Origin of the sequence: uncultured Maribacter sp. (assembly GCF_963974015.1) — a bacterium.
Taxonomy (GTDB): Bacteria; Bacteroidota; Bacteroidia; order Flavobacteriales; family Flavobacteriaceae; genus Maribacter.
Genome location: NZ_CAXBBZ010000007.1, coordinates 57672 through 115342, shown reverse-complemented (window position 1 = coordinate 115342; position 57671 = coordinate 57672). Strand labels below are relative to the sequence as shown.

Sequence of the window (57671 nt, the reverse complement as noted above, 5' to 3'; positions counted from 1 at the left end):
AGATTTTGATTCTAATGGTTATGTAGATCCAATTTTATCTAGTTTTGAAGAGGGTTTTTATAGGCCTGTGGCTTCACTTGACCAATTAACGAGTCAACTACCGATAGCAAAGAAGAAGGTTTTATTTTACCATAGCTATGCCAAGGCTACTACTAATGATATCTTGAAAATGTTAGATATTACAGCATATGAAAACTTGGAGAGCAAAGAAATGAATTCATCATATCTAGAAAATGTTGGAGAGGGCAAATTTGAAATTTCACCATTACCAATAACCACGCAGTTTGCACCAGTCTACGGAATTATTTCAGAAGATTTAGATGGTGATGGCTTACAAGATGTAATTTTAGTAGGAAATGAATATAATACAGAAGTAGTAAATGGTAGGTATGATGCCTCTTTTGGCACAATTTTAATCAATCATGGCAGCGGTGAATTTAAGACATCACCTAACTTAGAATCAGGTTTTTCTGTAAAAGGAAATGCAAAAAGTTTGATCCGGTTAGAGGTGGGTGAAACTTCAGTTTTAATGGTTGGTAAAAACGATGATACAGTTGAAACGTTCAAGTTTAAAGGAACATCGACTACTACTATCAAACCTATCACATCAGAACAATATGCCTTAATCCATTTTAAGGATGGAACACAGCGAAAAGTAGAATTTTATTGGGGTCAAGGTTATCTTTCTCAAAGTTCTAGAAATATTCGATGCACTAAAAATATGAGTTCAATAACAATGTATACTCAATCTGGTGAAATATCAAGGCAGATAAACTTAGAAGTAATTAAATAAGAATACTTAAATCTTTAAAATGAAACAAAAACGATCAAACAATCTATCCTTCTTTTTTATGGTACTATGTACTATAGTTGGTTTTTCGCAAACTAAAGAAGCCATAATTACAATTGAAAACAATGAAGATGCACCGATAATTAGCAAGCATATTTATGGTCATTTTGCTGAACATTTAGGTAGATCTATTTATGATGGTCTTTATGTTGGTGAAGACAGTAAAATTCCGAATACAAACGGTGTTCGAAACGATTTAATAGAAGCGTTAAAAGGAATTCAAATACCAAATCTTAGGTGGCCAGGAGGTTGTTTTGCGGATACTTATCATTGGAAAGATGGTATAGGGCCAAAAGAAGATAGACCCAGTATGGTTAATAGATGGTGGGGCGGTGTAGTTGAAGATAATAGTTTTGGTACACATGATTTTTTAAATTTATGTGAAAAGCTAGGTGCAGAACCTTATTTGGCTGCAAATGTTGGTAGTAGTACTGTTCAAGAATTTACAGAATATGTTGAATATGTAATGCACAAAGGAGGCAGTCCAATGGCCGACCTTAGAAAAGAGCATGGTCGTGAAAAACCATGGAATGTAAAATATTGGGGTGTTGGTAATGAAATGTGGGGCTGTGGCGGTAATATGACACCTGAGTATTATGCTAATATTTATAGACAGTACGCTACTTTTATGACAGACTGGTCTAATAGTGATGGTATCTATAGAATAGCTTCTGGGGCTAATGTAGATGACTACCATTGGACGGAAGTTTTGATGCGCGATATTCCAAAAAGTTTGATAGAAGGTGTTGCCTTGCATTCTTACTCGGTTATTGATTGGAATGATAAAGGGCCAGCAGTTGATTTTACTGAAGACCTTTATTTTAAAACAATGAAATCTGCATTGTTTATGGAAGAATTGGTAACTAAACACACAGCTATTATGGATAAATATGATCCAGAAGGTCAGATAGATTTAATTGTAGATGAATGGGGTGGCTGGTATGATGTTGAAGAAGGTACGAATCCGGGTTTTCTATATCAACAAAATACAATGCGTGATGCTATGATAGCTGGTACGAGCTTAAACATTTTTAATAACCATAGTAAGCGAGTAAAAATGGCAAATTTAGCACAGACGGTAAATGTATTACAGGCTGTAGCATTAACTGAAGGGGAAAAAATGTTGTTGACCCCAACCTATTTTGTTCTTAAAATGTACAACGTACATCACGATGCGCAGTTAATTCCTTTAAAACTTAATACTCCTAATTATAGCTTTAATGGTGAAAATTTACCAGCAATTTCAGCATCTGCCTCTAAAAATAAGGAAGGTGTTATACATATTTCTTTGGTTAATATTGATGCTAATAAGGAAAATACAGTACGTATTAATGTTGCTGATTCTAATCTAAAAAAGGTTTCTGCTACCATTTTGTCTTCTAAAGCATTACAAGATCATAATTCATTTGAATCACCTAAAAATATTGTGCCTAAAGAGTTTACTAATTTTAAACTAAAAAAAGGCACTTTGGAAATTACAATCCCTGCTTTTTCTGTAGTTGTATTAGAAGGAAAAAAATAAAATAAAAAAATGAAAAACTTCAATGCTCTTTACGTATGGTTATTGCTTTTGTTTATAGAAATAGGTTGTTCTAGCGATACTAGCGATGATGTTGTGTTAAAAGAGGTTATTGAAGAGCCTAATCCAGAACCTACACCTGTGCCTGATCCAGTACCATCAATGGTTTATACGGTAGATAATATTTCTGATACTTATTTTGAGGTTGCAGGGGAAGAAAATGCTTCACAATGGGGCCCTTATAACGTGCACGATCCATCAATAATTAAAGTTGATAATATATATTATTGCTTTAATACCGATGTGTCTTTTGGGTCAGATGTCCGTCCGGGAATACAAATTAGAAAATCGGAAGATTTAATCAATTGGGAGTTTTTAGGTTGGGCTTTTAACGGCTTACCATCAAAAGGAAGCGCATATATTCAAGGTGAAGGTACCGCTCCTTTTAACTCGCTTTGGGCACCTTTTGTAATGCAGGTTGGCGATGAATATCGTTTGTATTATTCTTTATCATCTAGTACGGGTAGATTAAGTGTTATCGGCTTGGCAACCTCTACAAGTCCTGAAGGTCCTTGGGTCGAGAAAGATTTAGTTGTTACTTCTAAAGGAGATGGTACGGTACAGACTAATGCAATTGACCCCTCTGTGGTTGTAAGTCCATCTGGTGAACACTGGTTTTATTATGGTTCTGCTTATGACGGTATTTATAAACTAAAATTAAATCCAACTACAGGTTTAGCGTTGGTTAATGGCGATAAAGGGCTTCGGGTTGCACAACGGGGTTTTACAAATGGTATAGTGAATGGGAATATTGAAGGACCAGAAGTTATTTATAATGAGAAACAAGGAAAATATTACATGTTCATTTCTTACGACTGGTTACAAACAAAATATAATGTAAGGGTTGGGCGAAGCGATAATCCTGCGGGTCCATTTTATGACTTTAATGGTTTAGATATAAATACTGAAGTAGATAATGGACCTATGATTTTAGCTCCTTATAAATTTAATGATCACCCTGGTTGGCAAGGGGTTTCTCATCCAGCCGTATTTTCTGATGATTTAGGGCAATACTTTATGGCACATCAAGGTAGACCAGGTGAAAACAGTTTTTTTATGGTATTGCATGTTCGTAAAATTTATTGGACTGAAGATGGATGGCCAATTGTTTCACCAGAACGCTTTGCCAATATTCAACAAACTGCTCTTACTGCAGAAAATATAGCTGGTGATTACGAAGAAATTAAACTAGGGTATAGAATTGTGCCTGGGTATGCAGATGAACAAAAAACGGCAGATTTCCAATTTTCTACGAGCCTTCAATTAAATATTGACGGTAGTATTAACGCTGATAATACTAACTCATGGTCTTATGATGCACCTTGGCTTACGCTTAATTACAATTCAGGCGAAACCATAGTAAAATTGCATGTTGAACAAGGTAGAGATTGGGAAAATAAAGTAGCGACCACTATTTTGCTATCTGGTTTAGATAATGAAGGAACTGCTATTTGGGGAAAAAAAATAAATGACTAATGAAAAAATCAAATAACAACATTTTTACGGTTGGTTTTTTACTAACAATATTTTTTACACTGAATGCCCAAGATGTAGGTCGGGGTAAAGAATTATATAAAAACTTAGAATCAACTTTCAATAATCCTGTTATTAAAGATGAATTTACAGCAGATCCTGCAGCTATTGTATACCAAGACTCTGTTTATTTATATGCTGGACATGATGAAGCACCAGACGATTTTCATTTTTATAAAATGAACGAATGGTTGGTATATTCATCTGCAGATATGGTACAATGGAAAAAACATCCAGTACCCTTAAAAGTATCCGATTTTAAATGGGCAAAATCAGATGCTTGGGCAGCTCAGGTAATCGAGAGAGATGGAAAGTTTTATTGGTACATCACTACTGAACATAGTACTATTAAAGGAAAAGCTATTGGTGTAGCAGTTTCAGACAGTCCTACAGGTCCTTTTAAAGACACTTTAGGTAAAGCATTAATCACCAATGATATGACTACGAACACAACCATTGACTGGGATGATATTGACCCATCTGTTATCATTGATAACGATGGTCAAGCATATCTTTTTTGGGGTAATACAATTTGTTATTACGCTAAATTAAAAAAGAATATGATTGAGCTAGATGGGCCAATACAAACCATAGATTTACCCAATTTTACTGAAGCACCATGGATTCATAAAAAGGGAGATTGGTACTATCTTTCATATGCCTATCAGTTTCCTGAAAAAACTGCTTATGCTATGAGCAAATCTATTGAAGGCCCATGGGAATTTAAAGGATTATTGAACGAGTTGGCAGGAAACAGTAATACCAATCATCAAGCTATTATTGAGTTCAAAAACAAAGACTATTTCATTTATCATACAGGCGGTATACAACCCAATGGGGGCAGTTTTAGACGTTCTGTCTGCATAGATGAATTAAATTATAACGAAGACGGTACACTTCAACGTGTTATTATGACTTCAGAAGGTATTCAAAATTAAAAACCATGAAAGTATTTAAACAATTGATCGCATTATATATATTCTTAATTTCTATCGTGTCTTGTGCACAAACAGACAAACCAATTACACATGACCCTGTCGTCGCAAAACAGGGGGATACCTATTATTTATTCTGCACAGGACCAGGTATCACCAGTTTCACCTCTAAAGATTTAAAAATTTGGACCCAAGCAGATCCCGTTTTTGCCGAACAACCAACGTGGGCTAAAGAGGTAGCGCCAGGTTTTAATGGGCATATTTGGGCACCAGATATTACGCTACATAACGGAACATATTATTTGTATTACTCCATTTCGGCTTTTGGTAAAAATACTTCTGCAATAGGTTTAGTAATTAATAAAACATTAAACCCGAAAGATGAAAACTATAAATGGGAAGATAAAGGTATTGTAATTCAATCAGTGCCAAATAGAGATATGTGGAACGCAATTGACCCTAATTTAATTTTTGATGAAGAGGGTACACCTTGGCTATCTTTTGGTTCGTTTTGGAGCGGATTAAAAATGGTGAAATTAAAAGATGATTTAAAAACAATCGCCGAACCACAAGAATGGTACCCCATTGCAAGCCGAGAAAGAAGCCCAAATTTACCAGATGCAGATGCTGGTGATGCCGCTTTAGAAGGTCCCTTCATATTTAAAAAGGACGATTACTATTATCAATTTTTATCATGGGATTATTGTTGCCGTAGAGAAAAAAGCACGTATAAATTAGTAGTAGGTCGCTCAAAATTTGTGACCGGACCCTATGTTGATAAAGAAGGAAAAGAACTAACAAAAGGAGGTGGAAGCTTAGTAATTGAAGGCAATAAAAACTGGTATGGTGTTGGTCACAATAGCGTTTTTACTTTCGATGGAAAAGATTACACCTTCATGCATGGTTACGATGCTAGTGATAAAGGCTTGCCAAAGTTAATTGTAAAAGAAATGACTTGGGTTAATGACTGGCCAAGTGTAAAACCAATGGATTAAAAAATGAAAACAATAAAAAACACATTAGTGGTAGCATTATGTTTTCTTATGTTCAACTGTAAAACTGAAAAAAAAGAAATTGTAAATGTGGTAGAACCTAAAACTGGTTATCAAATAGAACCAGTTGATATTCAAAATGTAAAGATAACCGATGAGTTTTGGTTGCCGATTATTAAAAGAGTTCAAGAAAAAACAATAGCCTATGCTATAGAAAAATGTGAAGAAGAAGGTCGCTTTGATAATTTTTTGATTGCAGGCGGAAAAATAGAAGGAGATGTAAAAGGGGTAATGCCTTTTGATGATTCTGATGTGTATAAAGTAATAGAAGGTGCTTCAAACTCACTAATTAGTGCTCCAAATAAACCTTTAGAAATTTTATTAGATTCTTTGATTGGTATAGTAAAAACAGGTCAAGAGGCAGATGGGTATTTAACGACATGGCGTACTATAAACCCAGCAAAACCGCCAGCAGAATGGGTAGTAGTGAAAGAAGGTAAGCGTTGGGAGTCTTTATTTATGAGTCATGAATTGTACAATGCGGGCCATATGTATGAGGCGGCTGTGGTACATTTTCAAGCGACAGGAAAAAGAAACTTTTTAGATATTGCCTTGAAAAATGCAGATTTAATGGTAGCAACTTTTGGTGATACTGATGGGAAAATTGAAGCTGTGCCTGGTCATCAAATTATAGAAACAGGATTAATTAAATTATACCAAGTAACTGGCAAAGTTGACTATTTAAATTTAGCTAAATACTTTTTGGACAACAGGGGTAATCCTGAAAATCATGATTTATTTGGGCCATACTCTCAAGACCATAAACCAGTAGTACAACAAGATGAGGTTGTTGGTCATGCCGTACGTGCCGTATATATGTATGCAGCTATGACCGATATTGCTGCTTTTAAAGATGATTCGGCTTATAGAACTGCCGTAGACAAACTTTGGAAGAATATGGTAGAAAAAAAAATGTACATAACAGGCGGTATTGGTGCTTTGCATGAGGGTGAAGCGTTTGGTAAGAATTATGAACTACCCAATTTAACAGCATATAATGAAACCTGTGCTGCTATTGGCGATGTGTATTGGAATCACCGTTTACATAGTTTAACCGGAGATGCTAAATATTTTGATGTTGTAGAACGAACATTGTATAACGGTTTAATTTCTGGTCTTTCTTTAGACGGTACAAATTTTTTCTATCCCAATGCTTTAGAGTCCGATGGAAAATATGAATTTAATCAAGGTGCTTGTACCCGAAAATCATGGTTCGATTGTTCTTGCTGTCCAACCAATGTTGTACGATTCATACCCGCCATACCCGGACTCATTTATTCTAAAAGTAAAAATGAAGTATATGTGAATTTATATGCTTCAAACCAAGCTGATATAGAGCTAAATGGGCAAGATGTAAAAGTTTCCCAAGAAACTTCTTATCCTTGGAATGGAAAAGTAAATATGACTGTTGATGCCAATTCTGAAATCACTATAAAATTTAGAATTCCTGGCTGGAGTAGAAATGAAGTTTTACCAAGCAATTTATATTCCTATACATATCTGTCAAAGGAAAAACCAACCTTAACAATTAATGGTGAAACAATCAAGAATTCAATTAAAGATGGGTACTTCGAAGTAAAACGAAATTGGAATGGTGATGATAAAATTGAGCTAAGTTTTCCAATGGAAGTTAGAACAGTTAAAGCCAATGATATGGTTGAAGAAGATAAAGGAAAATTGTCTTTAGAATATGGCCCTTTAGTATATGCAGTTGAAGAAATTGATAATCCAAAATTTGATGATATTACAATTTCTTCTTTTGATAAGTATTCAATCCAAAAAGAGCAAATATTAGATGGAGTGAACACTTTAGTTTCAGATAAATTTAAAGCTATCCCTTATTATGCTTGGTCTAACAGAGGGGTGGGTAAAATGAAAGTTTGGATTCCAGAGAAAGAATGATTAAAACAAGTAATAAATAATTTTTATTGTCACAAAACTGTTGAAACTTAAATATTGAAAATGAAAGCGAACAACCAAAAGTTAAGCATACTAGAAAAAATTGGATACGGCTCAGGTGATGCCGCGGTAAATGTCGTTATCTCTTCCATGTTTCTTATTATTACTTTTTTCTATACGGATGTCTATGGACTAAAAGCAACGGACATGGCTTTAATGTTTCTTCTAGTGCGATTGATTGATGCAATCACTGATCCACTTATGGGTTTGATTACTGATAAATTTACAACAAGATGGGGTCGTTATAGACATTATTTTTTGTTCTTGGCTGTACCTTTCGGTATCTCGGTTTTTTTAACATTTACCACACCAAGTTTCGATTATGCCGGTAAATTAATATATGCTTATATAACTTATATTTTTGTAACCATTATGTTTACTTCGGTTACCATTCCATATATATCTTTAATTGGTGTGTTGACAAGTGATCCAAAAGAACGTTTGTCGGCAAATGGTTATAGATTATTTTTTGCTAAAGTAGCAGCTTTTTTAGTGTCTATTATAGTACCTATTTTGGCAGCTAAACTGGGTAAAAACGACTTAGCTAGAGGTTATCAATTAGCCATGGGTGTTATGGCGTTAATGGGAACACTTCTCTTTTTATTTAGCTTTTTTACTACCAAGGAACGTGTAGAACATGTGGTAGATAAAACACCTTTGTTAGACCAATTTAAATTATTAATTAAAAATGGACAATGGACCTTATTATTTGGAGTATGCTTTACAGGAACAGTAGGTTATGTAATTCGTGGTTCTGTTGCAATTTTTTACGCTAAGTATTTTCTGGGTGGAGATGCAAGCGTACAATCTACTTTTATGGGAACAGGGGTGGCGGCAGCTATATTGGCCATGCCGGTTTCTACATATATTACGCAACGTTACTGTAAAGTAAAACTATTTAAATACACTCAAATAGCTGTTGGTGCCATTAGTTTAATTATGTTTTTAATCATAAAACCTGGTGACATGTTACTTGCTTATATAATCTATTTCATTCTTTCTTTTGTAGTGGATCTTCATGCACCTATTTTCTGGTCAGCTATAGCGGAGGCAGTCGATTATGGTCATGCAGAATCTGGTAAACGTGTTTCGGGATTATCTTTTGGTGGAATTTCGTTCGCACAAAAATTTGGTATGGGAATAGCTGGTGCTGCGGTGGGTTATTTGCTTGATTTTTTTGGATATGTACCTGATGGTGAACAAAGTCAGACTGCTATGATTGGTATAGCGCTTATGTTAACAATTATACCTGGTGTATTTCATGTGATTATGGGAGGACTTATGTTCCGTTATAAAATTACCGATGAATACTATGAAACAATAAAAACAAAATTGAATATTTAAAATGGGTACTACAGGAAAAAATGACCCTATAGTAGAGCAACGTGCGGATCCTTTTATCTACAAGCATACTGATGGCTATTATTATTTTACGGGGTCGGTGCCAACGTATGATAGTATTGAACTTAGAAGAGCTAAATCTATTAGTGATTTACAAAAAGCTGAAACATTTAGCGTTTGGCACAAACATGAAACCGGACCGATGAGTCAGCATGTATGGGCACCAGAAATTCATTATTTAGATGGAAAATGGTATGTGTATTTTGCTGCTAGTGAAGTAGATGATATTTGGAAATTAAGACCTTATGTTTTGGAATGTACAGGACAAAATCCATTACAAGATGAATGGGTCGAGCTTGGTCAAATGCAAGCAGCCGATAGTGACAATAAATCATTTATTGATTTTTCATTAGACGGCACTGTCTTTGAAAATAATGGGAAAAGATATTTTTGTTGGGCTGAAAAAACCGGAGGGCAATTTGCGGCCTCTAATTTATATCTAGCCGAAATGGAATCGCCTATTAAATTGAAATCAGTGCAGTTTATGTTAACAACGCCAGATTATGACTGGGAACGAATTGATTTTTGGGTAAACGAAGGTCCGGCAGTTATAAAAAATAAGGGTAAAATCTATATTACTTTTTCGGCTAGTGCTACAGGTGCATGCTATTGTATGGGTATGATGGAAGCCAACGAAAATTCAGATTTGTTAGATAGAAATTCGTGGAAAAAATCAAGACAGCCAGTACTTAAAACCAATAGTGAAAAAAATATTTATGGTCCAGGCCATAATAGTTTTACAGTAGCAGAAGATGGTACTCCTTTAAGCATTTATCACGCTAGAGATTATGAAAAAATAATCGGTGACCCGTTATATGATCATAATAGACATGCAAGAGTTATGGAAGTGAAATTTAACGAATTAGGTAAACCTATATTCGAATATTACTAACAAATATCATATTGTTTTAAAAGTAGAATTTTGTGTTGGTTAATACTACCAAAACAATAAAATGAATAGAGGTAATAGGCTATGAAATACTGATTTTAATAAAAAGCTTTATGAAGTACAAGGACATTAATTCAATATTTAAATTATTTTTTTTAGCAGCAATACATTTCTCTTTTTATATTGGATTGTGTCAAAGTACTTCTACTACAATACAAATAGACGCAAGCGAAAAAATGGGGCCATTAAATCCAATTTGGTCTTGGTGGGGTTATGATGAGCCGAATTATACCTACATGAAAGATGGTGAAAAACTTCTTTCAGAGATTTCAGAATTAAGTGCTGTTCCGGTTTTTGTTAGAACTCATAGTTTACTAGTAACGGGTGAGGGAACTCACGGTTTAAAATGGGGGTCAACTAATGCATATACCGAAGATATAAATGGGAACCCCATTTATGACTGGACGATTGTAGACAAAATATTTGATACCTATATTGAACGAGGAATGAAACCTATGGCACAAATAGGATTTATGCCAGAAGCTTTGTCGAGCAAACCAGTTCCTTATCGTCATTATTGGAAACCTGGTGCAGCTTATGAAGATATTTATACAGGTTGGGCATATCCGCCAAATGATTATGAGAAATGGGCAGAACTTGTATACCAATGGGTAATGCATTCGGTAGAACGCTATGGCAAAGAAGAAGTTGAAAGCTGGTATTGGGAATTATGGAACGAACCTAATATTGGGTATTGGCAAGGAACGACCGAAGAATATATTAAACTATACGATTATAGCGTAGATGCAGTTAAACGTGCTTTGCCAACGGCATTAGTAGGAGGTCCAGAAGTAACGGGTCCTGCATGGGATAAATCTGAAGAATTTCTAAGAGCATTTTTAGATCATATAAAATCTGGAAAAAATTATGCGACAGGTCAAAAAGGTTCTCCTTTAGATTTTATAACCTTTCACGCGAAAGGTAGTCCTAAAGTTATTGATGATGTAGTACATATGGATATGAGTGCGCAGTTAAAAGATATAGGTAAAGGGTTTGAGATTGTAGCATCGTATCCAGAGTTTAAACATTTGCCCATTATAATAGGAGAATCGGATCCAGAGGGTTGTGCAGCATGTTCAGAAGCTGATTATCCATATAACGCATATAGAAACGGAACATTATATGCGAGTTATACCGCTGCTTCATTTGCGAGAAAATATGAATTAGCTGACCATTATGGCGTCAACTTATTAGGTGCGGTAACTTGGGGCTTTGAATTTGAAGACCAACCATGGTATGCAGGTTTTAGAGATATGGCAACGAATGGTGTCAATAAACCTGTTTTGAATGTTTTTAGAATGTTTGGAATGATGCAGGGGCAAAGAGTGAAAGTATCTCAAGATGAAATGTTGTACGATTACGATAAAATAATTAATAAAAAGGTAAGAGGTGAGAATTCAGATATTAATGCACTGGCCGCAGTAGATGATCGCTCCCTATCTGTTATGGTGTGGAATTATCATGATAAAAATGATTTAGACGTAGCTCCAGAAAACGTAAAAATTAATATTAGTAATATTTTGACAGGTAAAGCTTTATTAACGCATTACCGAATAGATCAAGAATTCAGTAATTCTTATACGGTCTGGAAAGAAATGGGCTCACCTCAAAACCCAAGTAAAGAGCAAATAGAAAAACTTGAAAAAGCTGGCCAACTTCAATTACTTAATTCTCCACAATGGGTCAACATAAAAGAGGGTAGAACAGTACTAGAGATTTCATTGCCAAGACAAGGAATATCTTTTTTAAATTTTAAATGGTAATTAAAGCTTTTTTTTATCACAGGATATGGAACTTTTTATAGTTGTACATGTATTTTTTAAAAATTAATGACATTAAATTTAAGTCTAATTAAATATTTAAGTGTATAGTTGACACTTATAAAATCTATTACTTATATTTACTTTGTAAAAATTGAATTGAATAAATGAAAGGTTATGTAATTGGGTTGGATTATGGTTCAGATTCCGTTAGGGCTGTTTTGATAAATTCTGAAAACGGAAAAGAGATTGCATCCGAAGTCCACTGGTATAAAAGATGGATTGATGAAAAGTATTGTAATCCGTCTATTAATCAATTTAGACAACATCCACTTGACCATATTGAAGGTTTGGAGTTTACCATAAAATCTGTTATAAATCAGAGTAAAGTAAACCCGAAAGAGGTAAAAGGAATATGTATCGATACCACAGGCTCTTCACCGGTACCAGTAACCAAAGACGGTACTCCGTTAGCACTTGTAAATGGTTTCACTGAAAACCCTAATGCGATGATGGTGCTTTGGAAAGACCATACTGCAATTAAAGAAGCTGAACAGATTAATGAATTAGGCGAGAATTGGGGCGGCGAAAATTTCACTAAATATGTAGGAGGTATTTACTCATCTGAATGGTTTTGGGCGAAAATTGCCCATGTAGTAAAAGAAGATGAGCAAGTGAAAAACAATGCCTTCACATGGATGGAGCATTGCGATTTAATGACCTATCTGTTAATAGAAAATAAAGATTTAAAATCTTTTAAACGAAGTCGATGTGCTGCAGGACACAAAGCCATGTGGCATGATAGCTGGGGCGGACTTCCGCCTAAAGAATTTTTAGAAAAGGTAGACCCTTATCTGGCAGATTTAAGAGATAATCTCTATGACGAAACCTATACTTCTGATAAGGTTGCGGGTAATTTAAGTCAAGAATGGGCAGATAAACTTGGTTTAACTATAGACACCGTTGTCGCGGTCGGTACGTTCGATGCACATTCAGGAGCAGTAGGTGCCAAAATAGATAAGAATGCCCTAGTGAGGGTAATGGGTACCTCTACATGTGATATTATGGTGGCAACTAATGATGCTATTAATGGGAAAACTATTAAAGGTATTTGTGGTCAAGTCGATGGTTCTGTAATACCTGGTTTGATTGGGTTGGAGGCTGGTCAATCTGCCTTTGGCGATTTGCTGGCTTGGTTTAAAGATGTGCTAGATTGGCCCATTGATAATTTGGTGATGACATCAACTATTTTGTCGGAACAGCAAAAAATAGATTTAAAAAATGAAATCGAGAACGACTTCATTAGAAAATTATCTGATGCAGCAGAAGCTATTCCGTTATCGGAAAGTATACCTACAGCCTTAGATTGGATAAATGGCAGAAGAACACCAGACGCCAATCAGAACTTGAAAAGTGCCCTGTCAAATCTTTCTTTAGGTTCAAAAGCACCTCATATTTTTAAGGCTTTGGTAAATGCCATATGTTTCGGGTCAAAAATGATTGCAGATCGTTTTCAACAAGAAGGTGTGAAAATTGATACCGTTATCGGTATTGGGGGTGTCGCTAGAAAATCACCGTTTATAATGCAAACTTTAGCGAATGTGATGAACATGCCAATTAAGGTGGCCGCTTCAGACCAGGCACCTGCATTAGGTGCAGCAATTTACGCAGCGGTAGCATCGGGCATTTATTCAAATGTTGTGGAGGCAAGTACCCATATGGGTAGTGAGTTCGAAGCAGAATATAACCCTCAAAAAGATACAATTGAAACCTATGAAAAATTAATGGATTCTTACACAGCGTTAGGAGAGTTCATTGAAAGTTCAGTTAAAAAAAATAAAGAATGACTTCAAAATACAATACTCTTAAAGAAGAATGTTTTGAGGCAAATATTGAGCTTAATAGCCTTGGGCTTGTTATTTATACTTTCGGTAATGTAAGTGCCGTTGATAGGAGAAATGGAGTTTTTGCAATTAAGCCAAGTGGTGTGCCGTACGAAAAGTTAAAGCCAGAAGATATAGTTATCCTAGATTATGAAAACAATATTGTAGAAGGGACATTGCGGCCTTCTTCTGATACAAAAACACATGCTTATTTATATAAAAACTGGAATCATATTGGTGGTATAGCACATACACATGCTATGTATTCAGTAGCATGGGCCCAAGCCCAAAAAGATATTCCCGTATTCGGTACAACGCATGCGGATCATCTAACTGCAGATATACCTTGCGCCGAACCTATGAAAGATAGCCTTATACAAGGTAACTACGAGCATAATACAGGTATTCAGATTCTTGATTGTTTTAAAGAACGTAACCTGTCATCTGAAGAGGTTGAAATGGTTTTGATCGGTAATCACGGACCCTTTGCATGGGGTAAAACAGCAGCTAAAGCTGTTTATAACAGTAAGGTTTTAGAAACTGTAGCACAAATGGCATATTTGACTCTGCAAATAAACCCAAATGCGGTAAGATTAAAAGATGCTTTAATAAAAAAACATTACGAACGTAAGCATGGTAAAAATGCCTATTACGGACAATAATAATTAGAATAAATTTATGATTACAAATATGGCGGAAAAGGAAATATGGTTTGTTACTGGCAGCCAGCATTTATATGGACCTGATACTCTTAAACAAGTAGCAGAAAATTCTCAAGACATTGTAAATGGGTTTAACTTCTCAAAAGAAATTCCTGTTAGTATAGTTTATAAACCTACGGTTAAAACTCCAAACGAAATTACAGATATCTGCCTAGAAGCAAGTTCAAGCAAAAACTGTATTGGGGTAATTACGTGGATGCATACGTTTTCTCCTGCTAAAATGTGGATTAAAGGTTTGAGTGTTTTAAATAAACCCTTATGTCATTTACATACGCAATACAATGCCGAATTACCATGGGAAACCATTGATATGGATTTTATGAATCTTAATCAATCAGCACACGGGGATCGAGAATTTGGTCATATGATGACTCGTATGCGTAAAAATAGAAAAATTATTGTCGGACATTGGCAGACAGAAAGGGTTCAACAAAAATTAGGAAACTGGGCGCGTGTTGCTTTAGGGTGGGATGAATTTCAGAATCTTACCGTTGCACGAATTGGCGATAACATGAGAGAGGTTTCGGTTACAGATGGTGATAAGGTAGAAGCGCAACTACGATTTGGTTTTTCTGTAAATGGTTATGACTCATCTGATGTGGTAAAACATATAAATAAGTTAACCCAAAAGCAAGTAGATGCTTTGGTTAAAGAATACGAGGATAGTTATGTGTTAAGTGAAAAGCTAAAAAGTGGTGGAGAAAAAAGAGAATCACTTATTGATGCAGCAAAAATAGAATTAGGGCTAAGGGCATTTTTAGATGAAGGCGGTTTTAAAGCCTTTACCGATACATTTGAAAACTTAGGAGAGTTGAAACAATTACCCGGTATTGCTACACAGCGATTAATGGCCGATGGTTATGGCTTTGGTGGCGAAGGAGATTGGAAAACATCTGCTTTGTTACGTGCTTTAAAAGTTATGGCTAAAGGGTTGAATGGTGGAACTTCTTTTATGGAAGATTACACCTACCATTTTACTCCTGAAAAGGCGTATGTTATGGGGTCTCATATGTTAGAGATTTGTCCATCCATTGCAGATGCAAAACCATCGTGTGAAGTACATCCGTTAGGCATAGGAGGTAAAGAAGACCCGGTACGTTTGGTTTTTAATTCACCTGCAGGACCTGCAATTAATGTGTCACTAGTAGATTTAGGTAATCGTTTTAGGTTGGTGGTCAATGAAGTGGAGGCTGTAGAACCGATGGGTAAATTGCCTAATTTGCCAGTAGCAAGAGTACTTTGGGATGCGAAACCCGATTTAGAGATTGCAGCTACTACTTGGATATTGGCTGGGGGATCTCATCATACTGTTTATTCTCAAGCGTTGACTACTGAATTTATGGAAGATTTTGCAGAAATGGCAGGTATTGAATTGGTAGTAATCGATAAGAATACAACGATTCGGGAATTTAAAAATCAATTAAATGCCAATGAGGCTTATTTTCATCTATTCAAAAATAATTTGTAATAATTTTAAAATATGAAACCATTCACCAAAATCTGTTATTTATTTGTGTTGTTAGGTACATTGATACTTAACGTTAACTGTAAGGAAAAAACTATGAAAGAAGGCAACCAAGAAATGTCAAAAGAAGTGGCTAAGACAATCAAAGTTGAAAGGAGTGATTACGGGGTAGCGAAAAGTGGTGAGACAGTTGAATTATTTTCCCTTAAAAATAAAAGTGGATTTGAGGTTGATATCATAACTTATGGTGGCCGTATTACTTCTATAAAATCTTTAGATAAAAAAGGAAACTTAGAGAATGTTGTTTTAGGTTTTGAGAATTTAGAACAATATGAAAAAGAAAATCCTTTTTTTGGAGCATTGGTAGGTCGTTATGGTAACCGAATAGCAAAAGGAAAATTCAGCTTAAATAATACCGATTACACATTAGCCAAGAATAATGGTGAAAATAGTTTACACGGAGGAGTAAAGGGTTTTGATAAGGTTGTTTGGAAGGTATTAGAGGTAAATGAGGGTGATAAGGGGGTTTTAAAGCTTAGTTATTTAAGTAAGGATATGGAAGAAGGTTTTCCGGGTAACTTAACTACTATGGTAACTTATACATTAAATCCTGATAATAGTTTAGACGTCTTGTACGAAGCTACTACAGATAAAACTACTGTCGTTAACCTTACCCAGCATTCATACTTTAATCTTTCTGGTGATTTTTCACAAACGATTCTAGATCATGAAGTAGAAATTAATGCTGAAACATATATTCCTGTGGATAGTGGGTTAATACCGACAGGAGATTTAGCAACTGTAGAAGGTACACCTTTCGATTTTAGAAAGGCAAAACTAATAAGCCAAGACATAAATGCAGAAAATGAACAAATAGAACTAGGAGGTGGATTTGACCACTGTTGGGTGTTGAACGACTATGAATCGGGTTATCGTTCAGTAGCTAAAGCATTTCACCCAGAGTCTGGCCGTACCTTAGAGGTTTTAACCGATGAACCTGGCATACAATTTTACACTGGTAATTTTTTAGATGGAACGTTACCTTCACCAAACGGAGGAACATACGTAAAGAGAAGCGGCTTTTGTTTAGAAACACAACACTATCCAGATTCTCCAAATCAACCAAAATTTCCTTCTGTTACTTTAGAACCGGGAGATAAATATTCAACCAAAACTACCTTTAAGTTTTCTACCAAATAAACCATTAGCATGCAACAATTAGACAATTTAGACTGGATCAGTATTTCACTTTATTTTTTATTACTGGTCGGAATAGCCGTTTGGGTTATTCGAAAGAAAGAAGACAATACAGAAGATTATTTTTTAGCAGGTAGAAATGTAGGTTGGTTTGTGGTGGGTGCTTCGATATTTGCATCGAACATTGGTTCTGAGCATGTAGTTGGTTTAGCAGGTACGGGTGCCAGTAATAAACTTCCCTTGCTTATTTATGAAATACATGCTTGGGTAGTTTTGATGTTGGGCTGGGTATTTCTTCCCTTTTACGCTCGAAGTGGGGTGTTTACAATGCCAGAATTTTTAGAGAAACGTTTTGATGCTAGATCAAGATGGGTATTATCCATTTTTTCCATAGTTGCGTATGTACTTACTAAAATTTCTGTGACCATATATGCTGGAGGTGTTGTAGTTTCTGCCTTATTGGGTATTGATTTTTGGACGGGTGCCATTGCAACGGTTGTCTTAACAGGGATTTATACGGTTTTAGGCGGAATGCGTGCAGTGGTTTATACTGAAACCTTACAGGCAATTTTATTGGTTATCGGTGCCGCCGTTTTGACATTTATCGGATTAGATAAAGTTGGGGGATGGGGAAGTATGGTAGATACCCTAGGACCTGAATATTTTAATATGTGGAGACCGGCAACAGATCCAGATTTTCCTTGGCCATCGCTTTTCATCACTAGTACCATAGTAGGTATCTGGTATTGGTGTACGGATCAATACATTGTGCAAAGAACCTTAACTGCAAGAAACATTAAGGAGGGTAGACGGGGTACTATTTTTGGGGCCTTATTAAAGCTTTTACCAGTCTTTTTATTTTTAATCCCTGGGGTTATAGCATTGACGTTAAAGATGCGGGGTGAATTGGAGTGGGAGAGTGCTGATGAAGCTTTTCCGGTTTTGATGAGTAATTTATTGCCTTCTGGTTTGCGAGGGCTTGTAGCGGCTGGGTTATTGGCAGCATTAATGAGTTCTTTGGCATCGGTTTTTAATTCATGTTCTACATTGTTTACGGTAGATGTATATAAAAAATTGAGACCTAATGCACCAGAGAAAAAATTAGTGAGAACGGGACAAATAGCAACTGTTTTCGTTGTTATTATCGGTATTATTTGGATTCCGATTATGGCAAATATATCTGGAGTGTTATATGAGTATTTACAAAGTGTACAATCATATATAGCCCCACCAATTACAGCTGTTTTTCTTTTAGGTATTTTTTATAAGCGAATAAATTCAACAGGGGCCTTTTATACTTTGGTAATGGGTATTATAGTTGCTTTTTTAAGAATAACCTTAGAGTTGGTAAAACATAATTTAGATGCCGATAGTATGCTATATTATTTAGGAGACATGAATTTCTTGACCTTTGGCGCATGGTTTTTCTTGTTCTGCTTGATTTTCATGGTAGTAGTTAGTTTATTGACAAAAGCACCGGATAAGGAGCAGATTGTTAACCTAACCTTTGGCACCATAACCGAAGAAGAAAAGAATAAAAACAAGAGTAGTTATAATTGGGTCGATGTAACGGTTTCCATTATAATTATATTTATTGTTATAGGTATTATGATATTTTTTAACGGTAAATAGTATCACTTTTAATGGGAATTAATTGTTGATAGTGTTCTCAGAATTTGAGAGCATTATCAACTTTTTCATTTATATATTACACGAAATGCCATTGAAGGATTTACAACGGGTTATAGATGATTATTTAACTGGGCAGATTTTTTGTGCTAAAAAAAGCAATTCTATAATTTAAAAGAAGGGATTGTAAGAAGAGATTTCAAAATCTTTTGGGAAAGATAATTCACATGAGATTTGTACATGAAGTAATTCCATGGGCAGGCCATGCAAACTATGCCACATCTAAAGGAGGTTTGGTAATGTTGATGCAAGCTATTTGTCAAGAATACGGTCCAGATAAATACGTTGTACTCAATATCACCGAGTGCTATAAAAACAGATATTATAAAGATGTTTGGAGTACTAAAGAGGATAGGGAAAGTATGTTGAAATTAATTCCATACAAACAAATTGGAATTTCTGATGATATTGGTAGTGTAGCCAGTTGGTTGGCATCAGATGAATATATAAATAGAACGACCATATTTGTTGATGGTGGAATGACCTGTTACTCTGGTTTTACCAAAAATGGATAATATTATAAATAAGAGAGCCGCCAATTAGGCGGCTCTCTTATTTCTTTCTAAATGGATTAATTCATCATTGGCTTATAATCGAATTTTTGACCCCCAACTGATGCATCTGCCATTAGCCCTGCTTTTGGTAGTGCAAAAACTGCAACGCCATCTCTATACTTGGCATTTACTGCAATACCAGATTTTAAAGCAACTGCAGAAGCTTCAGCTGAAAATTCAAAATCACCTTCTTTAAATTCTGCTAAGTCGGTTTCTGTTTCAAAGAATATAATTTCAGTAATTGCTTGACCACCTGCTTGTAGACCTATACTTAATTTCTTTAAATTGGCCATTCCTATCATAGTTCCGTTTTCATAAACTACTCCATTTCCAGAAGCGCCACCAATAATGAATCCGCCTTTGCCAATATTAGGGAATACGACGTATCCGGCTGAATTCTTAAAAAAGAGGTCTAGGCCCACTTCCATTTTCATTAGCTTGTCTTTAGCTTTATTTGCATCTTTTATTATTTTTTGGTCTTTCTTATTTTGTGCATTTAGACCAATGGCTAAAAATAGCAGTGTAGTTAACGTAATAGATTTTAAGATTTTCATATGTTTTATTTTTTTTGATTCAACTGTCACTGTAAAATTAGAAATGATAAATTATCTAATGTATCTTTTTTGATGTGAATTTTAATGTATTTGCATTCTAACGTTTTGTAAATCAGTTAAATAAAAGTTGATATTTTATCTTTCTTTAAAGTAGCAACTGTTTTTAGGAAAAAAATTATTTTAATTTTTTTCTTAAAAATTTGTTAATTAATTTTTTTCAATTTATATTACTACTGTAAACCAGACACTTACTGATATGGACAAAATAGATAATTTCTTCGATTCTAAAATTATTGTGAATCTAGTGTTAGCATTAACACTAATGTTGTCTGCTATTTATTATTTAAACTATTCTGAGGAGATACAAGATGAGGTAACAACTGTAATAGTAAACTCATTAAATGATGTTAATAATAGTTTAGCTGAGCAGGAATCTGCTCGAAAATAATAGAAATTTCTGACCATAACTTTATGCTACCGTAACTTTGTATTCGGTGGCTTTTTTATTTTGATATATAACAGATTTATTCATCGTTTACCAATTATCACATTGGCTACCAAGGCGGCGATAATCATTAGAATTCCCATTAGGCTCCAAATGGAATATATATCATCGAACCAAGTAACCCCTATCAAAATCGTAAATATTACTTCTATATATTTAAGTGGAGCAACTAAATTGGTCTTAGCTATTTGAAAAGCTTTGGTCATGAATACTTGTCCGAAGAATCCGAAAATACCGAGGCTTAATAGTAATAACCAATCATTTTCTTTTGGTTGTATCCAGCCATTTATACTTAATATACCGCCAATCACTGTGCCGATAAACATGAAGTAATTTACAATTACTAATGGATGGTCCCTATTACCAATTTTACGGATAAGAACATAAACCAGTCCACTAAAAACCGAAGCAACTAGAACTAGCAACAAGCCTGTTGTATTGAGCTCTTGGTCAAATCCTTTTAAAATTAGTACTCCACTAAATGCTAATAAAAAAAGAAACCATTGAATAGTTTTTAGTTTCTCGTTTAGTAAAAAAATAGAAAAAACTGCGGCATATATTGGTGCCAGATATCTTAGGGAAACTGCTGTACCTACAGGTAAATATTGCAACGACATAAAAAAGAGACTCATAGCTGTTATACCTGCTAAAGCTCTAAAAATCATTAATCTTCTACTATTACCTAAGATGGGAATTCCTTTAATTAAAATATAGGTAGTTCCTAATAGTAATGAGCCAGCTGTTCTGAAAAAAACAATTTCAAAGGTCGGATAATGACTGAGGTATTTTACAAACGAATTCATTAAACTAAATGAAAACGTACTTATAATCATAAAGAGTAATGCTTTCTTCACGGTCTATAGAAATAGTTGGCAAAGTTACAGGTGTAGAGAGGAAATAAACTATTCTATATTAGAAAATACTAGAATGGGCATTACTTTTATGATACTAATAATTTTATTGGGTAAAAAAGCAATCGTTCAATGATTGTAATAATTGAATTCAGGTAATAAATAGGGCATCCAATTTTTATAAAGTCTATAATTCACGACTTCATTTTAAGAAATCCCTTAACTTGGCGTAGCATAGGTAAATAGTAAATAAGTTACGTGTTTTATCCTTAGAAAACTATAGAATTTCATTTTGTAGATAAGGTATTAGAGGTGTTTTAGCAGTCTACATTATTGGCATTAATAAATTATGAATTAAATTCTTTAGAATAAAAGTAAAATAAATATATGAACGAGTTATTATCTTTAAAAAATAGGAATTACGCACTTTCTGGAGGTACTGGTACTCTTGGAGGTTCAATCGCTGAATACCTTGTTAGAAATGGGGCAAACGTATTATTACTTGGTAGGTCAGAAGACAAGTTAAAGGCTAAGCAAGATGAATTGAATGCCATAGTAACCAACAGCACCCATATTTTCAAGGTAGATGTTATGAATGAGGGGCAACTTACTATATTAAGGAAAGAAATAAAAGAGGAATTTAAACATTTAGACGGACTCGTAAACCTTGCTGGAGGTAACATACCAGGAGCAACATTGAAACCTGATCAGACAATTCAAGATATAGCAATGGGAGATACCCAAAAAGTAGTCGATATTAATTTATTCGGTACTGTGATTCCAACAGTGATATTGAGCCAATTAATGGTAGAACAGGGTTATGGTTCTATAATAAATATTTCTTCAATGGCCGCTAAGCAAAGTATTTCTAGGGTATTGGGTTATTCAATGGCAAAAGGTGCTATAGATATTTTCACAAAATGGATGGCGAATGAGCTTGCCTCTAAACACGGAGATAAAATAAGAGTGAATGCAATTGCGCCAGGATTTTTTATTGGTAATCAAAACAGAAGATTGCTAACTAATGAAGATGGCACTTATACAGAAAGGGGTAATAGTATAATTAAAAATACACCAATGGGGCGCTTTGGTGATGCTTCAGAACTTAATGGTATGGTACACTATTTGTTAAGTGACGCTTCTAGTTTTGTTACAGGTAGTGTTTACGACGTTGATGGCGGTTTTAGCTCATTTTCAGGTGTATAGACAATGTTTCATATAGAATTAACTATACGGTTTTATAGCTTTTGAATCGTATATAAATACTTTATTTTGTAATCGATTGTATTGAGTGTTTATAAAGGTAACATCCTTTAGAATCATTTATTTGTAAGTAAAAAGTATGGATTATTTAAAGAAAACCTTCCGCTGGTTCGGTCCTGAATTCGGAGTAACCTTACCAAATATAAAACAGTTAGGTGTAGAGGGAATTGTAGCTGCATGTCAAAAAGTTCCGATTGGCGAAGTATGGCCAAAAGAAACGATTGCTGTATTAAAATCTGAAATTATGGCCCAAGGTATGGAATGGGCGGTAGTTGAAAGTGTGAATATTCATACAGCAATTAAATTCGGACTACCTGAAAGGGATACCTATATTGCGAATTACATTCAAACGCTTAAAAATCTTGCTGAAAACGGCATATACGATGTATGCTATAATTTTATGCAATTGATAGATTGGACACGTACCGATTTGGATTTTATTTTACCAACAGGTGCATCGGCCTTAAGATATTGCCCCATTTCTGCGGCAGCTTTTGATTTGTTCATATTGAAACGGGAAAACGCAAAAGAATCATACACTAAAGAAGTATATGATGAAACGAAAACTTACTTTGATGGACTTACTGACACGGAAAAAAAGAAACTAGAAGAATCCATTTTGTGCGGAATGCCGGGCTCTAGAAAGCTAATCGCATTAGAAGATTTTAAAGCCAATCATGCTACAGTTTTAAAAATCTCTAAAAAACAACTTCAAGATAATTTATCCTATTTTTTAAATGCCGTTATTCCTGAAGCCGAAAAAATTGGTGTCCGTATGGCTGTTCATCCAGATGACCCACCATTTTCTGTATTTGGCGTACCAAGAATTGTTTCTAATTACGAAGAAATTAAATTTTTATTAGAATGTTGCCCATCGCCAAGTAATGGACTTACTTTTTGCTCTGGCTCGTTAGGTGCATCTGCAAATAATGATTTGGTAAAGATAATCGATGATTTTGGTGAAAAGATTCACTTTATCCATTTAAGAAATGTCATGCGAGAAGAAGATGGTAGTTTTTATGAAGCAGATCATCTTAACGGCTCTGTGCCAATTGAAAAAGTGATGAATGCTATTATAAGGCAACAACAGATACGTAAAAAGACCGGCAATGGTATTGTTCGTATTCCCATGAGACCGGATCATGGTCATGTTTTATTAGATGATAATAGGCGCCAAAATGAGTTTTATTCTGGTTATTCCTTAATCGGTAGAGCAATGGGTCTTGCGCAATTAACAGGTTTGGAGAAGGGTATTAGAGAAGGTCTTCAAGTTTAAAGTTCTTGAGTATTTAATTTAAATCAGAGTTATATATCTGTATATTCAGGTAATTATTATGTTGACAAAATTTATTTATTTCATGCGTTTTAAGCTTATTATCTTTTTCACCCTTGGTTATATTTTATGCTCATGTGAATCTTCTAATAGGAAAATGAGAGTTTCATTAGATTCTTATAAAATTGAAGCTGGTTTTGAATTGAAAGTTATTGCCTCGGAGCCGCTTTTAAAAGCTCCAGTAGCTATAGATTTTGATTCGAAAGGTAGAACCTGGGTAGCTCAAATGCCGGGTTACATGAATGATATTCAAGGATCTGGAGAAAAAGACCCAACTGGTAGTATTCTAATTCTAGAAGATTTGGACGAAGATGGAATAGCCGAACATTCCAAAGTTTTTATGGATAGCTTAGTTATGCCTCGTGCACTGGCACATGTATATGGTGGCTTACTTTATGCCGAACCACCCTATTTATGGTTTGTTGAAATTGAAAATGATAGACCTGTCAATAAAGTTATGGTAGATTCTATTTATGCGGTAGAAGGTAATCCTGAACATCAACCTAATTCCTTAGAATTAAATATCGATAATTGGATTTATAATGCAAAATCGAATTTTAGGTATAGGCGAATAAATGGGGTCTGGAAAAAAGAACCAACAACCTTTAGAGGGCAATGGGGTATTACCCATGACAATTTTGGAAGATTATATTATAATGATAATTCAAGGATACTATTGGGCGATTATGTTTTGCCAAATACCTTAATACGTAATAAATACTTTATACCGAAATCTAGTGTTGATAAGCTTCTGACAACTGACCAAAGGGTTTATCCAGTCCATGCCACTTCAGTAAATAGGGGATATGCGAAAGGTATTTTAAATGCCGATAGCGTATTAGTAAATGCTACGGCTGCCTGTAGTCCATTAGTTTATAGAGGAGGGGCGTTTACAGAATCGTATGATCAGAATGTTTTTATATGTATCCCAGAAGGAAATTTGATAAAAAGAGCACTTTTGAACTTTACTGGTGATTCGGTAATTGCAAAACAAGCTTGGCAGAATAAAGAGTTTTTAACTTCTACTGATGAAGGTTTTCGTCCTGTAAGTTTAAAGAATGGTCCAGAAGGTAGTATGTATATTGTTGATATGCATCGTGGTATTATTGGTCATCAAGCATATATGAGTCCTTATCTAAGAGAAAAAGTAAAAGAGGATAGGTTAGATACGTTGGTCAATTTTGGAAGAATATTAAAAGTAAATCATGTGGATGCTATGGCTGATGTCATTCCTGATTTTGATAATTTGAACGGAACAGAACTAATTTCTCTGTTATCTAATAAAAACGGATGGATTCGTGACCGAGCACAACACTATTTGATTTTTAAAGGACTAACCCAAACTATTGATGCAGTTATCGATGTAGCACTCAACTCCAAAAATAAATTAAGCCAAATACATGCTTTATATGTTCTAGAAGGTTGGGATGCATTGTCATTTGATTTCTTAGTGGAGGTTATGAACACCGATAATCGTGAGGCTATTGCTCATGCCCTTGTACTATCACAACATTTTGTTTCCGAAGAAAATATAGAAAATGCAGTTAGTGTTTTTAATTCAATTTTGAAGAAAAATGAACTTGGTTTGGATATTTATTTGGGCGGCTCCCTAGGAAGCTGGATAGCCCTTGATGAAGGTAGGTTTACTCCAATTATGATCGAGATATTAAAAAGGAGAAAACTTAATAGCACCATTACTGAATCTGTAGTTAGTGGTTTAACTGGTGTTGATACTTTAATTTCTAGCAATGAGGCGCTAATGAATATCCTGAAGCATACTGAATTTGTAAATAAGCTTGTCAGGAGTATTTCAGATAAAAAGCAGGGTAAGCTAAATTCAATTTATACTAGGAAAAAAATTAATGAGGATAACAGAACTAGTGGGGCAAAAATGTTTTTCCAAATTTGTGCATCATGCCATGGGGCGGACGGGAAAGGGATAGAAGGTCTAGCGCCTCCTTTAATGAATTCTGAGCACGTGAAAAACACCGAGCGTTTAGCGCTAATAATACTACATGGCCTAAAAGGTCCTGTACATGTTAACGGTGAAGAATACAATATGAATTTGGCAATGCCAGGTCTAATAAGAAATGAATCTATTTCAGATAATGATATTGCCGACATAATATCATATGTTACAAATGCTTTTTCTGATGTTCCCAAAACATTGCGTAGAGAACGTATTAATGAGCTTAGAAGTATAAAATCTTCTTCTGGGATGGAATTTATTGAAGAGGAATTAAAAGCTCTTGATAAGTAAATCTACTTATAAAAGAAAATTAACTTCTAAAATATTCTTTTAATTGATGATTTTAAGTTTTTGAACTGCCCTATTGTACTTGTACAAGCAAAGGATTTTTCAAACCTTCTGAAAAGTGTTGTAAATATTCATTCCACTCATTTTTATTTTGAAATTGACCACTCTTTTTCCACCCAAAACCTGCATAGTAGGTTATAATAGTATCTTCACTAGCAATGTGAGCAAACAAATTGCTGGCATCCTGTATATTAGTCACATAATGTTCATGGCCAACCATAGTATTGTTCGGAACAACAATACCGGTCCCTAATTCAGAATCGTCATGTGGTTCCCAATAACTAACCCATGTGAACTCATCGTTCATTGTTATAATACCGTTCTGTTCATGTAATGTTAAACCAGCAGAAATTGTGTCGGTTCCTTTAAGTGTTATTTCAAATTTAGAAAGGTTACTTCCATAATCTAAAGAAATTTTCTTTTTCTCTGATATTTTTTTTCCACCGGCATCCCATGATGCATATTCTAAAATGAAAGAGGTACGTATAGGGCCATTGAACAAAGTTTTCCACTCGGTAAAATTTTTCGAAATATAATAGGTACTATCAACTTTTTTAGCAATACCACCAACACCTCTACTCATACCTACATGAAAATTATCTAGTCCTTCTCCAGTATCATCGTGATAAGAACCCGTGTTAGAAGTTTCTTTTTTATACCATTTGTTGATAATAGGATATTCAACTTTTTTTAACCACGCATCAATACCACTTGATAGTGTTCCTCCGTCAATATTAGATTCAATCATCTCTTGAGCCCTTGGGCCATATGTGCGGAATGCTACCCTATTGTTTTCCCATGCATAATCATCTGTTCTTTCCGGTACAAACCTAGAATAACAGGCTGGTATACTATCCCTTTCTTGAGAAATCGCACCAGTTTTTATATAAAATTTTCTCTCAGAATTGGCGGGTATTTCAGGTTGAAACAAAATCACGTCAAACTTACCATCGTTATCCTCATCAATTACTTGTGAAATAAGTTTTTCACCTGTTTCAATATCTTCTATAAAAAAAGATTTTTTATCTACAGTCAAATTTTGTGACTCTAAATTTATTGTGACCGTCTCAAAACTTCTATTTGTATTTAAAGTGTTTTGTATGGTAATTATCATGTTCGAGTTGTTGTTACATGATAAAATAAGAAGTAAGAATACGAACTGGAACATGATTTTCATAAGGACATTGTTTTTAAATAGTAGTATCTAATTTTTGCATTTTCGAATCCCCATTTCCAATCCTCTTAATTCAGCTAAACCTCTTAATCTACCTATTGCTGAATAACCAGGATTTGTTTTCTTCCTCAGATCATCTAACATTTTGTGGCCATGATCTGGTCGCATTGGCATTCTAGTGTCTTTTCTACCAGTTGATTTTCTTTCTTCCTGTTCATTGATCAACGCCTTCATAACGGAGTACATATCTACATCGCCTTCTAAATGATTAGCTTCATGAAAATTGCCATCGGCGTCTCTTTGTGTGCTGCGTAAATGAATAAAATGAATGCGGTCTCCTAAACGTTCTACCATGCCGGGTAAATCATTATCAGGGCGAACCCCAAATGAACCTGTGCAAAAAGTTAATCCGTTGTTTAGACTATCGATAGCATTGTAAATGTCAATAATATCTTGCTCTGTGCTTACGACCCTTGGCAGCCCTAATATCGGAAACGGCGGATCATCAGGATGTATACACATTTTTACTCCCGATTTTTCTGCAACAGGAATTATTTCAGATAAAAATTCGAATAAATGTGCTTTAAGTTCTTTTGGCCCAATAGCGTCATATGTAGCGAGGATAGTATTGAATTCTTCTAATGAATAGCCTTCCTCTGCTCCTGGTAAACCTGCAATAATATTGCTTATCAATTTTTTTTGACCGTTCTCGTCCAGCTTGCTTAAAAATTCTTTTGCATCAGATTTTTGCTTTGTTGTATATGAATTTTCAGACCCTGGCCTCTTTAATAAAAACAATTCGAATGCCGCAAAAGCGGTAGCTTCAAAACGAAGTGCGGTTGAACCATCTTCCACCACATAATCTAAGTTTGTTCTTGTCCAATCAAGAACAGGCATAAAGTTATAACAGACCGTATCGATGCTACATTTTCCTAAATTAATAAGAGTCTGTTTGTAATTTTCATAGTAAACTTTATAATTTCCTTTTTGGGTCTTAATATCTTCATGAATTGGCACGCTTTCTACCACAGACCAAGTAATACCAGCCGACTCAATTATTTTTTTACGTTCCGTAATTTCTTCTATTGACCAAACCATTCCATTAGGAATATGATGTAAAGCGCTAACTACACCTGTGGCACCTGCTTGTCTTATATCTTGTAATGAAACTGGGTCATTTGGCCCGTACCATCTCCATGTGTTTTCTAAACTCAAATCTTAACAATTTTAAATTAATTTTCCTGATAACCTCTTTTTAAACAAATGTTTCATAGTAAAGTAGGCGGAGTAACCATTTCTAATAGGGATGTAAATTAGCCATTAGAGTGTTTGTTCAAGATACTATAACCATTCATATTTACGATGTTTTTTGTATCTAATTATAACAGGATAAATTTAAAAAGTATAGAGACTATTTAATTTAAAGCTTAATGTTAAAAGGGAATAGTCTCCAATATAAAAAGTGCTGCATAAACCTACAGAATTTTAAAATAAAAGAATTAATCGAATCCAATAGCATTATAACATTGGGTATAATGGGGGTAAATAATTTATGATTGACCTATCAAATAGGTGCAGTTGATATTTTAAGTTATATTTTCTTTTGAGAATATTTACTAAAAACTAAGAATAATACGCCGCATAATAACCAGGCAGGCAATGTTACAAAAGAAAGAAAAACATCGAACTGAACCGATACAAAATAGAAGAGTCCGAAGCTAATGCCCCAAGCGAATAAAACCGATTTATTGAATTGAATATTTGCCAATTCAGCATAGTTCTGAGCGATGCCTGCTTGCTTATAGAAAAAATGTTCGAATACGATAACGGCACCAATAGGAGCTAATATGAATCCGTAGAGCGCTACAAAATCCAATAATTTCATGGCAAAGGCAGGAAATATACCTGCAATTGTTGCAATAGAACCTGCCAAAATGGTCACCCAAAAGGTAGATGCTTTTGGCATAATAGCCTGAAAAGCGAGTCCAGCTCTATAAATAGTTGGGTTAGCGGTTGTCCAGCCTGCCAACACCACTGCAATAATTCCAAAAACACCGATCGCATTATAAGCTAATGGACCAGGTGCAACATTAGGAGCTTGGCCTTGAGCCAATAAGGCTTGTGCCTCTGGAGATTGTACATAGACGGCATACAATAATGCCGCTGCGATCCATGCCATATAGTGACCTACATACATACCGGCAGCTGTTGTCCACCCAGAACTCGCTTTTTTTGCAAACCGAAAAACAGAAAGGTCAGACATACCGATATGCATTGCGGCATTGGCAAACCAAGACCAAAAGAACACATGCCAAAACGTATATTTTATTTGCCCAGGGAACGGTTCGCTACCTTCCCCCCAGATATTCCAAAAATCTTTAAAACTGCCTACGCCCAGTTGCTGTAATGCTACTACACCACAAGCAACAAAAGCCAAAACTATTACCGGAGACATCCAATTAGCTGCTTTTGAAACCGTATCATATCCTTTGGAGGCTATCAACGAAATTATAGCACCAATAGCCACTACAATAATTATCCATGTAGCACCATTAGGCATTGTGTCGGTTAGTTTAGGCATTTCCATATCAAACGGAATTCCCACAGCGGTAGCAGAAACAGTAATCATTGCCCCGGCCAAAAAGCAGAATAAGATACCATTAGCTAAGTTATACCCAATAACTAATTTTTTACCGCATATTTTTTCCAATTGATAGTAGAGGGTAAGCCTTCTTTTTACTGCAATTTCTGAAGTCAAGAAACGCCAGCTAAAAACGGCCATTAAATTCCCTAATAATAATCCAATAATCAAATCAAAAGCACTAACACCTGTAGTTAAAAACAACGGCCCAATAACAAATTCTGTGCCTGCGGCATGTTCACCAGCATACATTCCAAGAAAGCTTTTCCAACTTTTAAGGCTTGATTTTGGTACGGGTTGTCTTTCAAATTCACCACCGGCAATTTCCTCTATTTCTTCTTCGATATTGAATTGGCTCATAATAAACGTATGGTTAGGTTATTACTTTATTAGATGCTTATGTAAATCCTCAACACGTTCACAGCACAGTTGGTCCATGACTTGCTTAAATTGGGTTTTTAACATGCCAATAGTGTGATCTCCACCTTTATTTCCTAAGGCACCGGTACCATACACAAAAGAACGACCCATAAAAGTGAATTTTGCGCCACTTGCCATGGCACGTGCAATATCAGGGCCTGAACGGAGTCCGCTGTCCATCATAATTTCAATTTGGTCACTATATTTTGCCGTAATTTCCTGAAGTGAGCTTATGGTAGATTGCGCCGCATCTAACTGTCTGCCACCATGGTTGGATACGATGATGCCATCAAACCCCATTCGTATCGCATCCTCTGTGTCTTGTTCAGAGGCCACACCTTTTAAGACCAATTTCCCCTTCCACCTATCGCGTATCGGCTTTATTTTTTCTTCGTTCAATCGACCAGAAAAGGTATTGTCCATAAATGCGCCTAATTGACGAAGGTTAAGACCTTCAGGTGTATATGGTTTTAATGTTTCAAAAGTAGGTTGGCCATATTTTAGGGTATTATAGGCCCAAGCTGGTTTTCCTAAGATTTGAAGGATATTGGAAGCGGTCATTTTTGGCGGCAAGGCCAATCCATTTCTAAAATCACGTGGGCGATATCCAAAAGTGGGTACGTCACATAACAATACTAATACGGGGCAACCTGCTGCTTCGGCACGGTCGATAATACTATCACGAATGGTATCGTCTACCGGATTATATAATTGAAACCAAGCATTACCTTCAGTAAGTTCACTAGCTTTTTCGATATCCATAGTAGTAACCGTACTAAGTATAAAGGGTATATTATGGTTATAGGCCGCTTTGGCCAATATGGCTGGAGTGTTCGGCCACATTAAACCTTGTAATCCAACTGGGGCAATGCCGAACGGAGCATCGAATTCCATGCCCAATACCTTGGTCTTTATAGAGCTAGTACCGTAATTTCGTAAATAACGGGGTTGAAGCTGTATCTTTCTTATTTCTGAAGTATTTCGGCGAAGGCTAACATCTTCATTACAGCCACCATCTAAATACTCAAAAGCAAATTTGGGTATTCTCTTTTTTGCCTTTGATCGTAAATCATCTACGGATGGATAATCAGAATTGAAACTTATTGCCATAGCTACTTTCTTATTTTATAATGAACGGTACGTGTTCTTTTAAACTGTAATTTTTTTTCAAAAATTTTGAATTCAACTTACTGTCCGAAATTGCTATGGCCGCTCCTAAAGCTGAACCAAGTGAAGAATCGGTTGTACGTAATTCCATATTTCTCAAATAATGTGTCAATAATTTTATGTACACATCATTATCACTGAAACCACCCTCAATATATAGCTTTTCTATATTATCGTCACCAGTTGCTACTTTTATGCTTTTTACCTGTAACAATACCAACTCAATCATTAAATGATGATAGGCATGTACAAAATTATCGTAAGTGATCTTCGTTTCTTTGGGGATGGTTTCGTTTATAATACCTTCCCACCTAAAGATAGGTTTCATGTTCTTTAATATTTCCAAATAGGTATCGTAATCAAATTTTATGGACTTATGGTAATCTTCAGAAACCTTAAAATAATCGGATAATTTTTTTACCTGAATCGTATACTCATTCCCTAAAAATAAGCGTGCCGATTTTACCGGCTTACCGTTTATGCGCATGTAGTTGATGCAATTGTTTGCGATGTCATCTTTCGTAAGCAAATGGTCTGAAAAAGGATTTAAGGCAATACTCCATGTACCCGTAGAAACAAGAATAAATTTCTTTTTTATACTTCTTACATATGGCAAAAGTGCTGCAGAACTATCATGAATACCCACGCCTATTTTTATGCGCTTGCCATTATAGTTCATGTTGATGCTGGTCTCGGTCGACACAATTGGAGGTAGAATTTCATTAAAGCCTTCGGCATAGACCCAGTGGTGGTAGTCTTTTTTTGAAAAATCCCATAAAGCCGTATGGCAACCAATACTGGTATATTCACTGATAGGTATACCGGTAAATACATAGCTGATATATTGTGGTAGATGTAGTGAATATCTTATTTTTTTGAACACTTTAGGTTTAGCATATTTCAGCCAATATAATTGCATGCCAGAATTAAGCATTCCGTCATTTGAGGAACCCGTGGACACTGCCATTTCTTCTTCAGGTCCATATTTATCATAAAACGAACTAGTGATTTTTGAATCTAAAGGTTTGGTGTAATTATAAAGTGGAGTTACTACATCACCGTTTTCACCTAGGTGGACCAAACTAGCCCCATAGGTGGAAAAATTGATTGCCTTAATATTGTATTTGTCTGATTTTAATACCCTATCAAAGACACTTTTCAACCAATCTTGAAGGGATTTTAAATCTTCAGTTGGGTGACCGTCCTCATCGATAATAGTATCGAAAGTAGTATATTCCCTATACACTTCTTGATAATCAGCATCAAAAAGAAAGAACTTTTTATTTGTCTTTCCTATATCGAATATGGCGGTTACCTTCTTCATATGTTATAATCCTGTGGCAACAGAATTCATGCCTCTTTCTTTAATCAATCCTTCTCGAATTCTTAAGGAGCGATATGATTTTAAAGGGTTTATAGCGCCACCTGATAATACTCTTGCCTGAGCTAATAGAGGTCGAACATCGGTTCGGTATGCATTCTGTAAAATTTCTTGGCACTGTGTCACATCATTTCTACCTTGTGCCGTTCTTAATTCTACCTGATCTATCAATAAGGCTTTTGCATAGGCTTCTTGTATCGCCTCTAATGATTGCAGTAAATCTTCTAAGGGGTCTTTTATATTATGACTGGCATCTATCATCCATGCTAAATCGGGATTCTGAGGGTTATTTTCCATACCATACACCAGTTCATTGAAAATTAAAAACAGGGCATATGGTTTTACACTACCTACCGTACTATCATCATCGCCATATTTACTATCGTTAAAATGAAAACCGCCTAATTTGCCTTTAAGCATTAAAGTTGACACGATTTGCTCAATATTTGTGTTTGGCAAATGATGACCTAAGTCGACCAAAGTATATGCTTTTTCTCCGCAGGCATTAGCCAACATAAACGAAGTTCCCCAGTCTTGAATTACCGTGCTATAGAAATTAGGTTCATAAGGCTTATATTCTATAAACATTTTCCAATCATCAGGTAATTCTGAATAGATGCTTTTAAGGCTATTTTCTGTATGAATCAATGAAGATTGAAAATTGCGTTGACCTGCAAAGTTTGCGCCATCGGCCAACCACACAGTTAAACTTTTAGAGCCCAATATTTTACCTATATAAATGACGTCAATGTTATGCTGAATGGCCTGTTCTCTTGCCGACGCATTTAAATTTGATAAGGAGCCAAAACGATAACTTTCTTTTGCATCTTTTTGATCTTGAAACGTATTTGAATTTACCGCGTCAAAAACTAATCCGTTAATTTTTGCTCGTTCTTTTATTGCATCATAGTCTTGTGGAATATCCCAAGGAATATGTAATGAAATTGCGCCTGCCGTTTTGGTAAGTGCATGTAAAACACCTACATCATCAATTTTTTGTTCCAAAGTAGATGGTTCTCCAAAATAGGAGAATCTACCAAAACGAGTACCACCTGCACCTAATGCCCAACTGGGTATAGCTACTTGAAAATCGGCCAATTTTCGAAGAATCGCATTCACATCTTTATCTTGTTTATCCAATTGATGTGATAAAAATTCGAAACCGTCTTTATGGTTTTCAGATGAATTTTTATTTTCATCCGCTATATGTTGTTTGTTGATTCTCATCTGAATTTAAGTAACAGTAAATTTATAAGTCAATACGATAGTAATTAATGATGATGTTCTTTCAAATGTTGTTTTAATAAATCCTTTCCATAGTCATTTCCATTTGGCGTTCTCACCACGGTATGAATATGATTTCTAGTAGGGCCGCTATTTTTGTCATGGGGTACTCCAACGGCCTTTTGATGGTCAAATTCTATCAAAACAACAGGACTATGAATTCGGTAATAAAATACGGCGTCATCTTCAGTAGAGCCCACCCAAGCGAACCAAGTGTTATCAAGATGCGCTTTTATTTCTTCCATTTTAATCTGTTGATGACCTTCCCTAATATTATTGATATACTGTGCCGTTAATTGTAAAAGCGCTTCTTTTTGGGATTCGGTTAATTTAGAAATGGGTAATCCTTCATAGTTGATGATCGCATTGTCCTTGAACGCCTCCGCTTTTGCCACATCTCTTTCTTTGGTCATGGAAAGCGTAGCTTCTTTTTGCTGTGCGGCACTAAAGGATTGCATTAGCGCTAAACCTAAATTTTGCTCATCTTGAAAAATGGAATTCCCTTTGTATTTGCCAGATGTCGTGATAATTGGTTCCCCTCCCATGAATACGGGCGACATGACCACTTGGTCTCCTAATATAAAATAGTTGATGACCAAATGGTGACCATCTAATTGCCAACCCCAAGGTTCCGTATTTGAAGGTGTTCCCATGAAAGTAAACCAATATAGTTCTTCATCGTAGGCATCAGACCCATTGTTTAGTTCCTTTAAGGTCTGGTCCGTTTTCATAATATCCTTACTCAAGGTAAGCCCTTTGGCACTCAAAGAGGTTTGCATTAAATTAAAGGCCATACTTTTTTGAAGCGAGTCCATCTCTTTTAAACTTACCCCTTGCCTTACATAAATACCATTGTCAACATTGCACCATTTTCGCCATTCATCATCCTCAATGGCATAGGATGCCCGTTCTTTTTGAGATGAGCTCATCGCATTCAAAAATTCTTCCGCGGCCTCTTTTATTGGTTGGGTACTCACCCCTGTGGTTCGTATCGGGAATAGCCCTGTTTCTTTACCCTTATCCGTAGTAATGCCTTCAAAGGCTTCCTGTATGGCATCGGACTGCAATTTGGCAAAATAGGCTGTTGGCCCACCTTGGTCATGTGAAGTATTCGGAGGATTATCAACAACTTTGTCTTGACTAGGAGATTGTTTGCAACCTATTGCGAGAGATAATATAAGTACGAATGTTATTTTTTTCATTTTTTTTGAAGTTAGATTAAACTGTTTCAAGTATTATCGGACAAATGCGTTTGCCATTCCGCCATCTACATTGATAATATTACCTGTAGATTTATCTAAAACGCCAACTAATGCAAAAACACCGTTGGCAATATCGGCTGGATAAATAATTTCATTCAATAAATTTCTTTTTGCATAATGTGCCGGTAGTTCTTCGACCGTAATGCCATAGGCTTTAGCACGACCTTCGGCCCAATCGCCTTCCCAAATTTTACTACCTACAATAACACCATCCGGATTTACAGTGTTCACGCGAATGCGGTCACCACCCAATTCAGCCGCCAATAAACGGGTCATATGTTGCTGGGCCGCTTTTGCGGTTCCATAAGCCACATTGTTTGGTCCTGAAACCAATCCGTTTTTACTGGCTATGTGGATGATATCCCCACCTAAATCCTGCCGACGCATAATCCCAACGGCTTGTTTTGCCAATTCGAATTGACCTTTTACCAGAACATTCTGTAAAATGTCCCAATCTTTTTCAGTAGTTTCCTCTAAAGGTTTAGAAATTGCTAATCCGGCGCTGTGTACAATAATGTCAACACCTCCAAAATCTATACATGCTTTTTTATATGCAGCGGTAATCGATTCAGTTTTTGTAACATCACAGATGGCATAACTTGCCGTATCCCCAGGATAGGTGGCAAGAGCCTCTTTTAATCTATCTTCTGCAATATCGGTCAATACAACGTTCGCCCCTTCTGCAGCCAATTTATCCGCAATAGCCTTACCAATGCCGCCTCCAGCTCCCGTGATAAGAGCCACTTTTCTAGACAATGGCTTTTCCTTTGGCATGCGCTGTAATTTTGCCTCTTCCAACAACCAATATTCAATATCAAAAGCTTCCTGTCTAGGCAAGGAAGTATATTCTGTCATGGCCTCTGCACCGCGCATTACGTTAATGGCGTTTACATAAAATTCATTGGCAACTCTGGCAGTCTGCTTGTTTTTTGCAAAACTGAACATACCAACACCCGGATAAATAATGATAACGGGGTTAGGGTCACGCATAGCGGGACTATTGCCTTTTTTACAGGTTTCATAATAGTCTTTGTATTCTTGACGGTATTGTTCAAACGACGGCTTTACTTTTTTAAGAATGACTTCGGTATCACTGGTATCTGTATCTGTACCTAAATTTAATATCAAAGGTTGAATTTTAGTACGTAAAAAGTGATCAGGGCAAGAAGTGCCCATGGGTGCCAAACGCTCAAGATCATTACTATTGATGTATTGTAAAACAACATCACTATCGTTGAAATGACCGATCATTCTATCCTCAGAAGAACATAACCCCCTAAGCATAGGCATTAGCTGTGCAGCTTTTTCCAAGCGACCTTCTTTTGGTAGGCTTTTTAGTTTTTCTCCACCAAAAACACTTCCTTTTTCTACTATTTTCTTTTCAATATATTCAGAAGCCATCTCAATGACTTCCAAACTATTGATATACGATTCGTAAGACGTATCTCCCCAAGTAAAAAGACCGTGACTGCCCAAAACGATTCCTCGAATACCAGGATTGTCGTTCAAACATTTTTCAAGTTGCAGACCTAAGTCAAAACCTGGGCGTTGCCATGGTACCCAACCCATGGTATCTCCCCAAATTTCTTTTGTCACCTTTTCGCTGTCTTTAGCTGCAGCAACGGCAATTAAAGCATCGGGGTGTAAATGATCTATATGTTTAAATGGAAGTAGACCATGTAATGGAGTATCTATAGAAGGTGCCTTACTATCCAAATCATAAATACAATGGTTGAAAAGACCCACCATGCGGTCTTCATCTTGTAGGCCACCATACACATTCTTAAGATTACGAAGTCTTTCTGTATATAATCCCGCAATTCCTGCTTTTGTCAAGGTACCAATATCGCCACCTGAACCTTTGATCCACATAACCTCAACCTCCTTGTTGGTTAAAGGGTCTTTTTCCATTGTCTTACAGCTTGTATTACCACCACCGTAATTGGTAATCCGTAAATCTGCTCCAAGAATATTGGATCGGTATAGAAAAAGTGAAACCTGATCGTCTCCCAAAGCATCTGCTTTCTTTTCGTCCCAAAGGAAATCTACATGTTTAAAGGTCTTTGTATTCATATTTCTACTTATTTTCGGATATTATTACCTCAAACATATACATTGACAATCAAATAAGTGTTCTGCACTGTTAGGTACTCTTACAAATCTTCGTCGTATGCTTAAATTAATTGATATTAATGAACATTCCAAAATTCCTAAATATAAGCAGATTATAAATTCAATATTGACAGGAATAGAAAATGGCCAGATTAAGCTAAATGACAAATTACCATCTGTAAATCAATTGCTTAATCAATTTGATATTTCAAGAGATACTATTGTACGTGCTTATGATGATTTAAAGACTAGAAAAATAATCGATTCAGTACCTGGCAAAGGATATTATATTAAGAATGATCGATTAAAATTAAAAGCAAGGGTATTTTTATTGTTTAATAAGCTAAGTGCCCATAAAAAACTGATATACGATTCATTTGCCAAAACTATAGGAGAAAATGCTACTGTAGATTTTTTTATTTATGAGAATAATTATAGGCACTTCAAAGAATTAATCCAGGCCAGTAAATCTAGAGATTATACGCATTATGTGATTATTCCACATTTTGACGAAGGTGGAGATGATTTAGTTCCCTTTTTGAGCAATGAAATTCCATTAAACAAACTTATAGTGTTAGATAAAAAGTTAGAAGGTTTAGGTGATTCTGTAGCCACGGTTTACCAAGATTTTGAAAATGACATCTACTCAGCATTAATAGAACTCAATCCTTTATTGGAAAAATATAGACAGATAAAGTTAATACTTGGTTATAAAACGTACCAGCCAAAGGAGATAAAAAAAGGTTTTCAAAGATTTTGTGGAGAATACTTATACCATTTTTCCAACGTGAACAATATGGAAACTGAAACCATACAACCCAATACAGCTTATATTAATTTAAAGGAGGACGATTTGGTTATTTTACTTAAGAAAATAAAGACATCAAATTTCGTTTTGGGGAATGATGTTGGTATTATTTCATATAATGACACTATTCTTAAAGAAGTTTTGGCGGATGGGATAACCGTAATTTCAACAGATTTCTATAATTTAGGTGCCCAGGCCGCAAATCTAATTTTAGAGCATAAAAAAATAGAATTGGCGAATCCATTCTATGTAATTCAACGAAAATCGCTTTAGCCTTTTTTAAACAACCATAACAGTTCAGAATAGTATTTTCAAAGTTGTTTCTTATTATTGTTATTGGCTGAAATTAATGCCATCCAAAATAAATTTAATAAGCTATGAAAATCCACCTTCTCAGTTCTAAATTTTTACAATTAGTTTGCTTTTTATATTTTTCATTTGGTTGGTCGCAGTCAACTATTCAACACCTCCAAACCGAATACCAGATACAACCATTAGGTATTGATATTGTTACTCCGCGTTTTAGCTGGCAAATGGAAACCAATCCAAGTAAAAAAGGACAAATACAGACTGCTTATCAAATTACGGTGGTAGATGAGTCCAATACGATTACTTGGGATTCAGGTAAAATAGAAAATGGAAATTCCTTAGCGATAGCCTACGATGGTCAAGATTTAGAACCAACAACACGTTATACTTGGGAAGTGAAGGTTTGGGACGAGGAGGGTAAATTTAGTTCTAAAAAGTCTTGGTTTGAAACAGGGTTAATGGATGCCGACCCTAATTCCAATCAATGGAATGGTGCTCAATGGATTGGTGGTTCGGATGAGGATTTGGTATTGTACTCACATTACCTATCTGTATTTAAAATGGAATACGCTCTGCGCTTAGATAAGAAAACAAATAGTAGCAGGGCGTCTTTTGTCTTCGGTGCCAATGATACCCGTTTAATGAATCGGAATATGAATATACAAGGGGTTGAAGTAGGTAAGGACCAAAGCTATATTCGATTTGAATTGGATATCTCTAAAGTTGATGGTACAGAAAATGGTTTGGCGAAATTTAATGTATATCGAGTTGGGTATACAACAGAAGATAGTAATGCCAAAGCCTTCAAAAGTTACGATATTCCTTTAACGCTTGTAAATCAAGAAAATAAATTCAACAAGCATACTTTTTTTACGGAATGTAACTTTGGTCTTTTTGAAGTGTTTCTAAACGGTACTTCCAATGAGCATAAAATTTCTGGTAACGACGATGCTATGCCACCTCCAAGAGGTAAGGTCGGTTTTAACTTAAATCCTGTAGGTAAAGGAAATGATTATATCAGTTTTCCAATGGTGGCGGATATTGGTTTTTATGTAGCGGCTGGTCAAAAAGCAATTTTTTCAGATGTTCAAATCAAGAATTTTCGGGAACCATCAAATGCGCTTTTTAATGAAGATTTGAAAATAAATGGATACGATGGCATTTTTACCTCAGCGATGACATCGCTCGCAAATTTTAGTGTCACGAAAGGTGGCTATCAATTATCTGCAAATGAAGCATCTGTTTTTGTAGTGGCCGACCCAAGTAAGAACGCTTCGCCCATTTTGAGAAATGAATTTGCAGTGGAAGATAAAGAAATTGCAAAAGCCAGAGTTTATGCAACTGCCCGTGGTATTTATGAACTGTATTTAAACGGTAAACGGGTAGGGCAAGACTATTTTAATCCGGGACTTACCCAGTACAATAAAACCCAAATGTACCAGAGCTATGATGTTACCAGTGAAATTTCTTCTGGTGGCGAAAATGTATTGGGTGCCTGGTTGGGCGAAGGTTGGTGGAGCGGTAATATTACCTATAGTGGTGAAAACTGGAATTATTTCGGTGATCGTCAATCGCTTTTGGCCCAACTGGTCATTACCTATACCGATGGATCTATACAAGTAATTAAAACCAATGAAACGGATTGGAAATTGTTTACGGATGGTCCTGTGCGTTATGGTAGTTTTTTTCAAGGGGAGGTCTACGATGCTCGACAAGAAGTGGGGATCAACGGTTGGCCTACTAAAGAATTTAATGATAGTTCATGGAAATCGGCAGTACAAGTTCCATTGGAAGGGAATACATACCAAACAGAGGAATTTAACTATAAAGACCTAAAGCTTATTGGGCAAATTGGGGAGAATACAAGTATTGTTAAAGAACTGGCCCCGGTAAAAGTGGAAGAGGTAAGACCTGGAGTTTTTGTGTATGACATGAATCAGAATATGGTCGGTTTCCCTAAAATACAACTACCACCAGGACAAGCCGGTGATACTATTACCCTTCGATATGCAGAGGTGAAATACCCAAATCTATCTGAATACCAGAAAAATACAGGAATGGTCATGTTAGAAAATATAAGGGCGGCATTGACACAGGACATTTATATTAGAAAAGGAGGTGAGGAGACCATTCAACCCAGGTTTACATTTCACGGGTACAGGTATTTTGAAATTACAGGAATTGATAAGGCAGTTCCTTTGAAAGATGTTAAAGGATTGGTCGTGAGTTCTATTAAAGAAATCGCTTCAAAGTATGAATCCTCGAATGAATTGGTCAACAAATTATGGGAAAACATTACCTGGTCCTTAAGAGGTAATTTTCTTTCCATCCCAACCGATACACCGGCTAGAAACGAACGTATGGGTTGGAGTGGCGATATCAATGTTTTTTCAGAAGCCTCTACCTATTTGGCCAATGTAGCTCCATTTCTAAATCGCCACATGTTGGCAATGCGCGATGTGCAAAGAGAAGATGGTCGTTTTACAGATGTAGCTCCTGTAGGTGGCGGATTTGGAGGTACCCTTTGGGGAAGCGCTGGTATTATAGTAGCGTGGGAGGTATACCAACAGTATGGTGATTTGGCGTTGCTTAGGGAACATTATGATGCCATGAAGCGGTATGTTGAATTTTTGAATTCAAAAATAGATAGCGAAACCGGCGTTATTAACGAAGGACCATTGGGCGATTGGTTAAGTCCGGAAGGCTATAAAAATGAAGATACCATGTTTTGGACAGTTTATCATTTGCGCGATTTGGAAATAATGGCCGAAGCCGCAGAGCTGTTGAACAAACCTGCAGATGTTGAAAAATTTAGAAATCAATATGAGGAAAGAAAGAAATTCTTAAATGCCACTTATTTTGATGAAATCACGGGAAAAACGCTGCATTTGGGAAATCAATCCATGCGTTTTGGCCCCCCATTACCGCCTGAGATGACGAAAAAAGCAGGAGATTTTGTGGACACTCAAGCTTCTTATGCGATCCCATTAAATTTTGATGTGTTAAATGTTCAGAATAAAGAAAAGGTCATTGCCAATTTAGTGGCCGCAATTCAACGTATTAATAAAGATGAGCTTGGTGCCGAGCGACCCGAATATTCTTTAATGACCGGTTTTATCGGAACAGCATCCCTTAATAATGCCCTTTCTGAAAATGGCAAACATGAAGTTGCCTATAAATTATTGCAACAGACTTCGTACCCTTCATGGTTATATTCCGTAAAAAATGGTGCTACTACTATTTGGGAGCGATTAAATTCCTATACCGTTGAAAATGGATTTGGAGGTAATAATAGTATGAATTCTTTTAATCATTACTCTTTTGGTGCGGTTGCCGCTTGGATGTATAATTATTCTTTAGGCATTCAACGCGATCCCAATACAGCTGGATTCAAGCATTTTGTGTTAGAACCTACTCCTGATCCTACTAAGGAAATGACATTTGCAAAGGGATATTATGATAGTATGTACGGGCGTATCTCAAGTGAATGGCAATGGGAAAATGAAGGATGGAAGTATACGGTTACCGTGCCCGCAAATACAACCGCAACTTTAAGACTGCCTATTGAGAGCGTTAACAAAATTACCCTAGCTGGCAAGACAATTGAAAAGGCAAAAGGCGTTCGAATTTCACCAATGCAAGACCCTAAAGTGGTATTAGAATTGACTTCGGGTAGTTACCAATTTGAAATAAAAAAATAACTAAAAACGTAAAATGTGTTCATATCAAGAGTACTCGTTTAGACCAAGATTTAAAAGTAGAAAGCAAGTTTCTATGTGACTTTCTTGGACCATTATGAATTAATTAATTCCATACCCAATTCGTTCTTACTGATTTGGCCTTTAGACCAACTATCCAAATTATCAAAAGTTATCTCCGCTATATTGGTCAAAGCTTCTTTTGTTATAAAAGCTTGATGTGGTGTTAGCAAAACATTGGTAAGAGATAGTAATTTTTTTAAACGTTCGTCTTTTATTCCATTTTTAGAATGGTCCTTAAAGAAAATACCTTTTTCTTTTTCGTATACATCGGTAGCATACCCGGCAATATTTTTAGCTTCCAAGGCTTCTATTAATGCTTTAGTATCTACCAATTCACCTCTTGAGGTATTTATGAGAATCGTACTATTTTTCATTAAAGACAATTTTTCCTTATTGATAAAATAATAGTTTTCATAATTCATGGGTATGTGAAGGCTAATGATATCAGATTCTTCACATAACTCGTTCAGTGGGGTATAGGTGACATCGCAAAGCTCAATAAGGTCATAATCAGGTGCTTGGTCATATGCCAGAATTTTACATCCAAAACCATGCATAATCTTGGTCATAATACTGCCTATTCTTCCGGTGCCAATGATACCAACAGTTTTACCGTGTAAGTTAAAACCTATTAAGCCATCTTGTAAAAAATTGTAATTATGAACATGGGTATTTGCCAAAACAATTTTTCTATTTAAGGCCAATAAAAGTGCCGTTGCATGCTCAGCAATAGCATGGGGAGAATAGTCTGATGCATTAGCAACATGAAACCCAAAACGTTTTGCAGTTTTTATATTAAGGTTATTATAACCACTAGATCTTAAGGTGATATAACGAACGCCAAAATCCCAAAGTTTTTCTAATACAATTGATGAGGCATCGTCTCCTGAAAATATGGAAATAGCATTATAACCAGTTGCTTGTAATGCCGTTTCACTGTCCAACGCATTTTTGGTATAGGTTACCTCATTACGATTGTTGTTGGCGCTTTTTAAAAAAGGAATTTCGAAATCTTTTGCACTATAAACCAGTAATTTCATATTGTCGTTCTTTTCTAAATATTTAAACATCTTCTATTCATTTTGAATAAAATAAGTTTGATAGAATCTTTTGCTAACTTTATTATGTTCTTGAAATATTGTTGAAAGTATTTTTAGGAATTAATTTCTTCTTTTTTGACGGTTCTAACCTGGTAATCGGGGTTGCCTAAAGCTTTTTTCTGTTTCGTTGATTTAAGAATTGAAGATAATTTCGCAAAACCTCTTTCTTTTATAGTTCTATAGTCCAAAAGAATTTGGTTCACCTTCTGAAAGAGTTTTTTGTGTGTCTTTCTATAGGCTTGCTCCATTTCCAACTGATTTACACCATCTATCATAATCTCTAGCTGGTTCATATGTTTTTGAACTTGTTTTATAATAGGATTTAATATTTTTTGGTTTTCTTCTATATCCTTTCTAAATTCTTCTGTTTTCGAAAATTCCTTTTTGTCTATAGGTTTAATCGCAAAAGAATGAATTAAGTTAATTAGAAATTGTTGCTCGATTTTAATAAATGAAAGTTCTGAAAACCACTTTTTAGAATGCTCATGCATATCTTCGGCACTATACGAGTCTATATAAGTATATTTCATTTTCTTAGGTTTTCTTTAAATTATCGTTCTAATTTAAAGAAACGCATGTAGATTGAAAATGACATATGTCAGTTTCTATTGAGGTTAAGTGGAAAATGTTATTTGTATTAATAGTCGTTCAAGTTTAAAATACCACCGGTGTAGTTGAAAATTTCTGATTTCAATTTTTGAAAATTTTCTAAACAAGAATCTATTTTAGTCTGTAGCTTGTCAAGTTTACGATAAAAACTTGATTCAAATTCATTATCGGTGCAGTCTAATAGACCACCTAAATTATTTTCATGAATAGAAATATTAATGAGAAGTGCTTTTTTGGTGTCCTTAATTTTCTTGATTCGTTTTTTGTATTCCTGTATACACTCAGAAATATTTCTCGTTTTAGGCCTAAAAATTTGACTATCTATGAGACGTTAGGCTAGAATCAGTTCATCATCCATGATTTGAAAGCGTGTTTTCCATTGCTTTGTTTTCCAATGGAGGTCTTCTACTTTCTTGTTCTTCTGACTTGTTCTTTTCCCATCATTGATAGGTCTATGTATGAAACTACCACCCAATAAAAAAGAAACAATGATGTAGGTAAGAAACTAAGATTTAAGTAATAAACCTATGTTTCCTTTAATTGGAGGCTAATTAACTACTAAGCAAAAACATTTATAATCTACTCTATATGCTCCAAAAAAGTAAACTTTGAATGATTTAGAAATTCATTAATAGCGATGGTCAATATATAATTATAACATGGCCCTAATTCATTTAGGGCAATCGCAATGTGTAAATTTCACAACTATTGTTTTAATAGTCAAATCAGAAATTAAGCTGTAATTGAATGGATAAGCAACAAATTTAGTAAGGTCTTAATTCAAATTCCTTTATGCCTCATTATTTTTTGTAATTAATGTAAAGCTAAAAAGGGAACGATTGCATTATATCCTATTTCCTTTACCAAGGGTTTAGAAAATATGCTTCTGAAGAAAAAGTGCTTATGATTAATGAACGCTATCATATCACTGTCCCTACTTTCGACAAAACCGGTTAAACCATCTGAAACATCCTTTTTAGAGAGGGTATGAAAACTATGTTTTAAGTTGCCCAATATATCTCCTAATAATTTCTGGTTGTTCATTTGTTCATCATTCAATTCGGCATTTTTTGCTATATACAATACCCGGATTGCAGTGTCGTGCATTTTTGAAATTTCAAGAAGATAACTCAATTCTTTGCGTTTAAAGGCAGTCTTATAATCTGTAGGGAATACTATTTCTTTGGGGGACGAAAACCGAACATCTTCCGGAACTGCCAAAACAGGACATTCCCTAATTTTCTCCATGGCGTTGACGGTATTGCTTCCAAAAATCAGACCTTTGGCTCCAGTAGCTCCTTGGGTGCCCATAACTACTAAATCAATATCTTTTTCTGCAATTATCTGCTTTAAAGCTTCCTCTAAAAAATTAAAGGTAGAAATGGTATGGTATGAATGTTTCAAATTGTCATGGTGTAGCTTTAGAATATCCAATAGTTTATCTAACTCTTCTTCTGATCTAGTCTTAGCGGCTTCATATTCCACACTATCAGGTTCAGGAATAAATAGGTTGTCGGTACTATAGCTATCCAACCTAAAAATGTTTAAAAAGTAAAATTCACATTTAATTTCTTTATAAAGATTAAGCGCATACCTGATGGCATTAAGGGCGTTTTTCGAAAAATCTGTAGGTACTAATATTCTCTTGTCCATTTTTTATTTATTTGAGGTTTCCAGAGTAAATATATTTTGTGGTATATATTTTTGCTATGATTATAATCGGTCTTGAGATGGAAGAATTAAAAACGGGGTTTCTGAATACATACTTACATCTTTTATAACAGGTTCACGGGTCAATTTTTCAAAAAGGTTATGTTTTTGATTAACCATAGAATATAGGTCTACATTCAATTTTTCGAGAAATTCCTGAATGACCTTCGCTTTGTCGTCGAACAATTGTCTCCAATGAAAAGTATGGTCGACATCCTTTAGGCAGATATCCAACAATTTTTTGTTGGATTCTTGTTCGGTATTTAAAATTTCTTCTTCCGTAATATGCAATACTCTAATTTTAGCTTTATATAACGAGGCTATGAATAGTAATGGTTCTACTGATTTTTTTGCACAACCTTTCTTGAAATCGGTGACAAATGCTATTTCTTTAGGTTCCTTGAAATCCATTTCACCAGGAATGGCTAGAATGGGACATTTGTTAATTATGTTCGCTACCTGTATCGTATTGCTCCCAAAAAAAATATCAGCTGCTTCGGTCACGCCTTTATTGCCCATAACGACCAAATCTATATACAGCTTATCAATTGTTTTAGTCATAATCTTTGATAGAATTCCTTTTTCTGATATGGTCTGAAACTGATGTTTCGGATTATCATTGTCCAATACAATTTTGTGCATTGTCTTTGTCAAATTCTCATCAGATTCAATTTTTAGTTTTTCTAGCAGCTTTTTGCCAACAAACAATTTGGATTTTTTCCCCTTTAAAGGTGTTAGTTCATTGAAAACATTCAATAGATGAAAAGTGCAAGGTTTTGATGCCAATAATTTGGTAACATAGAAAAGTGCACAGTAGGCGTTGTTTGAAAAATCTGTAGCGACCAGTATATTTTTCATATTATTTTAATTTTGAGGGAGTACCATAAAAGGAACGGTAATATGTAACCCTATTTTCTTAATAATTGGTTCAATAAACAATCGTTCCAAAAAAGTGTGTTTATTCTTTATCATCACCAGTAGGTTTATCTTTTGTTTTATCTGAAATTCATTGATGGCTTCTATGATACCGTTATCCGGTAATTCATGAAACAATGCTTTGTTTCCTAATAGTTTTTCAAGCTCTTCTTTGTGTTTTTCTTGAATCGTAGAAAGGTCATATCCTGCTCGCACATGCATTACATTAATTCTTGATTTGTGTTGTGTGGCAATTGTCAACAATGTCTGTATATTCTCTTTTTTATATACAATTTCAAAATCGGTAGGGAATAATATTTCTTTAGGAGCTTCATATTCAAAATTTGGTGGAACAGCGATTACTGGGCATTCTGCTTTCTTTATTACGTGAACCGTATGTGTTCCGAATAAAATTTCAGTTGCACCGGTAACGCCCTTTGTTCCCATTACTATTACATCTATGTCTTCTGCAGCTACAGTTTCTAAAACCTCACTTATTAGTGTATTAAAAGCAGAATGAACAATTATAGAATGGTTAGGGTTTGGGTATTGATGTTCTAGGCCATCTTTAAATTTCTCTAATTGTGTCATACTATTTTCCTGTAAAATATCTCCTAAACCAATTTGGCCGGGGCTACCAATAACATATTCGGCCTGATAGAACGGTGGGGTATAGGTATGAAGTAAATAGAACGTAACTTTTAAGTCTTTATAGGCCTTTAATGCATATCGAATCGCTTTTAAGGAATTTTCAGAAAAATCAGTAGGTAAAAGAATTCGTATCATTCTAAAATGTTTTTTGATTGTGAAATAAAATTAGTGAAGCGTAAATCTAATAGCCATGACATTGGTCAGTTTGTCATAGTATACTTTAAACTATTTTTAGTTTTTAAATTATAAATAGATGAAAAGTAGTTTTTCTAAAATTATAGAATCTGAAATTCCAGTTCTTGTAGATTTTTATGCAGATTGGTGTGGACCATGTAAAATGTTGGCCCCTATTTTAAAACAAGTAAAGGATGATATGGGAGAAGCAATCAAAATAGTCAAAATAGATGTAGACAAAAATCAATCGATTGCCGCAAAATACCAAGTTCGGGGAGTGCCTACCATGCTATTGTTCAAAAATGGGAAACAGCTTTGGCGACAGTCTGGGGTATTGCAAAAGAACGATTTAATTCAAATCGTAAAATCGCATGCCTAATTAGTATTAAAGAATTTATAGTTCATCTTCAATTTTAGTGGAGCCCCATTAATTCATTAACAAGCTTAATGATCAAAGACTTAATTCTATTGTGTTTTGTGAATTTTACTCATGAATTACCAGAAATGGAACAGTTAAGTGGTAACTAATTCTCTCAACTTTTGGTCTAAACAGAATACGCTCTATGAAATTGAGGTTTTTTGTAACCATTATGATCATATCTAAATTGCAATTTTCAACAAAATGTTGAACGGCTATGTCAATTTTTTTTGCCGTTAGGGTATGAAATGAATAGGCTATGTCCGTAAAAAAATCTTTTAAAAATTCACGGTTTTTTAATTGCTCAAGACTAAGACCATTTCCTTTAGAAGCCACGTATAAAAATCGTATAGCAGAATTATGCATCAAAACAAGCTCTTTTATCTTTTTCATGACCGTGGCATCATACCCTAAAAGAAAATCTGTTGGAAAACCTATTTCTTTTGGGTCGCTATATTTTGCATTTTCTGGTACTGCTAATACAGCACACGGCACTTTGGTGATAATATTGCCAGTATTGCTGCCTAAAGAAACAGCTTTTATTCCCGATGCCCCTTTGGTGCCCATAATAATTAGATCAATGTTTTTATCTATTACTTCTTGTTTTACATAATCGGTAAAAAAACCATACATAGCTTTTGTTTCAAATGTATGCTTCATATTCAGTGGTAATTTTTGAATATTTTTTAACAATGATTTTAATTTTTTCCTGCTCTCCTTTAAAATGCTTTCTTCAAGTATTTCTGGAGGTACGAACATGTTGGTTTCACTACCCGAATATGGTTGAATAGGATTTACATGAATCAAATAAAAAGTGCAATTAATTTTTTTGAACAATGATGTACCATAAATAATGGCATTCCATGCGTTTTCAGAAAAATCTGTTGGAATCAGTATGTTTTTCATAGTACGTATTGATTTAGTCATAAATGTAGCTGCACTTAATGTGATTATAAATGATTATAATCATGCAAGTAATGTTTCTTCTAATTCTAACCAGGCCAATGCAGCAGGGCCTAGCACCGCATCGGCGCTTGTAGCGGTTGATAATAACACCTTTATTTTGCCTTTGTAGGCATTAAAAAGGTATTTGTCCATGTGGGTTTTTATAGGTTGTAGTAGAATATCGCCTGCTTTGCTCAATCCGCCAGATAGTATAAATGCCTCTGGGTCTAAATGGGCAACGGTATCTGCCATTTTACTTCCAAGAACTTCACCTGTTTTTTCAAAAGCCGTAAATGCAATTAAATCTCCTTTTAGCGCCGCCTCAGAAATATCCGTTCCGGTCATATCTTCAAAGCTAAGGGCACGTAATGGTGAATCTTCTCGCATATCTGCCATTAATTCAAAAACGGTTTTTTTTATACCGGTGACCGATGCATACGTTTCCAAACAACCCCGTAAACCACAATTACACATTCTACCTTTTGTGTCAACATTTACATGGCCAATTTCTCCTGCAGCACCATGTTCTCCAATTAATAGCTGGCCATTTACAATTATTCCGCTTCCTAGTCCTGTACCTAAAGTCAATGCCACAAAATTCTTCATTCCTTTTGCAGCGCCAAAAAGCATTTCCCCTAGAGCAGCTGCATTTGCATCGTTCGCTAGAGATACAGGAAGTTTAAAAGTTTGATTGATAATCTTTGATATCGAAGTGGTCTTTCCCCATTTCAGGTTCGGAGGGTTTTCAATTTGCCCTGTGTATGGGTTGGCATTAGGAGCACCAACACCGATAGACAGTATTTCTATTTCTCCTTCCCATTTTTGAAGAAGGGTTTCCACTTCCAATTTTAGTTTTTCCATGAAAATTGGAAACGGATTTTGAGCATTGGTTTTGAAAACGGTCTTCTCTAAAATATTCCCTTCTCTAGTAACGAGGCCAACCTTAGTAAGGCTACCACCAATGTCAATTCCTAAAACCACCTTATTTACCATACCCTTAAATTATTGTTCAAATTAAAGTAATCATATGAAGGTTTCAACTGATATTGGTCATCATATATAAATAAGATATAGCGTTAAGTGTCTTATTTTATTACCATAAATGCAGAGCTATATTGATGTTATTACCACTACCAATCAATTAAAAATGAGCTTGTATTACTTATGAATTTGAATATCTAAAAAATCGGTTGTAGAAGATTCTATTAATATTTTTTTTAAAGTGTTATTCTGAAGCTTCTGGTATAACCAAAAAAGGAATTTTAGTATGATATCCAATAAAATCTACATTCGATTTTACTATTAATCTTTCTAATAAAGAATGTTTTCTGCTCATAATTACCAAAAGTTCCGATTGGTGCTCTTCAATATATGTTCGGATTGCCTCGGGCATCAATTTGCCTCTTTCCTCTACGAAATCGGGATTAATATTTTTAAAATAATCCATTAGCGCCTTTTTATTCACCTTCTGTTCATCGACCAAATCATACTCTTCTTTTACGTGTAATATGGTTAATTTTGCTTTGTGGGTATTAGAAATGTTAACTAAAAGTTTTAAATCTTTATCAAGGTATAATTGTCCATAATCGGTAGGAAAAATAATAGATTTTATTTTTTTAAACTCATAACCGACAGGAACGGCCAATACTGGAATTTTTGATTTTCTAATGACATGAACGGTATGCGTTCCCAGAAAAATTTCCTTGGCACCAGTTGCTCCTTGTGTTCCCATTACGACCAAATCAAAATTTTTGGTTTCTGAAAGTTCCAAGATCTCATGGGTCAAGGTGTTAAATGCGGAAAGGGTTTTGAAAGTATGATTAGGGTTATTGAATTGTAATTTTATATCCACTAAAGTTTTATCTAACCCTGCCTGCGCAATGTCTACGCCCATATCGGGTATTGCGCTATAAGTTGGCCCACCCATTAAATAATCCATGCGATAAAAGGTTGGAGTATACGTATGTAGTATTTGAAATATGCATTTCTCGGTTTTAAAAAATTCAAGTGCATAACAAATGGCATTCCATGCATTATTTGAGAAATCGGTAGGCAAAAGTATCTTTTTCATAGTACAGGATATAAACGTTATCTGGGCAAGTTCTGCATGACCATAAATGGAATTTTAGGATGTAACCCAATATCATCTACTGTAGACCGGTATAAAAGATCCTCTAGATAGGAATGTCGAGCATTGACCATGACCAATAGGTTAATATCCTTATCTAAAATATATTCCATAATGGCCTTGCCTTTATTTTTAACTGGCGTGCGTTCATTATATAGGTAGGCATCAGGTAATGATTCTTGTAAGAACCGCTTGTTGTCAATTTGTCTATGACTTAAATCTTCAAAATCAGAAATATAAAGACAATGTACTTCCGATTTAAACTCAGCGGCCAAAGTATTCAAAAGTTTTAGTTCTCTTCGCTTATAGGGCAACATGTAGTCTGTAGGAAATAGTATTTTTTTAGGTTGTTGATATTCGTAGTTTTCAGGAATGGCCAAAACGGGACAAGAGACATATTTGAATACTTGTACCGTATGGCTGCCAAACGTAATTTTTTTGTCGGCAGTCTTGCCTTGGGTGCCCATAATTATAAGATCTATATTAATTTGGTTGGCAAAATCATTGACAGCATCGACCAAAGACTCAAAGGTAGATACGGCTTCAAAACGGTGTTTAGGATTGTGATATTTTTCTGCAAGTTCGGCTATTGTGTTTTTTAGTGATAGATCCACATTTTTTTTGGTGATTTCTTTTTGCTCTTCTATCGACTTGCCCCCATTCTCTTTAAAAGGTCCATATACCTCATCGGCATAGGCATGTAAAAAATAGAAATTAGTGCGCACGCATTTGTATAACTGTATTGCATATTTTACTGCATGCATGGCATTATTCGAAAAATCGGTAGGAATCAAAATGGTGGTCATAGTATTTCTTTTAATGATTGTTTAAAATTATCTCTATCATAACCTAAAACCTATGATATATGTCATTAGGAATATGTGTAGTAAAAGAGGAATAGATGTTTTTTTATCCCTGAAGCGACAAAAGTGGAATGCTCGTATTAAAGCTTACCTCTTCTACGGTAGTGTCTAAGAATAACCTTTGAATTAGGCCATAATCTTTTGAAATCATTATGATAAGATCGGCACTCATGCTTTCTGCGAAAATTTGAATACCATCTTCTATCTTTTTAGATACAACCCTATGAAAACTAATCGGATTCGGTAATTTTTCTGAGAACCGCTGCACCAATTGTTTTTGTTGTAATTCTATTTCCTCGAAAAGCGGAATTTGTGACTTTGTAACGTAAAGTAATTTGATTTGCGCTTTCTCTGAGGTAATGTTATCTGCTATTTTTCTTAAAGTAGCATCTTCAAAATCCACTTCAAAATCAATCGGAATAACCACTTGTTTGAAATTCTTGAATTTTGCATTGTAAGGTACCACCAATACATCGCATTCTACTTTTGTAATTACATCTCCCGAACGGGTGCCGATAAAAAATTCCTGAAGTTCCGAGGCACCTCGAGTACCCATTACAATAAGATCTATTTCTTTTTCTTGAATATGCTTGCGGATAGTTTTCAGAAAGTAGCCTTGTTCGCGCATCGTAGTAAAAAGATGATATTCTTTTTTTGAGGATAGCGACGTAATAAATTTTTCCAAGTCCTTTAGCTTTTGATTGATGGCCTTGGGTTCAATTTCTACAAGAACATTCGTGCCAAAATCATAAACTGGCTTATTCTTAACATTCGAACCTTCTATGTTCACATAAAGAATAAAAAAATGACAAGGAGTTTCTTTGAATAAGTCTATCGCATAACGAATGGAATTCTCTGAATTTTTAGAAAAATCAGTAGGGATCAAGATTTTTTTCAACGGTCTTTCTTTTTTACATTTCAAGAAAAATAGTGTCGATAATGACTAAAACCTATGATTTTGGTCAGTTCAAGAATTTAGCAGCCTACTCATGAAGTACAAATATTGGTATTGTAGTGTGAAAACTTAACTTTTCAATAGTTGTATCGAATAATAGTTGCTGAAAAAAGTTAAGGTTTTTGGCTACCATCGTTAGCATTTCTATTTGGTTATCGCTAATAAAATTTAGAATAGCTTCTTTGATGTTTTTATTTGAGACACTATGAAAATTATGTGTATCCACAAATATTTCTTCTAAATAATCTTGTAAATATTCTTTATTTTTTTCTTGAGTGCTTGAAAGAAGCCCATTGGCTTGTGATACGTTTAAAACATTAAAATTGGCCTTCGAGATTCGTAGCTGATCTGAAAGCGTATTTAAAATAGGGTGGGTATAAAAGATATTATAATCGGTTGCGAATGCAATTTTCTTTGGTTTTGTAAGCGGTGCATTTTCTGGTATGACCATTACATTACAGATTACTTTGGTAATTACATCGCCTGTATTGCTGCCAATAATAGCTGTTCCTATACCAGATGACCCTTTTGTGCCCATAACGATAAGGTTTATTTTTTTTTCATAGACAGTTTTTCGTATGATATCTATAAAACTGCCATATTCATGAAGAACGATAAGATGATGTTTTTGGGGTACGAGTAACCGCTCAACACGTATAGAAAATGAGTTGATTTTTTCCTTAATTGGAGAAAATGTTTTTTTGGCAGAAAAAGCAAAAGAATTACTATTCACCCCCGAGTCTTTTAATTCGCCAATGTGTAAAATGTAGAAAGTACAGTTCTCGTTCTTAAAGAACCTTAAAGCATATTCTAAGGCATTCCAAGAATTGGCCGAAAAATCTGTGGGTAATAAAATGTATTTCATTCATAGGGGGTTGCGCTTCAAATTTAAGCGTATGAAAGATATTAATATATGATATTAATCAGTTATTGAAATTTTCTGATTTGCCAACTTACCTCATTTCATTTACAAATTGCATGGCTTTCATTGGTAAAACTGCCAATACTTGCCAAATGGTAATGTGATTTTTTAAAGGGCTCTTTTGGTTTTGTGTTAATGATATCTAATAATTGCAATAATGTTTGGGCCGTTTTCTTTTGTACCGAAAAGGCACTTTGCAGTAACTATGTTTTGAAAACTGTAATGTTCTCTTTCAAAAAATCATCAATTCTAAAGTGATAGTGTTGTTTATTCCTAAAATTTCATTGAGGCTTTATTTAGGAATGGTTGCAACGATGATCTGCTCAGTATTTACAACAATAATACCTTCGGAAATACTTTCTGAAAGAAGATTGAAAATATTACTTTTTTTCTGGAAAATTTGTAGATATCAAACATAAACGATTACAACTGATTCTTATCATTGAATGTCTACTATAGGTGTCATATTTTTAAACGATACAACTTAAAGCCATTGATAATGAGAAATACAGATAAGACGATGAACGAACTCTATAAAAGCTTAGGTAAATTGTTTTATGCAGTTGCCATTTGCGATGGTAGTGTACATCTAAAAGAATGGGATAAAGTTGAGGAAATTGTAAAAGAAAAATGGCTATATGTAGATAATTTTACCGATAGATACGGTGCCGATGCCGCAAACCAAATTGAAATTATTTTCGACTGGCTTTTAGAATATGAAAAGACAAGCGAAGAGTGTTTTAAAGAGTTTAAAAAATTCTATGAAGAACATCCGAACGCATTCTCAAAAGAAATCAAATCATTAACGAAGGAGACCACTAATGCAATAGCCAATTCCTTTTCAAAAAAAAATAAGTCAGAACTTGACCTTTTGGCACAGATTGATTTATTGTTGCAGTAGATTAATGAATTAAAGAAATTCGAAACTTTACGATGCGACTTATATTTTAAACGTCAATACAGGTAAATTTGCATGGTTGGCCACATCTTCACCAATGCTTCTACTACCTAATAGAAAATGTAATATAGGCTTTCTACCTCGTGTTGGTATGGCCAGTATATCATAACTTTCCTTTTTAGAATAATTCATAAGACCATGCTCTACACTATAATCATTGTAGATTGTCACCTCTTGTTCTATTGTACCTGCCTTATAGAAGAATTTTGATATACGCTCTTCTATTTCGGTGTTACTTTTAAAATCGTAATGTGGCGTATTAATATAGACAAGGTTCAACTTCGCAGAAAAATTAGCGGCGAATTCCCTAACGTTTTTGAAGGCTAAAACCGAATCTTCTGCAAAATCGCAAGCGAATAATATATTTTCAACCTTGAAATCTGGATTTGGCATTTTAACCACAAGAACTGGCACATCTGATGACCGTACTACTTTTTCGGTATTGGAACCCACAAATAAATCAACTATGCCACTGGTTCCATGTGAACCCATTACAATCAAATCAATATGTTGTTCTTGAGCTACTTTGTTCAATTCCTTAAAGTCTTTATAGTTTTGAACTATTTCCCTGACTTTAATATGTTCTAGATATGGTTGGTTCAAAAAAGGTTTGAAACATTTTTTGGCGAGGTTCATATAATATTTCGCTTCTTCATATTCTTGGGCTTCATTTTTAGTAAGTACCGCTTCTGAAATTCCCATCATATGAAGTACTACAATTTCCGCTTGTAGTTGTTTTGCAATTATTGCTGCAATATGCAATGCATGTGCAGAGGGCTTCGAAAAATCTACAGGAACTAATATTCTCTTCATGTTATATTGCTTTTTTTCTAGGATCAAACTTTTCCTTTCGCTTTCTGAGTTGTCGTTCTAGATCACTTATAGTTTCTGCTGCTGACTTTTCGAAATTGTTTTCGGTTGATTTTGCGAAAATAGGTGGGCCCGGGGCGCTGAGTTGTATTTCACAGATTTTATCGTTTCCATCTTTGCCTTGCCCTAACTTGAAGAAAACCTCGGCACGAATGACAAACTGGTATTTGTTTCCTAATTTTTGAAGATTACGGGTTACGATTTCACTTAACGAACTACTTTCGGGCATGTGTATGTATTGAAAATTGATAGTCATAATATGTTTGGTTTTTATTTCTTTTCAAAAATATCAATGCTATTCTTTCTATAAAATGACCTGTGTCATTTCAAGAGTTGTCTTAAATTTTAAAATTTATACCTCATTGTAAAACCAAAATATTATGGCACTTAACTTTAATCAATATGCAACTGAGGGTAATACTTTTTTAAAGGATTATGCCAAAGAAATGAATATGCCCAATGACCGTGATAAGGCAGCACGAATTTTCACTTCCATTATGCATGCACTTAGAGATATAATTCCGACAGAGGAATCATTACAATTAATTTCTCAATTACCCATGTTTCTTAAAGCTGTTTATGTTAATGGATGGTCGATTAAGAATAAAAAGCCTAAAGTGAAGCACATAGCCGAATTTTTAGATTTGGTTCGTGAACATGACTGGCCAGCTGCGATTAATGATTTCGAATATAGCGATGAGGTAGCTGAGCGGTATGTAGACACTACTTTTATCTATCTTAGGAAATATATCTCCCTAGGTGAAATGGAGGATATACGAGACAGCTTGCCTAAAGATCTTAAAAGTATGATTTACTCTAATTTGATGTTTTAAAGTGGTAAATGGTTGGTATAGAAGGTATGTATTTTAAAGAAAATTGAACATGCCCAATCAACACTAAACTTAAAATGGAAAATTAATTTTTGACTCGATCATTTATCTGTGGTTATATATTCTGGCGTATGCCAGACATAAATTATTTTAGTCTAAATGGCCTATTTAGCAACTAAACAAAATTTATTTGGAATTTTTGAAGTAGCTGCTTTAAGGTTTAATAGTCAAAAAAATATTTTTCAATAAAATATCATCTTTGGCTTATGAAAATAATTTGATAAGCCATAGCGAATAAAATATGTCGCAAATAACCTTGAACGTGTTCTAAATAATTTTGAATCTACAGTTGATTTAATCGATACGCCGAATTGAAGAAAATTACCCATATGGCGCTAATACTGGCTCTGACGATTGTGAAAATATACAGGGTTTATTCATGATGTAGATGGGAATATGTTAATGTTCTAACTTTAAACTCAAGTTGTATGAAAACTAAAATTATATTATTATTAGTTGTTCTATTATTTTGGAACTGCAAACAAAAACCTGGTACTGAAAAATCAAAAGAGATAGAAATCTTAAAGGAAGAAACGGCGACAGTTCTTGTTCCTCCTACAATGATAGAACTAGGTAAATTTGCCGATGTTCTTCTTTCTGACAAATCTGATATAAATCAATTCATCGACTTTAAACAAATAGATACCAACCAGTCGGTTACCGCTATTGATATGAATACAGCTATTGCGCTTTACAAAAAAATGATGAAGCGCTCAAAATCAACCTCTTTACCGATTTTCGAAATTAAAAACACTGAAGATGTAATTTTACCAATTCAAGGCGTAGGATTTGGTGGCCCTATTTGGGCAAAGGTTTTAGTGGATAGAAATACATTGGAAATCAAAAAAATAGCTTTCGAACATTTTGCGGAAACAGATGGGTACGGGGCGGCT

General features: G+C 35.0%; 48 protein-coding genes (2 of these 48 cut by a window edge). 25 read left to right on the top strand and 23 right to left on the bottom strand.

Features of this window, described 5'->3' with window-relative positions; all coding sequences use genetic code 11:
- From AACZ41_RS11655 to AACZ41_RS11585, 15 genes are all read left to right on the top strand, one after another.
- Positions 1–793 carry the 3' end of a VCBS repeat-containing protein gene (locus AACZ41_RS11655; protein WP_339628644.1) on the top strand. It extends 2558 nt beyond the left edge of the window, so the window shows 793 of its 3351 coding nt (coding positions 2559–3351); the start codon falls outside the window, past its left edge; the stop codon is at positions 791–793.
- 58 nt (positions 794–851) lie between these two features.
- Positions 852–2372, top strand: a complete 1521-nt coding sequence (locus tag AACZ41_RS11650; protein ID WP_339628676.1) for an alpha-L-arabinofuranosidase C-terminal domain-containing protein — start codon at positions 852–854, stop codon at positions 2370–2372.
- 9 nt (positions 2373–2381) lie between these two features.
- Positions 2382–3905, top strand: coding sequence for an arabinan endo-1,5-alpha-L-arabinosidase (locus tag AACZ41_RS11645; RefSeq protein ID WP_339628643.1), 1524 nt, complete (start codon positions 2382–2384; stop codon positions 3903–3905).
- Positions 3905–4900, top strand: coding sequence for a glycoside hydrolase family 43 protein (locus AACZ41_RS11640; protein WP_339628642.1), 996 nt, complete (start codon positions 3905–3907; stop codon positions 4898–4900). Before AACZ41_RS11645 ends, AACZ41_RS11640 begins: the two co-directional genes overlap by 1 nt.
- Positions 4901–4905: 5 nt before the next feature.
- The gene (locus AACZ41_RS11635; RefSeq protein ID WP_339628640.1) at positions 4906–5892 is read left to right on the top strand and encodes an arabinan endo-1,5-alpha-L-arabinosidase; all 987 of its coding nucleotides are present in this window, start codon (positions 4906–4908) and stop codon (positions 5890–5892) included.
- Between the two features lie 3 nt (positions 5893–5895).
- Complete coding sequence (locus AACZ41_RS11630; RefSeq protein ID WP_339628639.1) at positions 5896–7851, top strand: glycoside hydrolase family 127 protein; 1956 nt, start codon at positions 5896–5898, stop codon at positions 7849–7851.
- A gap of 60 nt (positions 7852–7911) precedes the next feature.
- A complete protein-coding gene (locus tag AACZ41_RS11625; RefSeq protein ID WP_339628638.1) occupies positions 7912–9252 on the top strand; it encodes an MFS transporter in 1341 nt (446 codons plus the stop codon).
- A gap of 1 nt (position 9253) precedes the next feature.
- A complete protein-coding gene (locus AACZ41_RS11620; RefSeq protein WP_339628637.1) occupies positions 9254–10201 on the top strand; it encodes a family 43 glycosylhydrolase in 948 nt (315 codons plus the stop codon).
- Positions 10202–10311: 110 nt separating this feature from the next.
- Positions 10312–12021, top strand: coding sequence for a beta-xylosidase (locus AACZ41_RS11615; RefSeq protein ID WP_339628636.1), 1710 nt, complete (start codon positions 10312–10314; stop codon positions 12019–12021).
- A 164-nt stretch (positions 12022–12185) separates the two neighbouring features.
- Positions 12186–13865, top strand: coding sequence for a ribulokinase (locus AACZ41_RS11610; protein WP_339628635.1), 1680 nt, complete (start codon positions 12186–12188; stop codon positions 13863–13865).
- Entirely contained in the window at positions 13862–14563 is a 702-nt protein-coding gene (locus AACZ41_RS11605) for an L-ribulose-5-phosphate 4-epimerase (protein WP_339628634.1), read from the top strand. The genes AACZ41_RS11610 and AACZ41_RS11605 overlap by 4 nt, the downstream gene beginning before the upstream one ends.
- Before the next feature lie 19 nt (positions 14564–14582).
- Positions 14583–16091: an L-arabinose isomerase gene (gene araA, locus AACZ41_RS11600; RefSeq protein ID WP_339628675.1), complete on the top strand. Its 1509-nt coding sequence runs from the start codon at positions 14583–14585 to the stop codon at positions 16089–16091.
- A gap of 12 nt (positions 16092–16103) precedes the next feature.
- Positions 16104–17288, top strand: a complete 1185-nt coding sequence (locus AACZ41_RS11595; protein ID WP_339628633.1) for an aldose epimerase family protein — start codon at positions 16104–16106, stop codon at positions 17286–17288.
- Positions 17289–17297: 9 nt separating this feature from the next.
- Positions 17298–18917, top strand: coding sequence for a sodium:solute symporter (locus tag AACZ41_RS11590; protein WP_339628632.1), 1620 nt, complete (start codon positions 17298–17300; stop codon positions 18915–18917).
- Positions 18918–19141: 224 nt separating this feature from the next.
- Entirely contained in the window at positions 19142–19489 is a 348-nt protein-coding gene (locus AACZ41_RS11585) for an SDR family oxidoreductase (RefSeq protein WP_339628631.1), read from the top strand.
- 56 nt (positions 19490–19545) lie between these two features.
- Here the strand turns inward: AACZ41_RS11585 and AACZ41_RS11580 are convergent, their stop codons facing one another.
- Complete coding sequence (locus tag AACZ41_RS11580; protein ID WP_339628630.1) at positions 19546–20082, bottom strand: YSC84-related protein; 537 nt, start codon at positions 20080–20082, stop codon at positions 19546–19548.
- Between the two features lie 304 nt (positions 20083–20386).
- On the opposite strand from AACZ41_RS11580, the gene AACZ41_RS11575 reads away from it, so the two are divergent.
- Complete coding sequence (locus AACZ41_RS11575; RefSeq protein WP_339628629.1) at positions 20387–20530, top strand: hypothetical protein; 144 nt, start codon at positions 20387–20389, stop codon at positions 20528–20530.
- Positions 20531–20610: 80 nt separating this feature from the next.
- Here AACZ41_RS11575 and AACZ41_RS11570 read toward each other — a convergent pair whose 3' ends face one another.
- On the bottom strand, positions 20611–21441 hold the full coding sequence (locus tag AACZ41_RS11570) for a DMT family transporter (protein WP_339628628.1): 831 nt from the start codon (positions 21439–21441) through the stop codon (positions 20611–20613).
- A 384-nt stretch (positions 21442–21825) separates the two neighbouring features.
- Between AACZ41_RS11570 and AACZ41_RS11565 the strand changes: the two genes are divergently transcribed.
- The 3 genes from AACZ41_RS11565 to AACZ41_RS11555 all read left to right on the top strand — a co-directional run bounded on the left by AACZ41_RS11565 (position 21826) and on the right by AACZ41_RS11555 (position 26294).
- Positions 21826–22644, top strand: a complete 819-nt coding sequence (locus AACZ41_RS11565) for an SDR family oxidoreductase (protein WP_339628627.1) — start codon at positions 21826–21828, stop codon at positions 22642–22644.
- 136 nt (positions 22645–22780) lie between these two features.
- Complete coding sequence (uxuA, locus tag AACZ41_RS11560) at positions 22781–23977, top strand: mannonate dehydratase (RefSeq protein WP_339628626.1); 1197 nt, start codon at positions 22781–22783, stop codon at positions 23975–23977.
- A gap of 154 nt (positions 23978–24131) precedes the next feature.
- Complete coding sequence (locus AACZ41_RS11555; RefSeq protein WP_339628625.1) at positions 24132–26294, top strand: c-type cytochrome; 2163 nt, start codon at positions 24132–24134, stop codon at positions 26292–26294.
- Positions 26295–26364: 70 nt separating this feature from the next.
- Here the strand turns inward: AACZ41_RS11555 and AACZ41_RS11550 are convergent, their stop codons facing one another.
- The 8 genes from AACZ41_RS11550 to AACZ41_RS11515 form a co-directional block, all read right to left on the bottom strand.
- Positions 26365–27465, bottom strand: a complete 1101-nt coding sequence (locus AACZ41_RS11550; RefSeq protein WP_339628624.1) for a DUF4861 family protein — start codon at positions 27463–27465, stop codon at positions 26365–26367.
- A 90-nt stretch (positions 27466–27555) separates the two neighbouring features.
- Positions 27556–28740, bottom strand: coding sequence for a mannonate dehydratase (gene uxuA, locus AACZ41_RS11545; protein WP_339628623.1), 1185 nt, complete (start codon positions 28738–28740; stop codon positions 27556–27558).
- 376 nt (positions 28741–29116) lie between these two features.
- Complete coding sequence (locus tag AACZ41_RS11540; protein ID WP_339628621.1) at positions 29117–30526, bottom strand: hypothetical protein; 1410 nt, start codon at positions 30524–30526, stop codon at positions 29117–29119.
- A gap of 21 nt (positions 30527–30547) precedes the next feature.
- Positions 30548–31696: an alpha-hydroxy acid oxidase gene (locus AACZ41_RS11535; protein ID WP_339628620.1), complete on the bottom strand. Its 1149-nt coding sequence runs from the start codon at positions 31694–31696 to the stop codon at positions 30548–30550.
- 10 nt (positions 31697–31706) lie between these two features.
- On the bottom strand, positions 31707–33077 hold the full coding sequence (locus AACZ41_RS11530) for an FGGY family carbohydrate kinase (RefSeq protein WP_339628619.1): 1371 nt from the start codon (positions 33075–33077) through the stop codon (positions 31707–31709).
- A 3-nt stretch (positions 33078–33080) separates the two neighbouring features.
- On the bottom strand, positions 33081–34361 hold the full coding sequence (locus AACZ41_RS11525) for a sugar isomerase (protein WP_339628618.1): 1281 nt from the start codon (positions 34359–34361) through the stop codon (positions 33081–33083).
- 44 nt (positions 34362–34405) lie between these two features.
- On the bottom strand, positions 34406–35620 hold the full coding sequence (locus AACZ41_RS11520; protein ID WP_339628617.1) for a DUF3500 domain-containing protein: 1215 nt from the start codon (positions 35618–35620) through the stop codon (positions 34406–34408).
- A 33-nt stretch (positions 35621–35653) separates the two neighbouring features.
- Complete coding sequence (locus tag AACZ41_RS11515) at positions 35654–37753, bottom strand: bifunctional aldolase/short-chain dehydrogenase (protein WP_339628616.1); 2100 nt, start codon at positions 37751–37753, stop codon at positions 35654–35656.
- A 97-nt stretch (positions 37754–37850) separates the two neighbouring features.
- Here AACZ41_RS11515 and AACZ41_RS11510 point away from each other — a divergent pair, with 97 nt between their 5' ends.
- Positions 37851–38873 (top strand): GntR family transcriptional regulator, encoded by a 1023-nt coding sequence (locus AACZ41_RS11510; protein ID WP_339628615.1) that lies wholly within the window; start codon positions 37851–37853, stop codon positions 38871–38873.
- Positions 38874–38977: 104 nt separating this feature from the next.
- On the top strand, positions 38978–42610 hold the full coding sequence (locus tag AACZ41_RS11505) for a family 78 glycoside hydrolase catalytic domain (protein ID WP_339628614.1): 3633 nt from the start codon (positions 38978–38980) through the stop codon (positions 42608–42610).
- Positions 42611–42702: 92 nt separating this feature from the next.
- On the opposite strand, the gene AACZ41_RS11500 is transcribed toward AACZ41_RS11505, so the two are convergent.
- The 5 genes from AACZ41_RS11500 to AACZ41_RS11480 all read right to left on the bottom strand — a co-directional run bounded on the left by AACZ41_RS11500 (position 42703) and on the right by AACZ41_RS11480 (position 47790).
- Positions 42703–43740, bottom strand: a complete 1038-nt coding sequence (locus AACZ41_RS11500) for a 2-hydroxyacid dehydrogenase (protein WP_339628613.1) — start codon at positions 43738–43740, stop codon at positions 42703–42705.
- Positions 43741–43823: 83 nt separating this feature from the next.
- Complete coding sequence (locus tag AACZ41_RS11495) at positions 43824–44300, bottom strand: hypothetical protein (protein ID WP_339628612.1); 477 nt, start codon at positions 44298–44300, stop codon at positions 43824–43826.
- A gap of 892 nt (positions 44301–45192) precedes the next feature.
- A complete protein-coding gene (locus AACZ41_RS11490; RefSeq protein WP_339628611.1) occupies positions 45193–46032 on the bottom strand; it encodes a universal stress protein in 840 nt (279 codons plus the stop codon).
- Between the two features lie 60 nt (positions 46033–46092).
- Positions 46093–46947, bottom strand: coding sequence for a universal stress protein (locus AACZ41_RS11485; RefSeq protein WP_339628610.1), 855 nt, complete (start codon positions 46945–46947; stop codon positions 46093–46095).
- Between the two features lie 6 nt (positions 46948–46953).
- Positions 46954–47790, bottom strand: a complete 837-nt coding sequence (locus AACZ41_RS11480; RefSeq protein ID WP_339628609.1) for a universal stress protein — start codon at positions 47788–47790, stop codon at positions 46954–46956.
- Positions 47791–47908: 118 nt separating this feature from the next.
- Between AACZ41_RS11480 and trxA the strand changes: the two genes are divergently transcribed.
- Positions 47909–48208, top strand: coding sequence for a thioredoxin (gene trxA / locus AACZ41_RS11475; protein WP_339628608.1), 300 nt, complete (start codon positions 47909–47911; stop codon positions 48206–48208).
- A gap of 105 nt (positions 48209–48313) precedes the next feature.
- Here the strand turns inward: trxA and AACZ41_RS11470 are convergent, their stop codons facing one another.
- The 6 genes from AACZ41_RS11470 to AACZ41_RS11445 form a co-directional block, all read right to left on the bottom strand.
- Entirely contained in the window at positions 48314–49153 is an 840-nt protein-coding gene (locus tag AACZ41_RS11470; RefSeq protein ID WP_339628607.1) for a universal stress protein, read from the bottom strand.
- 60 nt (positions 49154–49213) lie between these two features.
- A complete protein-coding gene (locus AACZ41_RS11465) occupies positions 49214–50185 on the bottom strand; it encodes an ROK family protein (protein ID WP_339628606.1) in 972 nt (323 codons plus the stop codon).
- Between the two features lie 232 nt (positions 50186–50417).
- Positions 50418–51263 carry a universal stress protein gene (locus AACZ41_RS11460; protein WP_339628605.1) on the bottom strand — a complete coding sequence of 282 codons (846 nt, stop codon included), beginning with the start codon at positions 51261–51263 and terminating at the stop codon, positions 50418–50420.
- A gap of 17 nt (positions 51264–51280) precedes the next feature.
- Complete coding sequence (locus AACZ41_RS11455; protein ID WP_339628604.1) at positions 51281–52126, bottom strand: universal stress protein; 846 nt, start codon at positions 52124–52126, stop codon at positions 51281–51283.
- Between the two features lie 103 nt (positions 52127–52229).
- Positions 52230–53081, bottom strand: coding sequence for a universal stress protein (locus AACZ41_RS11450; RefSeq protein WP_339628603.1), 852 nt, complete (start codon positions 53079–53081; stop codon positions 52230–52232).
- 85 nt (positions 53082–53166) lie between these two features.
- Positions 53167–54003 (bottom strand): universal stress protein, encoded by an 837-nt coding sequence (locus AACZ41_RS11445; RefSeq protein WP_339628601.1) that lies wholly within the window; start codon positions 54001–54003, stop codon positions 53167–53169.
- 556 nt (positions 54004–54559) lie between these two features.
- Here AACZ41_RS11445 and AACZ41_RS11440 point away from each other — a divergent pair.
- Entirely contained in the window at positions 54560–54961 is a 402-nt protein-coding gene (locus AACZ41_RS11440) for a hypothetical protein (RefSeq protein WP_339628600.1), read from the top strand.
- Positions 54962–55000: 39 nt separating this feature from the next.
- Here AACZ41_RS11440 and AACZ41_RS11435 read toward each other — a convergent pair whose 3' ends face one another.
- Positions 55001–55831: a universal stress protein gene (locus AACZ41_RS11435; protein ID WP_339628599.1), complete on the bottom strand. Its 831-nt coding sequence runs from the start codon at positions 55829–55831 to the stop codon at positions 55001–55003.
- A 1-nt stretch (position 55832) separates the two neighbouring features.
- Complete coding sequence (locus AACZ41_RS11430) at positions 55833–56144, bottom strand: HPF/RaiA family ribosome-associated protein (RefSeq protein WP_339628597.1); 312 nt, start codon at positions 56142–56144, stop codon at positions 55833–55835.
- A 124-nt stretch (positions 56145–56268) separates the two neighbouring features.
- Here AACZ41_RS11430 and AACZ41_RS11425 point away from each other — a divergent pair, with 124 nt between their 5' ends.
- Positions 56269–56721 carry a DUF2267 domain-containing protein gene (locus AACZ41_RS11425; RefSeq protein ID WP_339628595.1) on the top strand — a complete coding sequence of 151 codons (453 nt, stop codon included), beginning with the start codon at positions 56269–56271 and terminating at the stop codon, positions 56719–56721.
- Between the two features lie 485 nt (positions 56722–57206).
- Positions 57207–57671, top strand: the 5' portion of a protein-coding gene (locus AACZ41_RS11420; protein WP_339628593.1) for an FMN-binding protein. 207 nt of this gene lie beyond the right edge of the window; only the first 465 of its 672 coding nucleotides appear in the window; it begins with the start codon at positions 57207–57209; the stop codon falls past the right edge of the window.

Coding starts and splice junctions, on each gene's coding strand:
- AACZ41_RS11625 (WP_339628638.1), top strand. CDS start 7,912: ATGAAAGCGAACAACCAAAAGTTAAGCATACTAGAAAAAATTGGATAC.
- AACZ41_RS11640 (WP_339628642.1), top strand. CDS start 3,905: ATGAAAAAATCAAATAACAACATTTTTACGGTTGGTTTTTTACTAACA.
- AACZ41_RS11505 (WP_339628614.1), top strand. CDS start 38,978: ATGAAAATCCACCTTCTCAGTTCTAAATTTTTACAATTAGTTTGCTTT.
- AACZ41_RS11430 (WP_339628597.1), bottom strand. CDS start 56,144: ATGACTATCAATTTTCAATACATACACATGCCCGAAAGTAGTTCGTTA.
- AACZ41_RS11480 (WP_339628609.1), bottom strand. CDS start 47,790: ATGATACGAATTCTTTTACCTACTGATTTTTCTGAAAATTCCTTAAAA.
- AACZ41_RS11635 (WP_339628640.1), top strand. CDS start 4,906: ATGAAAGTATTTAAACAATTGATCGCATTATATATATTCTTAATTTCT.
- AACZ41_RS11605 (WP_339628634.1), top strand. CDS start 13,862: ATGACTTCAAAATACAATACTCTTAAAGAAGAATGTTTTGAGGCAAAT.
- AACZ41_RS11630 (WP_339628639.1), top strand. CDS start 5,896: ATGAAAACAATAAAAAACACATTAGTGGTAGCATTATGTTTTCTTATG.
- AACZ41_RS11470 (WP_339628607.1), bottom strand. CDS start 49,153: ATGAAAAACATACTGATTCCAACAGATTTTTCTGAAAACGCATGGAAT.
- AACZ41_RS11495 (WP_339628612.1), bottom strand. CDS start 44,300: ATGAAATATACTTATATAGACTCGTATAGTGCCGAAGATATGCATGAG.
- AACZ41_RS11490 (WP_339628611.1), bottom strand. CDS start 46,032: ATGGACAAGAGAATATTAGTACCTACAGATTTTTCGAAAAACGCCCTT.
- AACZ41_RS11540 (WP_339628621.1), bottom strand. CDS start 30,526: ATGAGCCAATTCAATATCGAAGAAGAAATAGAGGAAATTGCCGGTGGT.
- AACZ41_RS11510 (WP_339628615.1), top strand. CDS start 37,851: ATGCTTAAATTAATTGATATTAATGAACATTCCAAAATTCCTAAATAT.
- AACZ41_RS11580 (WP_339628630.1), bottom strand. CDS start 20,082: ATGAAAATCTTAAAATCTATTACGTTAACTACACTGCTATTTTTAGCC.
- AACZ41_RS11555 (WP_339628625.1), top strand. CDS start 24,132: ATGAGAGTTTCATTAGATTCTTATAAAATTGAAGCTGGTTTTGAATTG.
- AACZ41_RS11460 (WP_339628605.1), bottom strand. CDS start 51,263: ATGAAAAAGATACTTTTGCCTACCGATTTCTCAAATAATGCATGGAAT.
- trxA (WP_339628608.1), top strand. CDS start 47,909: ATGAAAAGTAGTTTTTCTAAAATTATAGAATCTGAAATTCCAGTTCTT.
- AACZ41_RS11515 (WP_339628616.1), bottom strand. CDS start 37,753: ATGAATACAAAGACCTTTAAACATGTAGATTTCCTTTGGGACGAAAAG.
- AACZ41_RS11520 (WP_339628617.1), bottom strand. CDS start 35,620: ATGAAAAAAATAACATTCGTACTTATATTATCTCTCGCAATAGGTTGC.
- AACZ41_RS11585 (WP_339628631.1), top strand. CDS start 19,142: ATGAGATTTGTACATGAAGTAATTCCATGGGCAGGCCATGCAAACTAT.
- AACZ41_RS11620 (WP_339628637.1), top strand. CDS start 9,254: ATGGGTACTACAGGAAAAAATGACCCTATAGTAGAGCAACGTGCGGAT.
- AACZ41_RS11445 (WP_339628601.1), bottom strand. CDS start 54,003: ATGAAATACATTTTATTACCCACAGATTTTTCGGCCAATTCTTGGAAT.
- AACZ41_RS11440 (WP_339628600.1), top strand. CDS start 54,560: ATGAGAAATACAGATAAGACGATGAACGAACTCTATAAAAGCTTAGGT.
- AACZ41_RS11590 (WP_339628632.1), top strand. CDS start 17,298: ATGCAACAATTAGACAATTTAGACTGGATCAGTATTTCACTTTATTTT.
- AACZ41_RS11455 (WP_339628604.1), bottom strand. CDS start 52,126: ATGACCACCATTTTGATTCCTACCGATTTTTCGAATAATGCCATGCAT.
- AACZ41_RS11535 (WP_339628620.1), bottom strand. CDS start 31,696: ATGGCAATAAGTTTCAATTCTGATTATCCATCCGTAGATGATTTACGA.
- AACZ41_RS11525 (WP_339628618.1), bottom strand. CDS start 34,361: ATGAGAATCAACAAACAACATATAGCGGATGAAAATAAAAATTCATCT.
- AACZ41_RS11565 (WP_339628627.1), top strand. CDS start 21,826: ATGAACGAGTTATTATCTTTAAAAAATAGGAATTACGCACTTTCTGGA.
- AACZ41_RS11615 (WP_339628636.1), top strand. CDS start 10,312: ATGAAGTACAAGGACATTAATTCAATATTTAAATTATTTTTTTTAGCA.
- AACZ41_RS11435 (WP_339628599.1), bottom strand. CDS start 55,831: ATGAAGAGAATATTAGTTCCTGTAGATTTTTCGAAGCCCTCTGCACAT.
- AACZ41_RS11425 (WP_339628595.1), top strand. CDS start 56,269: ATGGCACTTAACTTTAATCAATATGCAACTGAGGGTAATACTTTTTTA.
- AACZ41_RS11530 (WP_339628619.1), bottom strand. CDS start 33,077: ATGAAGAAGGTAACCGCCATATTCGATATAGGAAAGACAAATAAAAAG.
- AACZ41_RS11650 (WP_339628676.1), top strand. CDS start 852: ATGGTACTATGTACTATAGTTGGTTTTTCGCAAACTAAAGAAGCCATA.
- AACZ41_RS11550 (WP_339628624.1), bottom strand. CDS start 27,465: ATGATAATTACCATACAAAACACTTTAAATACAAATAGAAGTTTTGAG.
- AACZ41_RS11595 (WP_339628633.1), top strand. CDS start 16,104: ATGAAACCATTCACCAAAATCTGTTATTTATTTGTGTTGTTAGGTACA.
- AACZ41_RS11610 (WP_339628635.1), top strand. CDS start 12,186: ATGAAAGGTTATGTAATTGGGTTGGATTATGGTTCAGATTCCGTTAGG.
- AACZ41_RS11465 (WP_339628606.1), bottom strand. CDS start 50,185: ATGGTAAATAAGGTGGTTTTAGGAATTGACATTGGTGGTAGCCTTACT.
- AACZ41_RS11645 (WP_339628643.1), top strand. CDS start 2,382: ATGAAAAACTTCAATGCTCTTTACGTATGGTTATTGCTTTTGTTTATA.
- uxuA (WP_339628626.1), top strand. CDS start 22,781: ATGGATTATTTAAAGAAAACCTTCCGCTGGTTCGGTCCTGAATTCGGA.
- AACZ41_RS11500 (WP_339628613.1), bottom strand. CDS start 43,740: ATGTTTAAATATTTAGAAAAGAACGACAATATGAAATTACTGGTTTAT.
- AACZ41_RS11485 (WP_339628610.1), bottom strand. CDS start 46,947: ATGAAAAATATACTGGTCGCTACAGATTTTTCAAACAACGCCTACTGT.